This is a genomic window from Mumia flava (assembly GCF_002797495.1).
GTDB classification, from domain to species: domain Bacteria; phylum Actinomycetota; class Actinomycetes; order Propionibacteriales; family Nocardioidaceae; genus Mumia; species Mumia flava.
Genome location: NZ_PGEZ01000001.1, coordinates 2,776,115 through 2,833,199, shown reverse-complemented (window position 1 = coordinate 2,833,199; position 57,085 = coordinate 2,776,115). Strand labels below are relative to the sequence as shown.

The following is a 57,085-nucleotide window of genomic DNA, read 5'->3' as shown; positions in this document are numbered from 1 at the left end:
ACCAGATGCGCGAGACCCGCGCCCACGACACCGAAGGCTCCTCCTCGGTCGCCGGCTGGGCCACCGAACACCTCCGCCTGTCCCCCGCCCGCGCCCGCGCCCGCGCCGCCGCCGGGCGCACCCTGCGCCTGCTCCCCGACGTCGCCACTGCCTCCCGCAACGGCCGGATCCGCATCGAGCACGTCGAGAAGTTCACCACCGGCCTCACCAAGCTCGGCACCGACCTGATGAGCCTGGCCGCCGCCCCGATGGTCGAGCTCGCCAGCACCAACAGCCCCGAGGAGCTCAAGGCCGCGATCACCGAGCTGCACGGCATCACCCACACCGACGAGCTCGACGACGCCTACGCCCGAGGCATGGACCGCCACGACCTCACCCTGTCCCGCACCACCGAGGGGTTCCACCTCACCGGGTTCCTCGACATCGCCGGCGGGATGCGCCTCGCCGAGCTCCTCAAGACCACCGCCGCACCACGCGACGCCGACGACACCCGCACCCCCGCCCAACGCCGCCTCGACACCCTCACCGACCTGATCGACACCGCGCTCACCCACGGCCTGCCCACCGACCACGGCATCCGCCCCCAGCTCCACCTCCACGTCGAAGCCGAATGGCTCGCCGGACAGATCGGCGCCGGCCCGCCCCGCCTCGACGGCTGGGGCACCATCGGCACCGACCTGTACGGCTACCTCAGCTGCGACGCCGACCGCACCGCCCTGCTGCTGAACGGCACCACCACCGGCCCCACCCCGATCGCCGACGTCCTCAACGTCGGACGCACCCAACGCCTCGCCACCAAGAAACAACGCCGCGCCGTCCGCGCCCGCCAACACGGCCGCTGCGCCAACCCGGGCTGCTCGCACACCGTCCTGGAGTTCCACCACGTCGCCTGGTGGACCCGCGACGGCGGCCCCACCGACCTCCACAACATCATCGGCCTCTGCCCCCGCTGCCACGCCCGGGTCCACACCGGCACCCTCACCATCGAACCCGACGGCCACCGCGGGTTCACCTTCACCACCACCAACCGCGCCCGACACAAACGCCGACTCGAAGACCACGCACGCATCCAGCGCGAGAAGATCCGCACCTTCCTCCGCCGCCTCACCCGCGACGCCGGCCTCACCCCCACACCCGCACACACACCGGTCACCCCGCCGCCCGTGCGCACACCGGCCACCGGCACCGCCACCGGCACCGCCACCGGCAACCGAGCGAGAACGACGGCCCGCGCCACCGCGGCCTGCACCAACACATCCAGCACGACCAGCACCGTCACGACACGAGTCACGGCCCGCGTGGCGACAACGCTCGCCCAACCACGATCCGAGGCACCGCCCCCGCAGCTGCGCAGATCCGATCCTCCCGACCGCACCCCCGAGGATCCAGCACCCTGGACGAAGCCCGACAAGCTCCGCCCCCGCATCCACGCCCGCACCTAGACCGATCAGCCAGCGCCCGCGTCGACCCGCCGCCAGCACCACTGAACAGCCCGCCGGAGAACACCGACGGGCCCGTTCGCACGCCCACACAGGCGTCGGCCCGGGGCCCGAGACGCATGCGAGGGCGGGGCCAGGCCCAAGCGCCGGGAGCCGAGGCTCAGACGCGACGGACGTCGTACGCGTGGTGCTCGATGTCGTGCAGGAAGTACGCAGCAAAGGTGGCGACGGAGAACACAGCTCCGTCGTTGCGCCGCCCCGTCCGACCCCACGCATCATCGGGGACAGCGTCGAACGCAGCCGCGGTCAGTCCGGCCTCCCGCACCAGGGCCGTTCCGACCTCGGCCGGATCCTGCGCGCCGTAGTCCTGCTCGACGGCGGTGGCGTCCTGGTCCCAGTTCGCGAACAGCGGATCGTCCTCGCCCAGCATGAGTGCGAGCCGCTCACGGAACAGCGTGAGCACGTCGCGGACGTGACAGGCGTACTCCAGCGGCGACCACGTCGCGTCGTCCGGGCGTACCACCACATCGGGTCGTGCGAGCACCTCGGCCCACCCGGTCGCGTTCGCTCGGACCCGGTCGCCCGTCCGTACGACATCGAGCGCCGTGGGGTCGAACCCGCACTCCTCGCACGGCTGGCGCGTCGCCCAGGTCCAGTCCTTCGTGTCAGGGATGATCGGCACGGTGCTCACTCCCACTCGATGGTGCCCGGAGGCTTGCTGGTCACGTCGAGCACGACACGGTTGACCTCGGGGACCTCATTGGTGATCCGTGTCGAGATCCGCTCGAGCAGCTCGAACGGGAGCCGGCTCCAGTCCGCCGTCATCGCGTCCTCGCTGGAGACCGGACGCAGCACGATCGGGTGACCGTACGTCCGCCCGTCACCCTGGACGCCGACCGACCGGACATCGCCGAGCAGGACGACCGGGAACTGCCAGACGTCACGGTCGAGACCGGCCGCCGTGAGCTCTTCACGCGCGATCGCATCGGCCTCGCGGACGATCCGTAGCCGCTCGGCGTCCACCGCGCCGACGATCCGAATCGCGAGCCCGGGGCCCGGGAACGGATGCCGCCACACCATCGCCGGAGGGAGTCCGAGCTGCTCCCCGACCTGCCGGACCTCGTCCTTGAAGAGCGTCCGCAGCGGCTCGATCAGGCTGAACTGGAGGTCCTCCGGCAGGCCTCCGACGTTGTGGTGGCTCTTGATGTTCGCGGCGCCTTCGCCTCCCCCCGACTCGACCACGTCGGGGTAGAGCGTGCCCTGCACCAGGAACCGCACGGGAGTGCCGGGAGTCTGCAAGATCTCGATCTCGGCCGCCTCGAACGTCCGGATGAACTCGCGCCCGATGATCTTGCGCTTCTCCTCGGGGTCGGTCACCCCGGCGAGATGGCCGAGGAACTGGTCGGCGGCGTCGACGACCTTGAGGTTCACGTCCGTGGCCGCGACGTAGTCCCGCTCGACCTGGGCGGCCTCGTCCTTGCGAAGCAACCCGTGGTCGACGAACACGCAGGTGAGCTGGTCACCGATGGCTCGCTGGACGAGTGCGGCCGCGACCGAGGAGTCCACACCACCGGACAGCGCGCAGATCACCCGCGCGTCACCGACCTGCTCCCGGATCCGCTCGACCTGCTCGTCGACGATGTTGACCATCGTCCAGGTCTGACGGCACCCCGCGATGTCCACGAGGAAGTGCTCGAGGATCCGCTGGCCGTGCTCCGAGTGCATCACCTCGGGGTGCCACTGGACGCCCGCGAGACCGCGCTCGGGCGCTTCGAACGCCGCGACCGTCGCCCGAGGAGAAGACGCGGTGACACGGAAGCCTTCCGGCGCCCGGACCACCTCGTCGCCGTGCGACATCCAGGACCGCAGCGTGGCCGGAAGGCCGGCCAGGAGCACCCCCGGATCGGAGACACCGACGTCCGTCCGGCCGTACTCGCGCTTGCCGGTGTTCGCGACATCTCCGCCGAGCGCGAGAGCCATCGCCTGGAATCCGTAGCAGATCCCGAACACCGGCGTCTCCGCAGCGAAGATCCCTGGATCGAGCGCCGGCGCGCCGGGCTCGTACACCGAGGAGGGACCGCCCGAGAGGATGATCGCCTTCGGGTTCTTGGCGAGCATCTGCTCGACCGGCATCGTGTGCGGGACGATCTCGGAGTAGACCTTCGCCTCCCGGACACGCCGCGCGATCAGCTGGGCGTACTGGGCACCGAAGTCGACGACGAGGACCAGGTCGTGATCGGGAATCTCGGACACCCCGCGATCCTATCGGCCCCGACGGTGCCGCCCGTCCGTCGGTCGAGCCCGTCGAGACACCCGCGAGTCGCCGCTGGTGGGGTCGCGAGTCACGTTTGGCTGGGCCGCGAGTCACCGGCGACGTCCGCGAGGGAATGGGGTCGTGCCTGCGTACGTGCCACCGTGCCGCACGTGCCTGCGCAGCCACCCACACGTGGCGCGCTTCGCAGGCACGTTCTCGCGCTCCGTCTCCCGGGGACGCAGATGCCTGCACGACGACCGGCCCGCGGGGGCGGGGCGTCAGGTGATGTCGACGATGGGGAGACGCAGGGCGCCGGGAGCCTCGTCGGGGACGACCGGCGCTTTCGGAGCGACCGGGTCGACCCGGCGGTATGCGCCGCCGAGTGCGGGGCGCGGATCGGTCTCACCGCGGTTCGGCCACATCGCCATCGCCCGCTCCGCCTGGGCGGTGATCGTGAGCGACGGGTTCACCCCGAGGTTCGCGCTGATCGCGGCACCGTCCACGACGTGCAGCCCTTCGTGCCCGTAGAGCCGGTGATACGGGTCGATCACCCCGGATACCGCCGAGTCGCCGATCGCGCAGCCGCCGATGAAGTGTGCCGTGAGCGGGATGTTGAACGGCTCCCCGATCGTGCCGCCTGGCCAGCCGTCGACCTTCTCAGCAGTCCGCCGCACGGCCTCGTTGGCCTTGGGGATCCACGACGGATTGGGCTCGCCCTCGCCCTGGCGCGACGTCATCCGCAGCCGGCCGGTCAGCCGTGACCGCTTGACGTAGGTGGTGATCGAGTTGTCCACGGTCTGCATCACCAGCATGATGATGACCCGCTCCGACCAGTGCTTCAGGTCGTAGAGCTTGGCGATGTTGCGCTTCTGTCCCCACATCTCCTTCAGCCAGGTCTGCCAGCGAGGCCGTGGGCCGTCTCCGTCGGTCAGCACCGTCTGGAGCAGCGACATGGAGTTCGAGCCCTTGCCGTACCGTACGGGCTCGATGTGGGTGACCTCGTCCGGATGGAACGACGATGTGATCGCGACGCCTTCGGAGTAGTCGACGTCGTTCCCCGAGGCGATCGCGCCGAGCAGCGACTCGGAGTTCGTCCGGGTCAGCACGCCGAGGCGTGAGGAGACCCGGGGCAGCACGCCGTCACTGCGCATCCGGTGCAGCAGCTTCTGCGTCCCGAGCGCCCCGGCGGCGAAGACCACCTGGTCCGCAGTGAAGGTCCGCGCGACCGTCCGACGCCGATCCGTACGGCGCGTCTCCACCGCGTACCCACCTCCGGACCGCGGCCGTACGGCCGTCACCGTGGTGAGGTCGTGCACCTGCGCGCCCGCCTGCTCGGCGAGATAGAGGTAGTTCTTCATCAGCGTGTTCTTCGCGTTGTGGCGGCAGCCGGTCATGCACTCGCCGCAGTTCAGGCAGCCGGCGCGCTCGGGGCCGGCACCGCCGAAGTACGGGTCCGCGACCCGCTCCCCCGGCCCACCGAAGAAGACCCCGACCGGCGTCGGGTGGAACGTCTCGCCGACGCCCATGTCCTCGGCGACCTCACGCATCACCTTGTCCGCCGGCGACACGAACGGGTAGGTCGTCACGCCGAGCATCCGCTTGGCCTGGTCGTAGTACGGCGCGAGCTCCGACTTCCAGTCCGTGATGTGACCCCACGACCGATCGCGGTAGAACGGCTCGAGCGGCTCGTACAGGGTGTTCGCGTAGACCAGCGAACCACCGCCGACCCCGGCTCCGGACAGGATCATCACGTCCTTGAGGACGTTGATCCGCTGGATGCCGTAGCAGCCGACCTGGGGCGCGAACAGGTAGCGCCGCAGGTCCCAGGACGTGTCGGCGAAGTCCTCGTCGCCGAAGCGGGCCCCGGCCTCCAGGACGCCGACCCGGTAGCCCTTCTCCGTCAGCCGCAGCGCCGTGACGCTCCCGCCGAAACCGGACCCGACGACGAGGACGTCGTAGTCCGGTGTCGCACCGGAGCTCACCGGCGGCCCAGCTTCTTCAGCACGCGCAGCGCGGCGATCATCGTCTTCTCGTACGTCGCGTCGCCGACGAACCGCGGCGCGGCCAGCGGGACCAGCGACTGGCTCGCCACCGACTGCGTCTCGGTGTAGCGCAGGATGCCCTCCGCGCCGTGCCGCCTCCCGACCCCGGACTCACGCATGCCGCCCATCGGCGCCTCGACGCTGCCGAACGTGGCGGCGAAGCCCTCGTTCACGTTGACCGTCCCCGCCTTGATCCGGCCGGCGAGGGCACGGCCACGCTTCGCGTCGCGGGTGAAGATCGAGGCGTTCAGGCCGTACTCTCCGTCGTTCGCGCGTTCGATCGCCTCCGCCTCGCCCCCGAAACGGTAGAGCGAGACGACCGGGCCGAAGGTCTCCTCCGCGAAGCACGTCATCGTCGGGTCGACGCCCTCGAGCAGGGTGGGCTCGTAGAAGTACGGGCCGATGTCCGGGCGCGCTCGGCCACCCGTCAGGACGCGGGCCCCCCGGGCCACCGCGTCGTCGACGTGCCGTACGACCGTGTCGAGCTGCGCCTGCGAGACGAGGGAGCCCATGTCGGCGCCGTACCCGATCGTCGGGGCCAGCCGCATCCGCGAGACCCGCTCGACGAGCTTGGCGACGAACCGGTCGTAGACCGCGTCGGCGACGAACAACCGCTCGACCGACACGCACAGCTGGCCCGCCGAGGAGAAGCAGCCGCGGATCGCGCCCTCGACCGCGCGGTCGACGTCGGCGTCCGCGAGGACGAGCATCGGGTTCTTGCCGCCGAGCTCCAGGGATGCCGACACCAGGCGGTCGGCGGCCTGGGCCGCGACCCGCTTGCCGGTCGCGGTCGAGCCGGTGAAGCACACGTAGTCGGCCCGGTCGATGATCGCGGATCCGATCACCGAGCCGGCGCCGTACACGACCTGCCACAGCTGCGACGGGAAGCCCACCTCGTCCAGCAGCTCGACGGCAGCCAGCGCGGACAGCGGCGTCTGGCTGTCCGGCTTGTGCACGACTGCGTTGCCCGCCGCGATGGCCGGGATCCCGTCCGAGACGGCGAGCGTCAGCGGGTAGTTCCACGGAGAGATGATGCCGACGACACCCTTGGGTACGCGGTTGATCCGGGCGTGGGTGAGCATCGGATACACACCGGCGACCCGCTTGCCTCCGAGGTGCTTGCGCAGCGTGCGGCCGTAGTAGCGGGCGGTGAGCGCGACGTGGAGGACCTCGTCGAACGCGTGCGCCCGCGCCTTCCCCGCCTCCCACTGCACGAGATCCATCAGCTCGTCCGCGTGGTCGAGCACCGCGTCGTGCAGGTCGAGCAGGAGCGATGCCCGGTGGTCCAGCTCCGTACGCGCCCAGCTCCGCTGAACCGTGCGGGCCTCCTCGAACCCGGCCTCGACGTCGGCGACGTCCGAGAGCGGGATGCTCGCCACCGGCTGACCCGTGAACGGGGCCTCGGTCGTGACCGACCGGCCCGACGTCGCGCGGAGGCGGGCCGTGAGTGTGCGGACCCGAGCGGGATCGAGGGCGAACGCCGCGGTGGGGTCGTGCTCCGGGTCCGCCGGCAGAGCCGAGACGTCGGAGCGGCGGGGATCGTGGGCAGCCATGCAGATCACTGTAAAACGCCGGAGACCCGGTGGCTACCCTCCGGTAACGAAATGCATCACAATCGATGACACATCGTGACCGTCGCGATCACTCCCGCGACTCGACCGGCGAGGTGGCGAGCAGGTCGCTCCCTACTCGACGACGACCGCGACGCGCTGGAACTCCTTGAGCTCCGTGTACCCCGTCGTCGCCATCGCGCGGCGAAGGGCGCCGATCAGGTTCATCGTGCCGTCCGGGACGGTCGACGGCCCGAAGAGGACCGACTCGAACGACCCGACCCGGCCCAGGTCGATGCGCTGACCACGCGGCAGGTCCGCGTGCCAGGCCTCGGCGCCCCAGTGGAAGCCGCTGCCCGGCGCCTCCTCGGCCCGCGCGAACGGCGAGCCGACCATCACCGCGTCGGCACCGCACGCGATGGCCTTCGTCAGGTCGCCGCTCCGCCCGACCGAACCGTCGGCGATCACGTGGACGTACCGGCCGCCCGACTCGTCGAGGTAGTCCCGACGGGCCGCGGCGACGTCCGCGACGGCACTCGCCATCGGCACCGCCACCCCCAGCACCTGCCGGGTCGTGTGCGCCGCACCGCCACCGAATCCGACGAGCACACCGGCGGCACCCGTGCGCATCAGGTGCAGCGCCGCCTGGTGGGTCGCGCACCCGCCGACGATCACCGGCACGTCGAGCTCGTAGATGAACTCCTTGAGGTTCAGCGGCTCGGTCTGGCCGGACACGTGCTCCGCCGACACCGTGGTCCCGCGGATCACGAACAGGTCGACACCGGAGTCGACGACCGTCTGCGCGAACTGCTTGGTCCGCTGAGGCGACAGTGCGCCCGCGACCGTCACGCCCGACTCACGGATCTGCCGCATGCGCTCGGTGATCAGCTCGGCCTTGATCGGCTCGTCGTACATCCGCTGGAGCTTCAGCGTCGCCTCGGCGGGCTCGAGCCTGGCGACCTCCGCGAGCATCGGCCGGGGATCGTCGTAGCGAGTCCAGAGGCCCTCGAGGTCGAGCACGCCCAGGCCGCCGAGCTTGCCGAGCAGGATCGCCGTCTCGGGCGACATCACCGAGTCCATCGGCGCTGCGACCACCGGGATCTCGAACCGGTAGGCGTCGATCTGCCAGGCCGTCGAGACCTCCTCAGGATCGCGCGTACGCCGGCTCGGGACGATCGCGATGTCGTCGAACGAGTAGGCCCTGCGTCCGCGCTTGGCTGCGCCGATCTCGATGTCCATGCAGGCAGTCTAGTGACGGCGCCCACCCTCAGCCGCAGGCGTACGGGGTGCGCTGCGGGGCGTACGTCGCGGAGCCGGCGCGGGGTGCGCGTCAGCCGCGCGCGTAGTTCGGTGCCTCGACCGTCATCTGGATGTCGTGCGGGTGGCTCTCCTTGAGCCCGGCGGCGGTGATGCGGACGAATCGACCCTTCGTCTGCAGGTCCGGGATCGTGCGGGCTCCGACGTAGAACATCGACTGGTGCAGCCCACCGATGAGCTGGTGCGCGACGGCGCCGACCGGTCCGCGGTAGGCGACCTGGCCCTCGATCCCCTCGGGGACGATCTTGTCGTCGGAGGTGACGTCGGCCTGGAAGTAGCGGTCCTTGGAGTACGACTTCTTGCCGCGCGACGACATCGCAGCGAGCGAGCCCATCCCGCGATAGCTCTTGAACTGCTTGCCGTTGACGAAGATGAGCTCGCCCGGGCTCTCCTCGCAGCCGGCCAGCAGCGAACCGACCATCACGCTGTCCGCGCCGGCGACGAGGGCCTTCGCGATGTCGCCGGAGTACTGCAGGCCGCCGTCGCCGATCAGCGGGACGCCCGCGGGCTTCGTGGCCCGCGCCGCGTCGTGGATCGCCGTCACCTGCGGCACGCCCACCCCGGCGACGACGCGCGTGGTGCAGATCGAGCCGGGCCCGACCCCGACCTTGACCGCGTCGACGCCTGCCTCGACGAGCGCCTTCGCCCCTTCGTACGTCGCGACGTTGCCGCCGATCACCTGGACGTGGCTCATCGCCGGGTCGGCCTTGACCCGGCGCACCATCTCCAGCAGCGCCTTCGCGTGACCGTGCGCGGTGTCGACGACGAGAACGTCGACCCCGGCCTCGACGAGCGCACCCGCCCGCTCCCACGAGTCACCGAAGAACCCGACCGCAGCCCCGACCAGCAGGCGACCGTCGCCGTCGTAGCTGGCGTCGGGGAACTGCTCGGACTTCACGAAGTCCTTGACGGTGATCAGACCCCGCAGGTGCCCGGACTCGTCGACGAGCGGGAGGCGCTCCTTCTTGTGCGCCCGCAGCAGCTCCGCCGCCGCGTCACGGCCGATGCCGACGGGGCCCGTGATCAGCGGCATCGGCGTCATCACCTCGCCGACGGTGCGGGTCGCCCACTCGGCCACCGGGACGAAGCGCAGGTCGCGGTTGGTGACGATCCCGAGCAGGGTCTCGTCACCGTCGACGACCGGGAGTCCCGAGACGCGGTACTCGCCGCACACCTCGTCGAGCTCCTCCAGCGTCGCCTTCGGGCTGATCGTGATCGGGTTGCTGATCACACCGGTCTGCGTCCGCTTGACGAGGTCGACCTGGTAGGCCTGGTCGGCGACCGAGAGGTTGCGGTGCAGGATCCCGATCCCGCCCTGGCGCGCCATCGCGATCGCCATCCGGGCCTCGGTCACCGTGTCCATCGCCGCCGAGATCAGCGGGACGCGCAGCGAGATCTCGCGCGTCAGCCGGGAGGTCGTGTCGACCTCGCTGGGGATCACATCGGTCTCACCCGGAAGGAGCAGGACGTCGTCGTACGTCAGCCCGAGCGGGGCGAACATCTCCGGCACACCCGCAGCGTTGAGATCCATGGCGTCCTTCCTCGTGCTCCCGACTGCTCCCATCGTAGCGACCGGGGAAGCGAGACCGGACTGCCGGAACCGCGGAGGAACTCAGTCGTCGTGACGGTCGCGGCCGCCGCGTCCCCGACCGTCACGATCGCGGTCCGAGTCGTCGCCGCGGATGGACTCGTCGTCGTCACGATCACGGCCGGGCTCGTCCGCCTCCGGGTCGTCGTCCGACCACCACGGGAAGTCCGGCCACTCCCACTCCGGCGGGCCCTCCCGGTCCTCTCCGGGTGTCGGCGAGGTCCCTGGTGGCTGCGTCTCGGGAGGGGAGGTCTCCGGCGATGGCGTGGGTGCGGAGGGGCGGTCCGGTCGCGCGGGCCCGCCGGACCCGGGTCGGTCCTCCCGGCTGCCTTGGCGCGACACCTCCACCGGCTCGTCCACGCTCAGCGCATCGGCCGACCCCCGTCCGGCGAGGTGCTCAGGCGGCGGGCTAGCAGTCGGGGGTGGGGTCGCGGTCGACGGGAGGCGGTCGGCGGCCGTCGGCGACCCGATGTCCTCACCGACGCCGACGGCGTGCTTGACCACGAAGTGCAGGGGGGCCACCGGGTTGCCGGCGACCGCTTGGCTCACGCCCATCGCGAGGACGCAGGCCGCGCCGCCCACGAGGACGGCAGCGCGACGTGTCCGTGCCGGCGCCGGAGAACGCCGGTGCCCCGGCCGCGTCGACCGGATCGGCACCACCACGTCGGTCTCCGGCCCGGCCGCCTCGCCCACGGAGGTCGGCACCGTGTCGATCACCTGCGTGCGCCACGCCGCGAGGCCGTCGAGCAGCGGGTCGTCGCCGACCGGCTCACCGCGCCCGAGCGCATCGAGAAGTCGGTCGGTGTGCTCCAGCGGATCGTGCTCGCTCATGCCGTCACCTCCCCCCGGGTCGCGCGACGGTTGAGGTGGAGCTCGCGGAGCCGCTGGAGGGCCCGGTGCTGAGCGATCCGTACGGCGCCCGCCGACATCCCGAGGGTCAGGCCGACCTGGGTCGCCGGCAGTCCCAGCGCAACCCTCATGACGAGGACCTCACGCAGCCGGGTCGGGAGCGAGTCGAGCAGGCTCATCACGTCCTCGACCTCGAGCCGCTCGAGCACGTCGTGCTCCGGGGAGGGGACGGAGTCGGTCTCCGGAACCTCGTCGAACAGCACGACGGGCATCCGGTGGTGCGTCCGCTGGGCGTCGGCCACCTTGCGACTGCCGATCGCGTACACGAAGGCCTCGAACGGGACGCCCTGGTGGCGGTAGCGCGGCAGGGCCTCGAGCACGGCGATGCAGATCTCCTGGGCGACGTCCTCGGCGAGCTGGCGCGACGCGCCGTACCCGGCCAGCCGTGCCCGGCAGTAGCGCTGCGCGGCAGCCCGGACGGCACGCATCAGCTGGTCCATCACGAGGTCGTCGTCGAGCGCGCGGCGAGCGAGCTCGGTGAGATCCACGTCGGAGTGAGCGTCCATCGCGAGGAAGGCTCCCGGGGGCGAAGCGGTCGGTTGAGGATACGTTCCCACGTCTTCGCTGCGACGCGCCAGCGCTTGGCGAAATCAGGTCGGCCCGCCCCCGGTGACCGGGAGCGGGCCGACATGATGCGGAGCAGGACGCAGGTCAGTGCTGGTGACCCTCGTCCTCGTCCTCGGGCTTCTCGACCACGAGCGTCTCGGTGGTGAGCAGCATCGCGGCGATCGAGCCGGCGTTGGCGAGCGCGGAGCGCGTCACCTTCACCGGGTCGAGCACGCCCTGGCCGACCAGGTCGCCGTACTCGCCGGTCGCGGCGTTGTAGCCGTCACCGGTCTCGCGGACCTTCGCGACCACGACGTAGCCGTTCTCGCCGCCGTTCTCGGCGATCCAGCGCAGCGGCTCGACGGCCGAGCGGCGCACGATCGACACGCCGACCGCCTCGTCGCCGACCAGACCGAGGTCGTCTCCGAGCACCTCGACCGCGGTGACGAGGGCCGAGCCGCCGCCGGCGACGATGCCCTCCTCGATCGCGGCCCGGGTCGCCGAGACGGCGTCCTCGATCCGGTGCTTCTTCTCCTTGAGCTCGACCTCGGTCGCAGCACCGACCTGGATCACGCACACGCCGCCGGCGAGCTTCGCGAGACGCTCCTGGAGCTTCTCACGATCCCAGTCGGAGTCGGTGGACTCGATCTCGGCCTTGATCTGGTTCACGCGGCCCTCGACGTCGGCGTCGTCGCCGCCGCCGTCGATGATCGTCGTGTCGTCCTTGCCGACGACCACGCGACGCGCGCGTCCGAGGTCCTCGAGCCCGATCTGGTCGAGCTTGAGGCCGAGGTCGGGGGTGACGACCTGGGCGCCGGTGAGCACCGCGATGTCCTGCAGCATCGCCTTGCGACGATCGCCGAACGCCGGCGCCTTGACGGCGACCGAGGTGAACGTGCCGCGGATCTTGTTGACGACCAGGGTGGACAGCGCCTCGCCCTCGACGTCCTCGGCGATGATGAGCAGCGCCTTGCCGGCCTGGACGACCTTCTCCAGCAGCGGGAGCAGGTCGTTGACCGACGAGATCTTGCCCTGGTTCACCAGGATGTAGGGCTCGTCGAGCACCGCCTCCATGCGGTCGGTGTCGGTCACCATGTACGGCGACAGGTAGCCCTTGTCGAACTGCATGCCCTCGGTGAAGTCGAGCTCGGTGCCCATGGTGTTGGACTCCTCGACGGTGATGACACCGTCCTTGCCGACCTTGTCGAAGGCGTCCGCGATCAGCGAGCCGATGTGCGGGTCGCGCGCGGAGATCGTGGCGACGTGCGCCATGTCCTGCTTGTCGTCGACGTCGCGCGCGAGCTCGAGCAGACGGTTCGAGACGGCCTCCACGGCCGCGTCGATGCCGCGCTTGAGCGCCATCGGGTTGGTCCCGGCGGCCACGGCACGCAGACCCTCGTGGACCATCGCCTGGGCGAGGACCGTCGCGGTCGTGGTGCCGTCACCGGCGATGTCGTTGGTCTTGGTGGCGACTTCCTTGGCGAGCTGAGCGCCGAGGTTCTCGAACGGGTCGTCGAGCTCGACGTCACGGGCGACGGTGACACCGTCGTTCGTGATCGTCGGCGCGCCCCACTTCGAGTCGAGCACGACGTAGCGACCCTTGGGGCCGAGCGTCACCTTGACGGTGTCGGCCAGGGTGTCGACGCCGCGCTCGAGCGAACGACGAGCGCCCTCGTCGAACTCAAGAATCTTGGGCATGGGTTCCTCTTCGTGTCTCGTCCGGCCCGTCGCACGGGCCGTGGTGGTCGGGCCCCAGCCAGCCGCGTACGGCGGAGGCTGGGGCGCCCGGTCGTCTTACTTCTCGATGACCGCGAGGACGTCGCGCGCGGAGAGGATGAGGAACTCCTCGCCGTCGAACTTGACCTCGGTGCCGCCGTACTTGCTGAAGATGACCTTGTCGCCGACCTTGACGTCGACCGGGATGCGCTCGTCGCCGTCCTCGTTGAAACGGCCCGGGCCGACCGCGAGAACCTCACCCTCGGTGGGCTTCTCCTTGGCGGTGTCCGGGATGACCAGACCGGATGCGGTGGTCTGCTCCGCGTCGAGAATCTTGACGACGATACGGTCCTCGAGCGGCTTGATGGTGACCGACACTTGTCGACCTCCCCTTTCGGTGTGACCCCGGTGGTGAGTCGGGGGGATTCGTCCAATCGAGGTGCTCGTCGCACGCCGTCGCGGGGATCGTGCGGCAGTGCACCATTTAGCACCCACCATACGAGAGTGCTAACGCCTACCGTAGGTCGGGGCTGGCACTCGGTCAACCAGAGTGCCAATCCGTCGCACGTCCGGTCCGGCTGGGAGACTGAGTGCCATGGACGTCGCCACCTTCGAGCGCCTGCAGGGCGACGACGGTCGCAGCCTGATCGAGACGATCAGGACCTCCGCGCACACCGACGACCTCGCTCTCGGCACGGCGCTGCGGCGTGCCGGGCACAGCCCCGAGCTCGTGGCCGCCGCGATGTCGCAGGTCGCCCTGCGGCGCCGCGCCGAACGCAAGCTCGGCCCCGACGCCGCCCGGATGTGGTTCACGCCGGAGGCCCTCGAGCAGGCGACCCGCGCCACGGTGGCACGTCACCGCGCCGAGCGTCTCGTCGGCTGCGCACCCGGGGTCGTGATCGACCTCGGGTGCGGGATCGGGGCCGACCTGGTGGCGTTCGGGCGAGCCGGCGCCGACGTGCGCGGCATCGAGCAGGACCCGCTCCGGGCCGCCATGGCGCGCGCGAACATCGAGGCCCTCGGACTGCGGGCCACGGTCGAGGAGGGCGACGCGACCCGGGTCGTACCCGACCCCGACGACACGACCTACGTCGACCCGGCACGCCGTACCGCCCGGGGCCGAACCTTCGACCCGGGAGACTTCTCCCCGCCGTGGGACTTCGTCACCGGCCTGCTGACGGGGCGCGGCGTCGTCAAGACGATGCCCGGGATCGCTCACGGCGCCGTACCCGACGGCGTCGAGGCCGAGTGGGTCAGCGACGGCGGCGACCTGGTCGAGGCGTGCCTGTGGGGACGACCGTACGCCGGAGCGCGCCGCCGGGCGACGCTTCTCGACGGGGACCGCGTGGCGACGCTGACCGAGGCCGATGCCGTCGAGCCCGTGGTCGGCGAGCCCCAGGACTGGTGGTACGAGCCGGACGATGCCGTGATCCGGGCCGGTCTCGTGACCGCGGTGGCATCGATCGTCGGGGGATGCCTCGTCGACGAGCACATCGCGTACGTGTCGGCCCCGCAGCACGTCGTCACGCCGTACGCGACGGCCTATCGGGTGCTGGACGAGCTGCCGTACCGCGAGAAGGCGCTGCGTGCCGCGCTGCGCGCCCGCGACGTCGGGACACTGACCGTCAAGAAGCGCGGCGTCGGGGTCGACCCGACGGCGCTGGTCAAGCGGCTCGGCCTGCGCGGCACGACCACGGCCACGGTGGTCCTCACCCGGGTCGACGGGCAGGGGCGCGCGTTTCTGGTGGAGCGGACGACCTCGACGTGAGACACCGGTGGCGAGGCCCTCAGGACCTCGCCACCGGCGCTCAGCCGCGCATCATGCGCTCAGGATCGGACTCAGCGGAGCCCGAACTTCGGGCCGTGGCCGAGGCACTCCCACAGCTTGCAGGCGATCCACTTGAGCCACGTCCAGATCGACGCGTGCTTGCCCGGCTTGGGCCCGCACTTGTCGGCCGGCGGCTCGGTGACCTCGTCGACGGTCACCGTCACGGTGCCGGTCGCCTCGGCCTGACCGTCGGACACCGTGTAGGTGAAGGTGTCCTCACCGGTGAAGTCCGCCGCCGGGGTGTAGGTCACGTCCGGACCGTCACCCGAGACCGAGCCGTTGGACGGCTGGCTGTAGGTGTAGGTCAGGTCGTCACCATCGGCGTCCGCCCCGTCGAGCGTCACGTCGACCGCCACGCCCTCGTCGGTGCTGGCGGACACGTCACCGGCCGTCGGCGGCGTGTTCTCCACGACGACCTCGTTCACGGTCACGGTGACCGTGCCCGTCGCCTCGGCCTGACCGTCGGAGACGGTGTAGGTGAAGGTGTCCTCACCGGAGAAGCCGGCCGCCGGCGTGTAGGTCACGTCCGGACCGTCACCCGAGACCGAGCCGTTCGCCGGCTGCTCGTAGCTGTAGGTCAGGTCGTCACCATCGGCATCCGCCCCGTCGAGCGTCACGTCGACCGCCACGCCCTCGTCGGTGCTCGCCGCCACGTCACCGGCCGTCGGCGGCGTGTTCTCCACGACCACCTCGGTCACCGTCACCGTCACGGTCCCGGTCGCCGTACCGCCGTTGCCGTCGTCCACGGTGTACTCGAACGAGTCCTCACCGAAGAACCCGGCCGCCGGCGTGTAGGTCACGTCCGGACCGTCACCGGACACCGAGCCGTTGGACGGCTGGGTGTACGAGTACGTCAGAGCATCACCGTCGGCGTCCGCGCCGTCGAGCGTCACGTCGACCGCCGTGTCCTGCTCCGTCGACGCGGCCACGTCGTTCGCCGTCGGCGGTGTGTTGACCGCGACGTCGCTCACCGTCACGGTGACCGTGCCGGTGGCCGTACCACCGTTGCCGTCGTCGACGGTGTACTCGAAGGAGTCCTCACCGTCGAAGTCCGCCGCCGGGGTGTACGTCACGTCCGGACCGTCACCGGACACCGAGCCGTTGGCCGGCTGGGTGTACGAGTACGTCAGCTCGTCGCCGTCCGCGTCCGCGCCGTCGAGCGTGATGTCGACCGGGGTGTTCTCGTCGGTGGAGACCGAGACGTCGCCCGCGGTCGGCGGGGTGTTCACCGCGACGTCGTTGACCGTGACGGTCACGGTCCCGGTGGCCGTACCACCGTTGCCGTCGTCGACGGTGTACTCGAAGGAGTCCTCACCGTCGAAGTCCGCCGCCGGGGTGTACGTCACGTCCGGACCGTCGCCCGAGACCGAGCCGTTGGCCGGCTGGGTGTACGAGTACGTCAGCTCGTCACCATCGGCATCGGCCCCGTCGAGCGTGATGTCGACCGGGGTGTTCTCGTCGGTCGACGCCGAGACGTCGCCCGCGGTCGGCGGCGTGTTGTCGGCGACGTCGGCGACCGTCACGGTCACCGTCCCGGTGGCCGTACCACCGTTGCCGTCGTCCACGGTGTACTCGAAGGAGTCCTCACCGAAGAAGTCCGGGTCCGGGGTGTACGTCACGTCCGGACCGTCACCGGAGACCGAGCCGTTGGACGGCTGCGTGTACGAGTACGTCAGGTCGTCACCGTCCGCGTCCGCGCCGTCGAGCGTGATGTCGACCGGCGTGTCCTCGTCCGTGCTCGCCGCCACGTCGCCGGCCGTCGGGGCGGTGTTGCCCTCGACGATCGGGATCGCACCGAAGACGTCCGACTCGCTCGTGATGGTGCAGTCCATCGTGACCGCGCCCTCGCCACCGATCAGGCCGCCGCTGGCGTTGAGCAGCGACGCGGTGATGGTGAAGGCCCCCGGCATGTGGATCACCGCGTCCGTCGGGAGGACGATGTCGGGGTACTCGGCCTGGGACGGCACGGTGATCGGGGGCACGTCCCCCTCGGTCGGGATCAGCCACGGATCACCGACGTTCGGCGGGACCGGGCTGAAGGGCGCCGACAGGTTCTCGATCGGGTACACCAACGGGTCCGGCACGCCTTCGGCCGTGATCGAGATGCTCGCATCGTCCGAGTAGCCCCCGGCCTGACGCGCGCTCAGCAGGACGTACGTCGCGTTGCGCAGCGTCTCCGGCAGCGTGAGCGTGATCTGCGTCTTCCGGGTCGGGATGACCTCGCCGGGCTCCACCTCGTCCGGCACCGACACCTGGGCCCGCACCCCGACGTCGTGGATACCGAGCGGCAGCCCGGCAGCGACGGTGTCACAGTCGTAGTTGAAGTTCTCGTCGAAGTCGGCTGCGTGCGCCGTCCCGGCCCCCAGTGCGGTGGCGGTCAACGCCGTCCCCGCGACGAGAGCCCCCGATGCGAGCAGCGACAGCGAACGCCGTCCCTGCCGTCGTCTCGTGGTCTCGAACACTTGTGATCCCCTCCAGATCTCACGCGGCCCCCGTTGAGCCCCGTGCCTGGTGGCCGCCTCGGCAGGCGGCCACCGTGAGCAACGTCGCATACGTAACCGTGAGTTGCAATACCACTCGTGAGATATTGCACCTCGGGTTTTACCTGGTTGACACACCTCCGACACCGTCGATCAGCGTGCAGACCAGCCACCGCAGCCAGGTCCAGACGGACGCGCCCGGGCCGGGGCGCGGACCGCAGCGGTCCTCGGGCGCCTCGACGATCTCGTCGACGGTCACGGTGACCGTACCGACCGCCTCCGCCCGTCCGTCCGAGACCGTGTAAGTGAACGAGTCCTCACCGGTGAAGCCGGCCTCCGGCGTGTACGTCACGGTCGCGCCGTCACCGGACACCGACCCGTGAGCGGGCTGGGTGGACGCGTAGGCGAGGTCGTCGCCGTCGGAGTCCGCACCTGCCAGCGCGATCTCGACCGCGGCACCCTCGTCGGTCGTCACGAACAGGTCCCCGGCTGTGGGCGGGGTGTTCGGACGGAGCAGCTCGATCGTGGCGATCGGGCCGGCCGAGGAGGCAAGCTCGCAGTCGGCACGGATGCTCCCGGTCCCGCCGGAGGACAGCTCCACCAGACCGTCGACGCTCATCGACTCCGGCCCCTCCAGCCACGCCGCGCCGGGCACCACGAGGTCGGGATGCTGATCGGCCGACGGGAGGGTGAACGCTCCGAGCTCGACCGGGACGACGACCCGGAGGTCCGGAGTCGGGAAGCCGATCGAACCCGCGCCCGTCCCCGTCAGCCCGATGCGTACGGGCGTGTCGAGGCCCTCGGCACCCAGGGCGACCTCGGTGTCCTCGATCGAGACGTCGATCGAGGTCGTCGGCCCGAGGCTCGGCACGAGCGCGGAGGGCCATGCGATCACCGCCTCGCCCTCGGCGGGCCCGACCTCCGCGCCGGCGACGGCGGATCCAGGGAGCGCGAGCGCGAGGTCGAGCCCGAACTCGTGGGCTCCCAGACCGAGCCCGGCGGCCACCACGTCGCAGGCGTAGCTCAGCCGGCTCGGGGGCGGCGGGTCGCCGTGGCCCACCGGGATCGTCCCGAGCACGTCCGAGTCGCCGTCGAAGGTGCACGCCATCGCGACCGCACCGTCGCCTCCGACGAGTCCGCCGTTCGCGTCCAGGAGCGATGCGGAGACGCTGAACGCGCTGGGCATGTGAACCCGGGCCTCACCCGGGGCATCCGCCGCCTCCGGCACGGTGATGGCGGGGACGTCGCCCGACGTCGCGATCCGCCACGGCTCGGTGGCGTCGGACGGTACGGGGCTGAACGGCGCGGAGAGACTCTCGATCGGGTAGCTCTGCGCCCCGTCGACGCCGTCGACGGAGACGGTGACCGCTGCGTCGTCCGACGCGCCGCCGGCCTGGCGCGCGTTCAACAGCGAGTAGGTGGCGTGGCGCAGCGTCTCGGGCAGGGTGAGCGTGATCGTGGTCGTCCTCGGCGCGAGGATCTCGCCCGGATCGACGCGGTCGGGCACGTCCACCCGCGCGTTGACCTCGACCGCGTGGTCGCCGAGCGCGAGCCCGGCCGCCGTGACGTTGCACGCGTAGTCGAAGTCCGCGTCGAGAGCGGCGGCGTGCGCCGGCCCCGACGCGAGGATCCCGGTCAGGCCCGAGCCGGCGAGGACTGCTGTCGCGGCGACGACGGCCGATGGACGGCGCCCCCGCCCTGTCGTGTGCATCCGCATGACGATCTCCTTCGGACCGGCGAACGGCCCTTCGGTGCGAGCTCCGAGCGCCCGAGATCGGTACGGAGAGTGTGGAACGAACCGGTGGGCGGGATCCCGGAGGATCCCGCCCACCGGCGGTGCATCAGCTCACGTGGAGCTCATGCTTGTCAGCGCCCGATCGGGTGGCCCAGCAGCTTGCAGGCAAGCCACTTGATGAGCTCCCACAGGGTGGCCCCGTGGCCCGGACGCGGCCCGCACTTGTCGGGCTTGGTGTCGTTGACGGTGACCGTCACCGTGGCCGTCGCCTCGTCCTCGCCGTCGGAGACGGTGTAGGTGAAGGTCGTCGTCCCGGTGAACCCGGACGCCGGCGTGAAGGTCACGTTCGGGCCCTCACCGGACACCGCACCGTTGGCCGGCTGGGTGTAGGTGTAGGTCAGATCGTCACCATCGGCGTCCGCCCCGTTCAGGGTGATGCCGACCGCGGTGTCCTTCGTGGTCGTCGCCGAGACGGCACCAGCCGTCGGCGGGGTGTTCTCGACGATCGTGTCGTTCACGGTCACCGTGACGGTGGCGCTGGCGGTGCCGCCGTTGCCGTCGTCGACGGTGTAGGTGAACGAGTCGGTCCCGTCGAACCCGTCAGCCGGCGTGTAGGTGACGTCCGCGCCCTCGCCCGACACCGTGCCGTTGGACGGCTGGGTGTAGGTGTAGGTCAGGTCGTCACCATCGGCATCGGCCCCGTCGAGGGTGATGTCGACCGGCGTGTTCTCGTCGGTCTCCGCCGCCACGTCGCCCGCGGTGGGCGCCGTGTTGTCGTCGACCGGCGCGACCGTCACCGTGACCGTCGCCGTGGCCTGCTCGAGGCCGTCGGAGACGGTGTAGGTGAACGTGTCCTCACCGTTGAAGTCGGCCGCCGGGGTGTAGGTCACGTTCGGGCCCTCACCGGACACCGTGCCGTTGGACGGCTGGGTGTAGGTGTAGGTCAGATCGTCACCATCGGCGTCCGCGCCGTCGAGCGTGATGTCGACGGCGACGTCCTCGTCGGTGCTCGCCGCCACGTCACCGGCCGTCGGAGCCGTGTTGTCGGCCACGTCGGTCACGGTGATGCTGACCGTCGCGGTCGCCTCGGCCTGGCCGTCGGACACGGTGTACTCGAAGGAGTCCTCACCGTTGAAGTCCGCCGCCGGGGTGTAGGTCACGTTCGGACCGTCACCGGTCACCTCGCCGTTGGACGGCTGGGTGTAGGTGTAGGTCAGATCGTCACCATCGGCGTCCGCGCCCGCGAGCACGATGTCGACCGAGCTGTCCTCGGCGACCGTCACGCTCACGTCGTCGGCGGTCGGCGCGGCGTTGACGCCGTTCACGGTCACCGTGACGGTGGCGCTGGCGGTGCCGCCGTTGCCGTCGTCGACGGTGTAGGTGAACGTGTCCTCACCGGTGAAGCCGGCTGCCGGCGTGTAGGTCACGGTCGCACCCTCACCGGACACCGAGCCGTTGGACGGCTGGCTGTAGGTGTAGGTCAGATCGTCACCATCGGCATCCGCCCCGTCGAGGGCGATGTCGACCGCGGTGTCCTCGTCGGTCTCCGCCGCCACGTCGCCCGCGGTGGGCGCCGTGTTGTCGTCGACCGGCGCGACCGTGATCGTCACCGTCGCCGAGGCCTCCTCCTGACCGTCGGAGACGGTGTAGCTGAAGGAGTCCTCACCGTTGAAGTCGGCTGCCGGGGTGTAGGTCACGTCCGGGCCCTCACCCGTCACCGAGCCGTTGGACGGCTGGCTGTAGGTGTAGGTCAGGTCGTCACCATCGGCATCCGCCCCGTCGAGGGTGATGTCGACCGCGGTGTCCTCGTCGGTGCTCGCCGCCACGTCACCCGCGGTGGGCGCCGTGTTGTCCGAGACCGGCGTGACGGTGATGCTCACCGTCGCGGTCGCCTCGGCCTGGCCGTCGGACACGGTGTACTCGAAGGAGTCCTCACCGTTGAAGTCCGCCGCCGGGGTGTAGGTCACGGTCGCACCGTCACCGGTCACCTCGCCGTTGGCCGGCTGCGTGTAGCTGTACGTCAGCGCGTCACCGTCCGCGTCCGCGCCTGCAAGGGCGATCTCGACCGAGGTGTCCTCGGCGAGGGTCACCGACAGGTCGTCGGCGGTCGGCGCCTTGTTGACGTTGCTCACCGTCACCGTGACCGAGCCCGTGTCCTGGGCCAGGCCGTCGGACACCGTGTAGCTGAAGGTGTCCTCGCCGTCGAATCCGGCATCCGGCGTGTAGGTCACGTTCGGACCCGTCCCCGACACCGTGCCGTTGGCGGGCTGGGTGTAGGTGTAGGTCAGGTCGTCACCATCGGCATCGGCCCCGTCGAGGGTGATGTCGACCGCGGTGTCCTCGTCGGTGCTCGCCGTCACGTCACCCGCGGTGGGCGCCGTGTTGTCCGAGACCGGCGTGACGGTGATGCTCACCGTCGCGGTCGCCTCGGCCTCACCGTCGGAGACGGTGTACTCGAACGAGTCCGGACCGTTGTAGTCCGGGTCCGGCGTGTACGTGAGCGCAGGAGCGTCGCCCGACAGGGTGCCGTTCGACGGATCCGTGTAGGTGTACGTCAGGTCGTCACCGTCGGCGTCGTCGCCGGCGAGCGTGATCTCGACCGAGGTGTCCTCGGCGAGCGTCACGCTCACGTCGTCGGCCGTCGGCGCCACGTTGACGTTGTTCACCGTCACGGTGACCGTCGCGGTCGCCTGCGCGAGCCCGTCGGAGACCGTGTAGCTGAACGTGTCCTCACCGTCGAACCCGGCGTCCGGCGTGTAGGTGACGTTCGCACCCGATCCGGTCACCTCGCCGTTGGTCGGCTGGGTGTAGGTGTAGGTCAGGTCGTCACCGTCGGCGTCCGCACCGTCGAGCGCGATGTCCACCGCGGTGTTCTCGTCGGTCTCGGCCGCCACGTCACCCGCGGTCGGGGCCACGTTGACGTTGCTCACGGTGATCTCGACGGTGCCGGTGGCGGTGCCGCCGTTGCCGTCGTCGACCGTGTAGGTGAAGCCGTCCTGGCCGTCGAAGCCCGCAGCCGGGGTGTAGGTCACGTTCGGACCGTCGCCGGTCACCTCGCCGTTCAACGGCTGGGTGTAGGAGTAGGTCAGATCGTCACCGTCGGCATCCGAGCCCGCCAGGGTGATGTCCACCGCGGTGTTCTCGGCCGTCGTGACCGACAGGTCGTCGGCCGTCGGGGCCACGTTGACGTTGTTCACCGTCACCGTGACCGTCGCGGTCGCCTCGGCCTCACCGTCGGAGACGGTGTAGCTGAACGTGTCGGTCCCGTCGAAGCCCGCCGCCGGCGTGTAGGTCACGTCCTGGCCGTCACCGGTCACCTCGCCGTTGGCCGGCTGGGTGTAGGAGTAGGTCAGGTCGTCACCGTCGGCATCCGCGCCGTCCAGGGTGATGTCCACCGCGGTGTTCTCGTCGGTCTCGGCCGCGACGTCACCGGCCGTGGGGGCCACGTTGACGTTCGAGACGCTCACCGACACCGTGCCGGTCGCGGTCCCGCCGTTCCCGTCGTCGACGGTGTACTCGAAGGAGTCGTCGCCGTCGAAGCCGTTCGCCGGCGTGTACGTGACGTTCGGGCCGTCGCCGCTCACCTCGCCGTTGGCCGGCTGGGTGTAGCTGTACGTCAGTGCGTCGCCGTCGGCGTCCGCACCGTCGAGCGTGATGTCGACGGGGGTGTTCTCGTCGGTGCTCGCCGAGACGTCACCCGCCGTCGGCGGCACGTTGACGTTCGAGACGGTCACCGTCACGGTCGCGGTGGCCGTGCCGCCGTTGCCGTCGTCCGCGGTGTACTCGAAGGAGTCCTCACCGTCGAACCCGGCCGCCGGCGTGTACGTGACGTTCGCGCCGTTCCCGGTCACCTCGCCGTTGGCCGGCTGGGTGTACGAGTACGACAGGTCGTCGCCGTCGGGGTCCGAGGCGTCGAACGCGACGTCGACCGCGGTGTTCTCGTCCGTGGAGACCGCGACGTCGTTGGCGACCGGCACCTTGTTGACGTTGCTCACGGTCACGGTCACCGTGTTGGTGGCCGTGCCGCCGTTGCCGTCGTCCACGGTGTACTCGAAGGAGTCCTCACCGTCGAACCCGGCGGCCGGCGTGTACGTCACGTCCGGACCCGTCCCGGTCACCTCGCCGTTGGCCGGCTGGGTGTAGCTGTACGTCAGCGGGTCGCCGTCGGCGTCCGCCCCGTCCAGCGTGATGTCGACCGGCGTGTCCTCGTCGGTCGACGCGGTGACCGCGCCGGCCGTCGGGTCGCTGTTGCCCGGCACCACGGGGATCGTGCCGAAGACGTCGGACTCGCTGGTGATCGTGCAGGCCATCGTGACCGCACCCTCGCCGCCGATCAGGTCGCCGTTCGCGTTCAGGAGCGACGCGGTGACGTTGAACGCGGCGGGCATGTGGATCGTGGTCGAGCCCGGGACGGTGACGTCGGTGGGCACGTCGATCTGCGGCACGTCTCCCACCGTGGGGATCTGCCACAGGTCGCCGACGTTCGGCGGGACCGGGCTGAACGGCGCCGAGAGGTTCTCGATCGGGTACGTGAGGGTGTCGGGGTAACCCTCAGCGGTGATCGAGATGCTCGCGTCGTCGGAGTAGCCGCCCGCCTGACGCGCGCTCAGCAGCACGTACGTGGCGTTGCGCAGCGTCTCCGGCATGGTCAGCGTGATCTGCGTCTCGCGGGGCGGGATCGCCTCGCCCGGCGAGACCTCGTCGGGCACGGTCACCTGCGCACGCACACCGACGTCGTGGATCCCGAGCGGCAGGCCGGCTGCGACCACGTTGCAGTCGTAGTTGAAGTTCTCATCGAGATCGGCTGCGTACGCCGTCCCCGCTCCCAACGCGGTGGCGGTCAACGCCGTCCCCGCGACGAGAGCGCCGGACGCGAAGGCCGCCAACGGCCTGCGCAACCTCGCTCGCACCAATGGTTCGGACACTCAGATCCCCTCCAGATCTAGTGGCGGCCCCGGCTGGGCCACCGAGTCCACGCCGGTGAGACCGACGTTTACGGAGCAGTAACGTACTTTGGTGTAACCACGGGTTGCAACCGGTTCGCGCAGATTGCTGTGATCCAGAGCACGTCCTGTCCGTATGCCGGACGAGCGCTCAGGCGACGACCTGGGTGACCGGCATGGAGGAGTCCGCCGGCAGATCGAGCGCGCTCGGCGCGACGCCGCGGGCCACGAGCGCCGCTCCCAGCGAGGCGACCATCGCGCCGTTGTCGGTGCACAGCACCGGCGCGGGGATCCGGACCTCGATGCCGGCCTCGCCGGCCCGGTCCAGCACGTACTCGCGGAGACGGCCGTTCGCCGCGACCCCTCCGCCGAGGACGAGGTGCTCGGCACCGTGGTCGAGGCAGGCCCTGACGGCCTTCGCCGACAGGACGTCGCAGACCGCGTCCTGGAACGACGCCGCGACGTCGGCCACCGCGACCGGGCGGCCCATCCGCTCCTCGTGCTCGACGTGGCGTGCCACCGCACTCTTCAGGCCCGAGAACGAGAAGTCGTAGCGGTGCCGCTCCAGGTCACGCGGACCGGTGAGGCCCCGAGGGAAGGCGATCGCCGTGCCGTCGCCCTCGCGGGCGGCGCGGTCGATCTGCGGCCCCCCGGGGTACGGCAGCCCGAGCAGCCGCGCGACCTTGTCGAACGCCTCGCCCGCGGCGTCGTCGATGGTCTCGCCGATCATGACGACGTCGGTCGCGACGTCCTCGACGAGCAGCAGGTGGGTGTGTCCGCCGGAGACCAGCAGCGCCGCCGTGGGGCTCGGCAGCTCGCCGTGCTCCAGCCGGTCGACGGCGACGTGCGCGACCAGGTGGTTGATGCCGTACAGCGGCTTGTCGTAGGCGATCGCGAGCGCCTTGGCGGCGGCGATCCCGACCAGCAGCGCGCCGGTCAGCCCGGGGCCCGAGGTCACCGCGATCGCGTCGACGTCCTCGACCGCGACGCCCGCGTCGGCCTGGGCCTTCTCGAGCATCGGGACGAACGCCTCGAGGTGCGCCCGGCTCGCCACCTCGGGGACGACGCCGCCGAAGCGGACGTGCTCCTCGACGCTCGACGCGACGGCGTTCGCCAGCAGTCGCCGGCCTCGGACGATCCCGACGCCGGTCTCGTCGCACGACGACTCGATCCCCAGGACCAACGGCTCACCTGCACTCACTCCCCCATCGTGCCAGGCGCCGGCCGCGTCCGGTACACGGAACCCGACCGCCGCTCCGGGTGCGGCTCGGTACGGTCGGGAGCATGACTCAGATGCACGTCCGCCCGCTCGGCGACAGCGGCCTGTCGGTCTCCGTCCTCGGGCTCGGGTGCAACGCGTTCGGCTCCCGGATCGACGAGACGCAGGCCCGCTCCGTGGTCGAGGCCGCGCTCGAGGCCGGGATCACCTTCTTCGACACCGCCGACACCTACGGGCTCGGCGCCAGCGAAGTCATCCTGGGACGTGCGCTCGGGTCGCGTCGCGACGACGTGGTGGTCGCCACGAAGGGCGGCATGGACATGCAGGGCCGCAACGGCCCGGACTGGGGCGCACGCGCCTCGCGTCGCTACCTGACCAGGGCGCTGGACGCGAGCCTCGAGCGGCTGGGGACCGACCACGTCGACCTGTACCAGCTGCACACGCCGGACCGGGTCACGCCGATCGACGAGACGCTCGCGTTCCTCGACAACGCCGTGCGCGCCGGCAAGATCCGCTACGCAGGCTGCTCCAACCTGCGTTCCTGGGAGCTGGTCGACGCGGTGTGGACGGCCCGCAGCGCCGGGACCACGTCGTTCGTCTCGGCCCAGAACGAGTACTCGCTCTACAACCGCACCGCCGAGGACGACCTGGTACCGGCCTGCGAGCACCTGGGCGTCGGACTGATCCCCTACTTCCCGCTCGCGTACGGCCTGCTGACGGGCAAGTACCGCCGGGGCGAGGCGGCACCCGAGGGGAGCCGGCTCGCTGACGGCGCCCAGGCGGCGCGGCTCGCCGCGGCCGACTGGGACCGGATCGAGGCGCTCGGGACGTTCGCCGACGAGCGGGGACTCACGATGCTGGACGTCGCGATCGGAGGGCTCGTCGCGAAGCCGGCCGTCTCCAGCGTGATCGCCGGCGCGACCCGACCCGAGCAGATCGCCGCGAACGCCGCGGCGGCGCAGTGGATCCCGTCCGAGGAGGACCGCGTCGCGCTCGACGCGCTCGCGGACCCGGCCGGGCACTCGTACTCGACGTTCGCCCCCCGCCGTTGAGCCGTCGGCGTCGCGCCGTGTGACGTCAGCACGAGTCTCCGCGCTCAGATTCCGGGCTGGTGGCACACAGCGCGAAGGGGATCAGCCGTCGCGCTCGGCCTTCCGGGCGGCGCGGGCCGCGCGCTCCTCGGTGTCCAGGCGCTGCGCCTCCTGCGGCGTCGGCGCCGTGCCACCGATCCGTGCCGGCGCCCACCACTGGCCGGCCGGGTCGTCGGGGTAGCGCTGGAGCGTCTCGTCCAGCAGACGCACCATCGCGTCGCGCATCTGCGCGGTCTGTGCGTCGGGGTCCGAGCCGTCGGGGTGCATCGGCGGGCCGACGGAGATCGCGATCGGCAGCCGCCACGGGAGCGCGAGGCCGTGCCCCTTCGTGGTCACGCGCTGCGTCCCGAACACCACGACCGGGATCAGCGGCACCCCCGCCTGCGCCGCGATCCGCACGGCCCCGCTCTTGACGTCCTTGATCTCGTACGAGCGGCTGATCGTCGCCTCCGGGAAGATCCCCACGATCTCGCCGCGCCGGCAGTAGTCGACCGCCGCGTCCAGCGAGTCGGCGCCGGCGCTGCGGTCCACCGGGATGTGGTGCATCGAGCGCAGGATCGGTCCGCCGACGGGATGGTCGAACGCCTCCTTCTTCGCCATGAACCGCACGAGGCGCTTGGCCGGCTGCGCGGCCAGGCCGTCGAAGACGAAGTCGGCGTACCCGATGTGGTTGCAGGCGAGCACGGCACCACCGGCCCGCGGGACGTGCTCGGTCCCCGTGATCGAGAACCTCCACCCGCGCAGCCGGAACAGGGTCTTGGCGGTCAGCACCACCGGCGGGTACGTGAGGTCTCGCATCCGCCCAGCCTAGCCAGGCCTTCGGGGCCGCCGTCCGGTCAGGGCCGCCGGTGCGTCAGCGCTCGGCGTAGGCCTCGAGCTCGACCTCCACCAGATGGTCGGGATGGGCCAGGGCCGAGACCTCCACCATCGTCGCCACAGGAGGCGTACCACCGAACAGCTCCTGGTGGGCGCGACCGACGTCGTCGGCGTACTTCATGTCGGTGATGTACATCCGGCTGCGCACCACGTGGACCGAGTCGAGGCCGCACTGCCGGACCGCGTCCAGCGCGATCCCGAAGGCCACCATCGTCTGGACGTACGGGTCGCCGACCCCGATCACCTTGCCGTTGACCGTCGCCGTCGTGCCCGCCACCGAGACGTTCGGGCCGTACGCGATGGCGCGCGCGTAGCCGTACTGCTGCTCCCAGGGGGCCCCGCTGTGCACGCGGAACATCAGACCGTCCTCTCCGGCACCGTCCGGTGCCGCATCATCACCGCGTCCTTGCCCCCGTGGTAGTACCCCCGCCGCACCGTGGTGCGGGTGAATCCGTGTCGACCGTACAACGCGAGCGCCGCGTCGTTGTCCGCTGCTGCCTCCAGCAGCACCTCGTCCGCGCCCGCGTCGTGGGCGACCTGCAGCACCGCGTCCATCAGCCGCGTCGCGACCCCGCGCCGACGCCGCGCCGGGACCACCGCGATCCGGACGAGCTCGGCCGTGCCGGCGACCACCAGCACGCTCGCGTACCCGACGACGTCGCCGTCGACGGTGGCCACCAGCACGGTCCGCGTCGGCCGGCCGATCTCGTCGGTGACCTGGGGTGCGCTCCACGCGTCCGCGCCGAAGCATGCCTGCTCGATCTCGGTGATCGTCTCGGCGTGCTCCGCGGACGCGCGCGCGATCACGAGGCGCGCTTCCGCTCACCCGGTGGGGTGGCGTCCGGTCGACGCAGGTACAGCGGCTCGAGCCCCACCTCGACCGCCGCGCCGGACGCGACGAGCGCGGCCAACGCAGCGGCGTCGGGATCCTCCGGGCCGTCGATCGGATCGAGCACGTCGGCGTAGAGCTGCGCGCCCCGCCCGACGAAGCGCGTGGCGGCTGAGAAGCGCCCCGCCAGGTCGGCGGGACGAGCCACGTCCGGCCCCGCGATCCGCGCACCGTCCGGGGCGTACTCGGCCCAGTAGACCTCGCGCCGGCGGGCGTCGGTCGCCACGACGAACGGGCCGTCGACGGGCACGGCCGCAGCCACCTGGGAGGCGAGGACGTCGAGGGTGCAGACGCCGTGCACCCGCGCCCCCCACGAGACGCCGAGCGTCCGCGCGGTCACGACGCCGACCCGCAGGCCGGTGAACGGTCCGGGCCCGACCCCCACCGCGACGTCGGTGACGTCACGGCCGTCGACGTCGGCCTCCTGCAGCGCCTGCTCGATCGCCGGCGCGAGCAGCTCGCCGTGACTCGTCGCGCCGGGCCGGGCGACCGACGCCAGCACGCACGCGCCGTCGTGCACCGCCACCGTGGTGACGGGGGTCGCGGTGTCGAGCGCCAGGATCAGCATCGGAGCCACCCTACGCCGTCAACCTGCGCCGACATCACCCAGACCGCGGGCCACGACCGACGAGACGACGGCTTCCGGCTCCAGCAGCCGTGACCGCAACGGAACCCGCGCCCAGCGCGGGCCGTGCGGCTTCACGGTGACCAGCCGGACGTCGTGGTCGTCGACGTCGTCACGGTCGAGCGCCTCGGCCCCCAGAGGGTCGAGCACGGTCGCGGCGCGACGCTCGAGCCGGACCTCCAGCCACGAGTCGCTGAGCTGCTCCGCGACGCCGCTGCCCCACTCGACGACCGTCACGGCGTCGTCGACCGACGCATCGAGGTCGAGGTCGTCCAGCTCGATCGCGCCGTTCAGGCGGTACGCGTCGACGTGCACGAGCGGCGGGCCGTCCGTGAGACTCGGGTGGACCCGCGCCAGCACGAAGGTCGGCGAGGTGATCGGCCCGCGGACGCCGAGACCGTCGCCGATCCCCTGCGTCAGCGTCGTCTTGCCCGCGCCGAGCGGCCCCGACATCACCACGAGGTCGCCGGCTCTCAGCAGGGCGGCGAGAGACCGGCCGAACTCCTGCGCGTGCTCGGCGGTCAGCAGCTCGCGGGCCAGCCACAGCGACTTGCCGAACTCGATCGTGTTGCCGTCCCGGGTCACCGGGTGGTAGCGGCGACGGGTCCAGAACGTGACGTTCTCGGGGAGCTCCGCGCGCACGTCGAGCCACACGCCGTCGAGACCGCGCTCCTCGGCGGTGTCCTCGGCGACGCCGACCATCGCCGACGCGACGCCGCGGTCCTGGTGGTCGGGGTCGACCGCGACCCGGCGGAAGCCGAGCAGGCCCGGGCGGGACTCGTCGTACAGCATGGCGCCGATCGGCTTGCCGCGCCGCTCCACGATCAGGCCGCCGCCGGTCTCCAGGGCCGTGCGCACGGTCGCCTCGGTCTCGTCCATCGCGGTCGACGGCGGGTCGAGCTGCGGCCGCGCGCCGAACGACCGGCGGATCACGGCGAGCACGTCGGCAGCTCGGTCGGGCGTCGCGTCGAAGACGTTCAACGCATGGAAGTTGGGCATCGCGGTCGTGGTCACGCCTGCGCGTCCTCCCACAGCTCGGTGAGCCGCTCCGTCACGTCGGCGTGCCGTTCCAGCATCATCATGTGTCCGGATCCTTCGAGCACCACGAGGTCGGCGTCGTCGATCTGCTCGGCGAGCCGCTCGGAGTGCCTCATCGGGGTCAGCTTGTCGGCCGTCCCCCCGATCACGACCGTACGCTTGTGCGGCATCGCTGCCAACGACGCGTACAGGTCGAGGTCGAGGAAGCTGCTCGCGAAGTCGATGTACGCACGCGGCCGCGCCGCCGCGAGCATCTCGTCGGTCATGTCGGCGTAGACCGCCTCCGCGTCGGGGCCGACCGCCCACCTGCGGGTCAGCGCGAACGTGTCGAAGCGCCGACGCCGACCGAGGACGGGCAGCAGCGCGGGCAGCAGCGGCGAGATCCGGCCGAGCGGCGTGGCCCGGCCCACCAGGTTGCCGGCGCTCGTCCCCATCAGGACCACCCCGACGACCCGCTCGGCCATCACGTCACCGAACTGCGCGGCGAACGACATCACGCTCATCCCGCCCATCGAGTGGCCGACCAGGATCAGCGGACCCTCGGGGGCGGCCGCCTCGATCACCGCACGCAGGTCGCGCCCGAGCTGCTCGAGGGTGCAGTCGTCGGCCGGGCTGTCGTCGGACAGGCCGTGGACCCGCTGGTCGTAGAAGACCATCCGGGCCTCGCCGCGCAGCGCCGCGCGCTGGTAGTGCCAGCAGTTCAGGTCGAGGACCCAGCCGTGCACGAAGACGATCGTCGGGGCGTCGGTCGGGCCGTCGTCGACCTCGACGTGCAACCCGACGCCGTCGTCGCTGACGACCCGGCGACCCGAGGCGTGCAGGCTGCCGAACGCCACGTCCTCGCCGCGGCGCGCGCGGCGGCGAGCCCGTCGCCGATCGGTGGCCACCCCGACCGCGCCGACGGCCGTGCCGGCCGCGATCGCGGTGCCGGCGGCCACGGCGCCCAGCTTGGCGACGGTGCGCCAATCCATCCTGCCTCCTCAGGGTGCACCGAGGTAACGGTGCACGATCCGTCCCCCCAGCCTAGTGACGACCTCGTAGCCGATCGTCCCCGCCGCCCGGGCCCAGTCCTCCGCGGTCGGCTCGCCCCGCCCCGCAGAGCCGAACAGGACGACCTCCTCGCCCCGTCGCACGTCCAGGTCCCCGAGGTCCAGCACGAGCTGGTCCATGCACACCCGGCCGGCGACGCGCACCCGGGTGCCGGCCACCAGCGCCTCGGCGGTGTTCGAGGCGGCCCGGAGCACGCCGTCGCCGTAGCCGATCGGCACCAGGCCCAGCGTCGTCGGCCGCTGCGTGACGAAGGTGTGACCGTACGAGACGCCCGTCCCCGCGGGGACGCGACGGACCAGCGCGAGCGCGCTGCGCAGCGTCATCACCGCCTGCAGGCCCAGGTCCTCCGGCGCGCCGAGAGCCTCGCCCGGGCTGATCCCGTAGGTGGCGATCCCGACCCGCACGAGGTCGTGGTGCGCGGCGGGGTCGACGAGCGTCGCCGCGGAGTTCGCGAGGTGTCGGAGCACGTCGGTGATCCCGGCGGCGGCGAGCTCGGCCACCGCCGCGTCGAACGCCGTGCGCTGCTCGGCGTTGACCGGCGAGCCCGGCTCGTCGGCGCACGCGAGGTGCGAGAAGATCCCGACGACCTCGATCCGCGCGCCGTGGTGCGCGCGGGCGGCCGCGGCGATCAGCGCGCTCAGGTCGGCACCCCGGACCCCGCCTCGCGCCATCCCGGTGTCGACCTTCAGGTGGACGCGAGGCCGCCGTCTCGCGGGCGCGGCCAGCACCGCGTCGAGCTGCTCGACCGACCCCGCTGCGACGTCCACCCCGGCGTCGATCGCGGGGCCGAGGTCCGCGCCCGCCGGGCACAGCCACGCCAGCACCGGACCGTCGACACCGGCCGATCTCAGGCGCACCGCCTCCTCCACCGTGGCGACACCGAGCCACTCAGAACCCGCCTCGAGGGCGGCACGCGCCATCGTCACCGCCCCGTGGCCGTAGCCGTCGGCCTTCACGACCGCCATCTGCGCCGCGGTCGGTGCAGCGCCTCGCAGCCGTGCGAGGTTCGCGCGGTACGCGTCGAGATCGACGACCGCCTCGGCCGGAGCGCTCACGCGGTCCTCCAGTCGCGGACCGCCGAGGCCGCCAGCGTGCCGTTGCGCCACGCGGTGACGACCGGTCCGATCGCCTCGGCGACCGCTCCCGCCGTCACCGGCCCACCGCCCGAGGCCGCGGTGGCCGCCGCCCCGTGCACGAAGGCGGCCAGCGACCCCGCGTCGAGGGGGTGGGCTCCGGCCGCGAGGAACGATCCGGCGAGGCCGGCGAGCACGTCACCGGCACCGGCGGTCGCGAGCCACGGGGTCCCGGTCAGGTTGACCCGTACGGGGGCGTCCGGGTGCGCGACCAGGGTGCGCGCGCCCTTGAGCAGCACGGTCGTGCGCCAGCGCTGCGCGGCCGTCCGGACGTGCCCGAGCGGATCGGCCTCCACGGCGTCGCGGTCGACTCCCAGCATCGTGGCCAGCTCACCCGCGTGCGGGGTCAGGAGTGCCGGGACCTCCACGGTCTCCGGGAGGTGGGCCAGCGCATCGGCGTCGACGACGACCGGGACCCGGTCGCCCAGGGCCCGCTCGAGCCGCGCTCCGGCCGCCTCGCCGCCGCCCGACCCGACCACCCAGGCCTGCACGCGTCCGGCCTCGGCGGGATCGGTGTGGGCGACGACCTCGGGGTACCGGTCGACCACCCGCCGGGCCAGGTCGTCCTCGCCGAGGAACCGGACCATGCCCGCAGCCCCGGCGCGCGCTCCCGCCACGCACAGCATCGCCGCCCCGGCGTAGCGGCTCGATCCGGCTGCCACGCCGACGACGCCGCGGGTGTACTTGTGCACGGGTCCACCCGAACGCCCCGCCAGCGTCGGTCGCAGAACCCGCATCAGCATCTCGGTGTCGGTGACCTCGAGGGCCTCGAGCGACGGCCGAGGGAGGTACGGGCCGAGTCCGATGTCGACCAGCCGTGCGAGCCCGTCGCGAGACGCCCACTGCGCGGCGGGGTCGACCAGCAGCGCGTTCTTGAAGGTCCCGAAGGTCACGGTCGCGTCCGCCGGCAGGAACGCCTCGGGCACCCGTGCGCCGTCGACGTCGACCCCGCTCGGGACGTCGACGGCGACGACGTACGGCCGGTCGGCCTCGATCTCGGCACGCCACCCCTCGGCCGGCCCGCGCAACCCGGGTCGGCCGCCGATGCCGACCACCCCGTCGACCACGACCGGATAGCCGTGGGTCGAGCCCACGAACCGGCAGCCCGCGGCGTACGCCGCCTCCATCCCGCCGCGGTGGGCCTGGGACTGGTCGACGACGGCGCACGCGACCACCCGCTCGCGCGCCAGCTCGGCTGCGGCGTACAGCGCGTCACCACCGTTGTCGCCCGTGCCGACCAGGAAGACCACGGGGACCTGCGGGGGCGCTGTCTCGCGCACGAATCCCGCGAGGCCGGCGGCGGCCCGGTGCATCAGCGCACCCGGCTCCGTCCGCGCCATCAGGGCGGCCTCGGCCGCCCGGACGTCGGAGACGGTGTGCGCTCTCAGCATCGGTGCGCCCTCAGCATCGCGGCGACCTCACTCGACGGTGACGGACTTGGCCAGGTTGCGCGGCTGGTCGACGTCGTGGCCGAGCGCCGTCGCGAGCTCGGCGGCGAAGATCTGCAGCGGGACCGCCGCGAGCACCGGCTGCAGCAGGGTCATCGCCTTCGGGAGCCGGATCACCTCGTCGGCGTACGGCAGCACCGAGTCGTCGCCGTGCTCGACCAGGACGATCGTGCGCGCCCCGCGCGCCCGGATCTCCTGGATGTTGCTGACGACCTTCTCGTGCAGCTGGTCGCGCCCGCGCGGCGGGACGATCACGAAGACCGGCAGCCCCGGCTCGATCACGGCGATCGGGCCGTGCTTGAGCTCGCCGGCGGCGAACCCCTCGGCGTGCAGGTAGGCCAGCTCCTTCAGCTTGAGCGCGCCCTCGAGCGCGACCGGGTAGCCGACGTGCCGCCCGAGGAAGAGGAACGTGCGGTGGTCGGCGAGGTCGCGCGCGAGCGTCCGGACCTGGCCGGCGGCCCCGATCACCTCCTGGACCCCCTCCGGCAGCCGCTGGAGCTCGGAGACCGTCGAGGCGATCTCGTCGCCGAACTTCGTGCCGCGGACCTGCGCGAGGTAGAGGCCCAGCAGGTAGCAGGCGACGATCTGGGTCAGGAACCCCTTCGTCGACGCGACCGCGATCTCCGGACCGGCGTGGGTGTAGATCACCGCGTCGGACTCCCGCGGGATCGTCGAGCCGTTGGTGTTGCAGATCGCCAGCACCTTCGCGCCCTGGTGGCGCGCGTGCCGGATCGCCTGGAGCGTGTCCGCGGTCTCGCCCGACTGGCTGATCGCCACGACCAGCGTCGAGCGGCTCACGATGGGGTCGCGGTAGCGGAACTCCGAGGCCAGCTCCACCTCGCACGGGATCCGCGTCCAGTGCTCGATCGCGTACTTCGCGACCAGCCCGGCGTACGACGCGGTGCCGCAGCCGATCACGACGATCTTGTCGATGTCGCGCAGCTCGCCGTCGCTCAGCCGCATCTCGTCCAGCACGAGTCGACCGCGCGCGTCGTGCCGGCCGAGCAGCGTGTCGGCGACCGCCCGGGGCTGCTCGTCGATCTCCTTGAGCATGAACCAGTCGTAGCCGCCCTTCTCGGCGGCGGCGGCGTCCCAGTCCACGTGGTAGTCGGTCGTCGGAGCCGGTGCGCCGTCGAAGTCGGTGACGTCGATGGCGTCCCGCGTGATCGTGACGACCTGGTCCTGGCCCAGCTCGACCGCCTCGCGAGTGTGCTCGATGAACGCCGCGACGTCGGAGGCGAGGAAGCTCTCGCCGTCCCCGCGGCCCACGACGAGCGGCGAGTTGCGCCGGGCCCCGACGACCCGCTCGGGGTCGGCGCCGTCCGCGATCACGAGCGTGAACGCCCCCTCGAGGCGGCGGCAGGCCCGGCGTACGGCCTCGGGCAGGTCCGCTCCCGCCGCGAGCTCGCGCGCGACCAGGTGGGTGACGACCTCCGTGTCGGTCTCCGAGGCGAACTCGTAGCCGTCGGTCAGCAGCTCGGCGCGCAGCTCGGCGAAGTTCTCGATGATGCCGTTGTGGACGACGGCGACCCGGTGGTCGGCGGACACGTGGGGGTGGGCGTTCTCGTCGCTCGGCGGCCCGTGGGTCGCCCACCGGGTGTGGCCGATCCCCGTCGAGGACGCGGGGAGGGGATGGTTGGACAGCTCCTTGTCGAGGTTCGCGAGCTTGCCCTGCTTCTTCGCGACCGCCATCGCGCCGTCCACGACGAGCGCGACGCCGGTCGAGTCGTACCCGCGGTACTCCAGGCGCCGCAGGCCCGAGACGATCACGTCGAGCGCCGGGCGAGGACCTACGTATCCCACGATTCCGCACATGGAGTCCAGGGTACCGAGGTCGGGTACGGGACCCGACCGCAACAATGGGTCCATGTCGGTCACGCAGCCGGGCTCCGGCGACACCTCCCCCTACGTCGAGCTGGACCGCAGCGCGTGGGCGGACCTGGCGGGCGACGCGCCCCAGCCCCTCACCCAGGACGAGATCGACAAGGTCCGCGGCCTCGGCGACGAGCTGGACCTCGAGGAGGTCCGCCAGGTCTACCTCCCCCTGACCCAGCTGATCTCGATGCGGGTCCGCTTCGCCGGCGCCCTGTACCGCAGCACCGAGACCTTCCTCGGCCGGCCCCAGCCCCAGCGCACCCCGTACGTGATCGGGATCGCGGGCTCGGTCGCCGTCGGCAAGTCGACCACGGCGCGGCTGCTGCGGGAGCTGCTCGCCAAGCACGACCAGCACAGCAACGTCCAGCTGGTCACCACCGACGGCTTCCTGCTGCCCAACGCGGAGCTGGAGCGCCGCGGGCTGCTGGAGCGCAAGGGCTTCCCCGAGTCGTACGACCGCAAGGCGCTCCTGCGCTTCGTGATGGCGGTGAAGTCGGGTCGCGAGGAGGTCGAGGCCCCGGTCTACTCCCACCTCACCTACGACCGCACCGACGAGACGGTGCAGCTGAATCGGCCTGACATCGTCCTGGTGGAGGGGCTCAACGTCCTCCAGCCCGCCCGGACCCGCGGCGACGGCCGACCCGGCCTCGCGATCAGCGACTTCTTCGACTTCTCGGTGTACGTCGACGCGACCCGCCGCGACATCCGGCGGTGGTACGTCGAGCGCTTCCTGCGGCTGCGGGAGACCGCGTTCCGGGACCCGGAGTCGTACTTCACCCGGTACTCCGGGCTGGAGGAGGAGCAGGCGGTCGCCCAGGCGGGTCTGCTGTGGGACTCGATCAACGGCCCCAACCTCAAGGAGAACATCGAGCCGACCCGCGGTCGCGCCACGCTCGTGCTCCGCAAGGACGCCGACCACTCCGTCCGGTGGGTCCGGCTGCGCAAGCTCTGAGGCCGCACCCGGGTGCACACCACTTCCGCTGTGGCCCGGGTCACCTCTAGTGTTCAGCGATGGACTCAGCGCTCACCACGGTCGGCCTGCCGGTCGCGCTCGGCATCATCATGTTCGGGCTCGGTCTGTCGCTGACGCTCGACGACTTCCGCCGGGTCGGCCGTCATCCCCGCGCCGTGGTCGTGGCACTCGCCTGCCAGCTCCTGCTGCTCCCGGCCGTGTGCTTCGCCCTCGTGGTCGTCGCCGACCTCCCGGCGGCGCTCGGGATCGGGATGATGCTGCTGGCGGCGTCGCCCGGCGGCACCAGCGCGAACCTCTTCAGCCACCTGTTCCGGGGCGACGTCGCGCTGAACGTCTCCTTGACCGCCATCAACTCGATCGTCGCGATCGTGACCCTGCCCGTGGTGACCAACCTCGCGATCGCCTGGTACGACGCGTCCGACGAGGTCTCGCTGCAGTTCCGGAAGGTGCTGGAGGTGTTCGCGGTGGTCCTCGTCCCGGTCGCCCTCGGCATGCTCGTGCGTCGGGCGCGTCCTGCGTTCGCGGCTGCGGCCGACCGGCCGGTCCGCACCGCCTCCGCCGTGATCCTCGCCGTGCTGGTGCTCGGGATCCTCGTCGACCAGCGCGGCAACGTCGTCGACTACGCGACCCGGATCGGCGTCGTCGCGATCGTGTTCTGCGTGATCAGCCTGGTGGTCGGCTTCGTCGTCCCGCGGGCTGCCGGGGTCAGCGACCGCCAGGCGATCGCGTCGTCGTTCGAGATCGGCGTCCACAACGCGACGCTGGCGATCTACGTCGCCGTCGAGGTCCTCGACGACACCGAGATCTCGGTCCCGGCCGCCGTCTACGGCCTGGTGATGTTCTTCCTCGCGGCGGGCTGGGGCGTCCTGCTGACTCGGCGCATCGTGACGCCGTCGTCCGAGCCGGACGAGCGCGCCACGGGCCGCTCGGCTCCCTGACGCGCCACCCGGGGTCGCTCCGGCGCTCACAGGCGTAGCCGGAACAGCGCCTCCCGCTCGACCAGGCGGAACCCCATCGCCTCGTTCACCGCGATCATCGGCGCGTTGTCCTCTGCGTTCCAGGTGTGCAGGACCCGGCGCGGCTCCAGCGCCGCCGCCGCCTCGGCGAGGTTGCGGGCCTTCAGCGCGAGTCCCAGGCGGTGCCCGCGGTGCGCCGGCAGCACGATCGTGTCCCACTGGTAGGCGTTGACGGGGTCCGTCCCGGGCACGATCAGCTGGCTGTGGGCGATCGCCGTCCCGTCGCGCACGGCCACCGTCACGAACGACTGCCGCTGCTGCGCGACGAGCTCGGCCTCCTCGTGCCGGATCCGCTCGGGCGTGAAGTCCTCCGCCTCGTACTCGTGGTCGCCGCTCGGCGCCTCCAGCACGAGCACCGCCCGCAACCCCGCCCACGCCTCGACCAGGTCGGGCGGACAGGCCCCGGACCAGGACCGCAGCTCGTACGCCGTCCGCCAGGGTGCGGTCTCGTCCTCGATCCGCGCCAGGGCAGCGCGGTCGGGCGGCAGGTCGAGCACCCGGTGGGCGTTCACGAGCCCCACCTCGAGCCCGCGACCGGAGAGGAGGCCCCACAGCTGCCCGTCCCCATCCGCGAGCGCCTGGACCTCCACGAGCGTCCGCCCCGCATCCGCCGCGATCGCGAAGGCGTGGTCGCACAGTCGCTCCAGCATGCGGCGGGTCCCGGGAACCGCCGCCAGCGAGACCCAGACGGTGTCGGTGTTGTCGCGCAGCGGCAGCTCGAGGTGGGCGGACGCCACCGGCGCGCCACCGTCGGTGGCGAGCAGCCACCGGTGCTCGACCCACGGGTCGTGTCTGCGCGCGGTCACGCGCAGCTCTTCGAACGTCCACGCCGCGCCGTACGGCCGCGCCTGCGCGTCCGCCGCGTCGATCGCGACGTAGGACCGCAGCGCGGCGTCGTCGGACGGATCGATCTCGCGGACGCTCACGACCTGAGGCTAGGTCGCCGAGGAGCGCCGGTGCCACCGGGTTTCTGCGGAGCGGTCAGAGCGCGAGCTCGGCCTCGACCACCGCGGCGAGCCGGTGCGCCACGGCCCGGGCCTGCTCGTCGGACTCGGCCTCGACCATCACCCGCACGAGCGGTTCGGTCCCTGACGGCCGCAGCAGGACCCGCCCGGTGCCGCCGAGCAGCTCGGTCGCGTCCGCGACCGCCTCGACCACCGCGGGATGCGTCCCGGCGCGGGCCTTGTCGACGCCCGGCACGTTGACGAGGACCTGCGGCAGGTGCCGCATCACCCCGGCGAGGTCGGCGAGGCTCCGTCCCGTCGAGACCATCCGTGCCGCGACCGTGAGGGCCGTCAGCACCCCGTCGCCCGTCGTCGCGTGGTCGCTCAGGATCACGTGACCCGACTGCTCGCCACCGAGGTTGAAGCCGTGGTCACGCATCGCCTCCAGCACGTAGCGGTCGCCGACCGCCGTCTGCACCACGGTGATCCCGGAGCGCTCCATCGCCTGGACGAAGCCGAGGTTGGACATCACGGTCGCCACCACGGTCCCGTCGGCGAGTCGCCCCTGCTCGGCCATCGCGGTCGCGAGCAGCGCGAGGATCTGGTCGCCGTCGACCAGCACGCCGGAGGCGTCCACGGCGAGGCAGCGATCCGCGTCGCCGTCGAAGGCGAACCCGGCGTCCGCCCCGTGGGCGAGCACGGCGGCCCGCAGGTCCTCGGGGTGGGTCGAGCCGCAGGCGTCGTTGATGTTGAGCCCGTCCGGCTCGGCGTGGATCGCGACGACCTCGGCGCCGAGCTCACGGAAGACCCGCGGACCGACCACCGACGCCGCACCGTTCGCGCAGTCGAGGACGACCGTCAGACCGTCGAGCCGCTCCCCCGCCGCTCCGACGAGATGGCGGGCGTACGTCGAGAGCGCCGTCGAGCTGTCCCCGATCCGCCCGACGGCGGCCCCGGTCGGGCGACGCCAGGGCTGCTCGAGCCGGCGCTCGATCTCGTCCTCGATCGCGTCGTCGAGCTTGAGCCCGCCGCGGGCGAGGAACTTGATGCCGTTGTCCGGCATCGGGTTGTGGCTCGCCGAGATCATCACGCCCATGTCGGCGGCGAGCGCCGCCGTCAGATAGGCGGCACCCGGGGTCGGGACGACCCCGAGCAGATGGACGTCGACCCCCGCAGACGCGAGACCCGCGACCACCGCGGCCTCGAGGAACTCCCCCGAGGCGCGCGGGTCGCGGGCCACGACTGCGGTCGGCCGCTGGTCGGCGAAGGCACCGGTCTCGCCCAGGACGTGGGCGGCTGCTGCCGCCAGGTCCAGAGCCAGCTCCGCGGTGAGGTCGGTGTTCGCGACCCCCCGGACACCGTCGGTTCCGAAGATCCGGCCCACGGCGCGGCCGCCGATCAGCGCTTGCTGTACTGCGGGGCCTTGCGGGCCTTCTTGAGGCCGGCCTTCTTGCGCTCCTTGGCGCGGGCGTCGCGCGTGAGCAGCCCGGCCTTCTTGAGCGTCGGACGGTTGGTCTCCTCGTCGACCGCGTTCAGGGCGCGGGCGACGCCGAGGCGCAGCGCGCCGGCCTGGCCGGTCATGCCGCCGCCGGTGACGCGGGCGATCACGTCGAAGGCCTCGCCGAGACCGGTGGTCGCGACGGCCTCCTTGGCGATCTGCTGGTGCAGCTTGTTCGGGAGGTACTCCTCCAGCGGCTTGCCGTTGACCGTCCAGACGCCCGTGCCGGGGACGATCCGCACGCGGGCGACGGCCTCCTTGCGGCGACCGGTGGCGGCTGCCGGCGCGATGATCGACGAGCGCGCCGCAGACTCGGCGCTCGGCGCGCTCTCGGAGGTGTAGGCGACACCCTCGGCGTTCGCGGCGAACTCGCCGTCGGTCACGGTGTCGGTGCTGGACTCGGCCACGTTGATCCTCACTACTTCCTGGGGCCTACTGCGAGATCTGCTTGATCTCGAACGACTGCGGCTGCTGCGCGGCGTGCGGGTGCTCCGGGCCGGCGTACACCTTGAGCTTCTTCATCAGCGAGCGGCCCAGCCGGTTCTTGGGGAGCATGCCCCAGACCGCCTTCTCGATCGCCTTGCGCGGGTCCTTGTCGAGCAGGTCACCGTAGGCGACCTGCTTGAGCCCGCCCGGGTAGCCGCTGTGGCGGTAGGCGAGCTTGTCCTCACGCTTGTTGCCGGTCAGGGCGACCTTCTCGGCGTTGACGATGACGACGAAGTCGCCGTTGTCGACGTGCGGGGCGAACGTCGGCTTGTGCTTGCCGCGAAGCAGGGTCGCGGTCTGGACGGCCAGTCGTCCGAGCACCACGTCTTCTGCGTCGATGACGTGCCACCGGCGGTCGACGTCACCGGGCTTCGGGCTGTACGTGCGCACGCTAGTTCTACCTTCACGATGGATGGGGTCTGATGGTGCACCTCGTCGGCATCCGGGCTGCGTGCCCTCGCCGGAGGCGGGGTCCGCAGCGCTCGGGCAGGCCGAGGCACAACGACGTACAAGAATAACGGGCGGTCGGGCGCCCGGTCAAAACGGGCCCCGTCATCCTTCGCCGCTGCGCGGCGTGGTGCACGTACGTCCGCGCACCGCCGTCCAGTGTACGGGAGCGCGGCAAGAGATCCCCGGACGACCGATTCCTGGGACCCGACTTCACCGCGATCACGGTGACCGCTTAGGTTGGAAGGTGGTCCATCACCCTCGGGCCAACGATTCGAGCAATCGCATCGACGCGATGCGCACGCACGGCGCAAGGAGATCTCCCCGTGACAGATGCCACGCCCGCCGTCCCCGACGAGTCCCTCTCGATCCGCGACAACCGGACCGGCGAGGAGTACACCGTTCCGATCGTCGACGGGGCGATCCGAGCGGCCGACCTCGGCAAGATCGGCAAGACCGAAGACGAGCCCGGCCTCGTCTCGTACGACCCCGGCTTCACCAACACCGCATCGACGCGGAGCTCGGTGACGTTCATCGACGGCGAGAAGGGGATCCTCGAGTACCGCGGCTACCCGATCGAGCAGCTCGCCGAGCACTCCAACTACCTCGAGGTCGCCTACCTGCTCATCAACGGCGAGCTGCCCACCAAGGAGCAGTACGACGCGTGGGAGCACGAGATCACGTTCCACACGTTCGTCCACGAGAACATCAAGTCCCTCATGCAGGGCTTCCGCTACGACGCGCACCCGATGGGCATGCTGCTGTCCGGAGTCGGCGGCCTCTCGACGTTCTACCCCGAGGCCCGCAACATCAGCGACCCGGAGGTCCGGCACCTCCAGATCGTGCGGATGATCGCCAAGATGCCGACGCTCGGCGCCTGGGCCTTCCGGCACGCGCAGGGCAAGCCGTACGTCTACCCGGACAACGACCTGTCGTACGCCGAGAACTTCCTCGCGATGCTCTTCAAGATGAGCGAGCCGAAGTTCGAGGCCGACCCGCGGCTGGCCAAGGCGCTCGAGATCCTCTTCATCCTGCACGCGGACCACGAGCAGAACGCCTCCGCCAACGCCGTGCGCTCCGTCGGGTCCACGCAGGTCGACCCGTACTCCTCGCTGTCGGCCGGCATCGCCGCGCTGTACGGCCCGCTGCACGGCGGCGCGAACGAGGCGGTCCTGCGGATGCTGCGCCGGATCGGCGACGTGAGCAACGTCCCCGCGTTCATCGAGGGCGTCAAGGCCGGCGACGAGCGGCTGATGGGCTTCGGCCACCGGGTCTACAAGAACTACGACCCGCGCGCCACGATCATCAAGAAGGCCTGCGACGACGTCTTCGAGGTCACCGGGGTCAACCCGCTGCTCAAGATCGCCGTGGAGCTCGAGAAGATCGCGCTCGAGGACGAGTACTTCGTCAAGCGCAAGCTCTACCCGAACGTCGACTTCTACTCCGGCCTGATCTACGAGGCGCTCCAGTTCCCGCCGGAGATGTTCACCGTCCTGTTCGCGATCCCGCGGACCGCCGGCTGGCTGGCCCAGTGGGTCGAGCTCGTCGACGACAAGGAGCAGAAGATCGCCCGCCCGAAGCAGATCTACACCGGGGGCCGCCAGCTCACCTTCACCCCGCGCGAGCAGCGCTGGGCCTGACCGGCACCGCCGGCACCCTCCGTACGACGCCGTCCCGCCGCACGCGGCGGGACGGCGTCGTCGCGTCGGGCGCCCCGCCGGGTACGGTGTGCGGGTGCGCGTGAGACTCGACCTGGCCTACGACGGCTCTGCGTACCGCGGCTGGGCCCGACAGCCCGACCACCCCTCGGTCCAGCAGACGGTCGAGGACGCGTTGACGCTGGTGCTGCGGCTCGACGAGCCCGCCCGGCTGACGGTCGCCGGACGCACCGACACCGGCGTCCACGCCCGCGGGCAGGTGGCGCACGTCGACCTGCCCGACGACCTCGAGCTCGATCCGGAGCCGCTGGTCCGCCGGCTCGACCGGGCCCTGCCCGACGACGTGGTCGTGCGGGCGCTCGCCGCGGCACCCGAGGGCTTCGACGCGAGATTCTCCGCGATGCGACGCCGCTACGTGTACCGGCTGTGGGACCTGCCGAGCGGGCCCGACCCGCTGCACCGCAACCACATCGTCCACCACCCGCGGCCGCTCGACGTCTCCGCGATGAACGACGCAGCGGTGGGCGTGCTCGGAGAGAACGACTTCGCGGCCTTCTGCCGTCGCCGTGAGGGCGCCACCACGATCCGCACGCTCCAGCAGCTCACCACGCGCCGGACCGACTCCCGGATCGTCGAGACGACCGTCGTCGCCGACGCCTTCTGCCACTCGATGGTGCGCTCGCTGATGGGCGCCCTCACCGCGGTCGGCGAGGGACGCCACGAGCCGGCCTGGATGGCCCGGGTGCTCGGCGCACGCACCCGCGACCCGCGCGTCAAGGTGATGCCGGCTCACGGCCTCACCCTGGAGGAGGTCGAGTATCCCGCCGACGCACGGCTCGCGGCCCGCGCCGAGGAGGCCCGCAGCTTCCGCGGCCCGCTCGAGGCCGACTCCGCTCTCGACTCCGAGGACTGAGCGGTCGCGATGACCGAGCACTACTTCGGACAGACCCCCAGCGGGCCGCAGAACCGGCGCGAGGTGACGGCGGAGGTCTGGGGCCGCTCCTACACCTTCACGACCGCCGGGGGCGTCTTCGCGCGCGACGGCCTCGACAAGGCCACCGCGATCCTGCTGCGCACCTGCGCGCCACCGTCGCAGGCACGGTCCGTGCTCGACCTGGGGTGCGGGTGGGGCGCGATCGCCGTCCCGGTCGCCCGGGAGGTTCCCCAGGCGACGGTGCACGCGATCGACCCGAACGAGCGTGCCCGGGAGCTGGCCCGGCTCAACGCGGAGCGTGCCGGGGTCGCCGACCGGGTCGCCGTGATGGCACCGGACGACGTCCCGTCCGAGGCGACCTACGACGAGATCTGGTCGAACCCGCCCATCCGGATCGGCAAGGCGGCGCTGCACGAGCTCCTGCTGCGCTGGCTCGACCGACTGGCACCCGACGGGGTGGCGCGGATGGTCGTCGGCCGCAACCTCGGCTCCGACTCCCTCCAGCGATGGCTGACCGAGCAGGGCTGGCCGACCGAGCGGGTCACGAGCGCGAAGGGCTTCCGCGTGCTCGCGACGCGGCGCGGCTGAGCCACGCGGCCGCGCTCACCGGGCCCGCTCGACCCGGCTCTCGTCCCAGACCGGCTCGTCGGACTCGACGACCGTCCCGTCGGCACGGAAGACCACGAACCGGTCGAGCGTCCGCGCGAACCAGCGGTCGTGGGTCACCGCGAGCACCGTCCCCTCGAACGCGTCCAGTCCCTGCTCCAGCGCCTCCGCCGACTCCACGTCGAGGTTGTCGGTCGGTTCGTCGAGCAGCAGCAGCGTGGCACCGGAGAGCTCGAGCAGCAGGATCTGGAACCGCGCCTGCTGCCCCCCGGACAACGCCTCGAACCGCTGCTCGGCCGCGCGAGCCAGCTCGTAGCGGTCCAGCGCCCGCGCTGCCTGCTCGTGTCCCATGCCGGCACGACCGTGGCCGCTCGGTCCGACCTCCCCGCGATGCAGGACCTCGAGCAGGGTCCGGCCGACCAGACCGGGCCGCACGTGCGTCTGGACGAACCAGCCCGGGCGGACCCGCGCCCCCAGCCGCGCGACGCCGGTGTGCGCGACCGGGTCGACCGGCTCGTCGCCGACCGGCAGGTGCTCGGTCTCGGGGCGCGTGCCACCGCCCGCCAGCAGCCGCAGCAGGTGCGACTTGCCGGAGCCGTTCGAGCCGAGCACGCCGACCCGCTCACCGAAGAACACCTCGAGGTCGAACGGCTTCATCAGCCCGGTCAGCTCGAGCTGCTCGCAGACCAGGACCCGCTTGCCCGTACGGCCGCCGGACAGCCGCATCGAGACCTGCTGCTCGATCGGGACGGCCTGCGGCGGGCCCGCCTCCTCGAACCGGCGGAGCCGTGTCTGCGCCGCGCGGTAGCGGGCCGCCATGTCCGAGTTGTACGCCGCCTTGTTCTTGTAGAGCAGCACCAGCTCGCGGAGCTTCAGGCGCTCCTCGTCCCATCGTCGACGCTGCTCCTCGAGACGCGCGAAGCGTGCGGTCCGCGCCTCGTGGTACGTCGCGAAGCCGCCGGGATGGGTCCACGCCACCGCCCCGGCGGCGCCGAGCTCCAGCGTGACGACCCGCGTGGCCGCAGACGCGAGCAGCGCCCGGTCGTGGCTCACCAGCAGCACCGTCTTCGCGGTCGCACGCAGCTGGTCCTCGAGCCAGCGCTTGCCCGGGACGTCGAGGTAGTTGTCCGGCTCGTCCAGCAGCAGGACGTCGTCGGAGCCACGCAGGAGCGCCTCCAGCACCAGACGCTTCTGCTCACCGCCCGACAGCGTCGTCAGCTCGCGCCAGCGCACCCGGTCGTACCCGGTCCCGAGCGCGGCCGTGCAGCACGCGTCCCAGACCACCTCGGCGTCGTACCCGCCCGCGTCGGCGTACTCGGCGAGCGCCGCCGCGTAGCGCAGCTGGGTCGGCTCGTCGTCGCGCTCCATCAGCTCGAGCTCGATCGCGTCGACCGCGCGCGCGGCCGCCCGGACCCGCGGCGGCGCGACCGACAGCAGCAGGTCCCGCACCGTCTCGACGGCGAGACCGTCGATCGACCGCGTGACCATCTGGCGCATGACGCCGAGTCCCCCCGAGCGGCTCACCGCACCCCCGTGCGCGTCGATCTCGCCGGAGACGATCCGCAGGAGCGTCGACTTGCCCGCGCCGTTCGCCCCGACGAGCGCGACCACGGCCCCGTCCCCGACCCGGAACGAGACGTCGTCGAGCAGCACCCGGCCGTCCGGCAGGTGGTAGCGGATGCTGCTCAGGTCGACGTGGCCCATGGGCTCAGTCTCATACCTGCGTCAACGCGATTACGTCGGGGGGCGCGCATCCGTGTCGTCACGCTCCGAGGGCGTCCGCCAAGGCGTCGAGACCGCCGACCTCGAGGTCGAACCCGTCGTCGGTCCTCGGGGGGTCGCCCACCGGTCGCTCGACGTAGGCGGTCCGCATCCCGACGGCCCGGGCGCCCCGGAGGTCCCACGCGTGCGCCGCGACCATCAGGACGCGCTCCGCCGGGACCGCCGCGGCGCTGAGGGCCAGCCCGTAGACCTCCGGGGCCGGCTTGTAGGCGCCGGCGTCCTCGCTGGACAGCGCCAGGTGCCAGCGCAGCCCGGCCGCCGCGTCCAGCCGCAGCAGGGACGCCCGGCTGGCGTTCGAGAGCCCGACCAGCGGATACCGACGCGCCAGCCGCTCCAACCCTCCGTCGGCGTCGGGCCACGCCGGCAGCCGGCGTCCGGCGGCTGCCAGCCGTGCGACCACCTCCACGTCACCCAGACCGGCCCGCGCCGCGACCGCCTCCGCCGCCTCCGCGTCGACGACGTCGCTGGGGGCGTACGCACGGTCGCCCGCAGCGATCCGCAGCTGCTGGTCCTCGACGACCGTCTGCCAGAGCCCGACGAGCTCCCCCAGGGCCGCGTCGTCCGCGGCCGGGACCGCCTCCGCGATCGCGGCACGCAGGCCACTGGGCTCGTCGACCAGGGTGCCGAGGACGTCGAACACGACGACGTCGACGACGTCACGCAGTGCGACCACCGTCTCAGCCGTCGAGCGCTTCGGCGAGCAGCGCCAGGGTGCGCTCCCGTGCGTCCGACCGTCGCGGGTCCTCTCCCTGCCGGGCCGAGGCGACGGGGTGCACCATCACCTCGTCGACGTCGAACTGCGCGGCGAGCCGGCGGACCTCCTGCGCGGCCTGCGCCGGGTCGCCGACGATGTTGCGGGCCAGCCCCTCCTCCACCATGGCCAGCTGCTGCCCCGTCAGCTCGGCCTTCTCCGCGTCCTCCACCAGGTCGAGCGCGGCGAGCGACGCCCCGGTCCGCAGTCTCGCCATGGACTGGAGGTTCGGGATCGCCAGCGCGACGGCTTCGTCCCGCGTCTGCGCGACGACGGCGTTGACCGTCAGGAACGTCCGCGGCGCCGGCGTGGTCTCGCTCGGCTGGAACTCACGGCGGTAGATGGCGAGTGCCTCGGCCGTGCCGTGGCCGGAGAAGTGGTGTGCGAAGACGTACGGGAGGCCCTTCGCCGCGGCGAGGTGCGCGGAGTAGGTCGACGAGCCGAGCAGCCACTGGCGCGGGGTCGACGTCGCGGCCGGCGTGGCCCGCAGGCGGTAGTCCTGACCGCGGATCGGCACCCGCACGCCGACGGAGGAGTCCATCAGCGCCATCACGTCGTCGAGGTACTGCGGGAACTGCTGGACGTCGGTGTCGTCACGGCCGGCGGCGCCGCGCAGCGCCCACGACGTGACCGGGTCCGAACCCGGGGCGCGACCGAGGCCCAGGTCGATCCGGTCGGGATAGGCCGCCTCGAGCAGAGCGAACTGCTCGGCCACCGCCAACGGGGCGTGGTTGGGCAGCATGACCCCACCGGAGCCGACCCGGATCCGGTCCGTACGGCCGGCGAGGAGGCCGATCAGCACCGGCGGCGACGTCGCTGCCACGGCGGGCATGTTGTGGTGCTCGGCCACCCAGTAGCGGGTGAACCCGAGCCGGTCGGCGGTCTGGGCGAGCGCGACCGTCGCAGCGAGGGCGTCAGCCGTCGTCTGGTCGGTACGGACGGGGACGAGGTCGAGGACCGAGAGCTTCACCGATGCCATACCAGGTGACAACGTCCCGAGGCCGGTCGCCCATTCCTGCAGGAGCTGTCCTGGGCGGTCGTCCTGGCGCGACGGGTACGCGGGCTGCTCAGCCCAGGCCGGCGGTGCTGCGCTCGCGCCACCAGGTCCAGACGGCCGTCACGATGACCGCGCCGGCGATGGAGCCGATGATGCCGCTGGGCCGGATGTCCAGACCGTCGCCGGAGATCAGGCTGATCAGCAGCCCGCCGATGAACGAGCCGGCGATGCCGGCGACGAAGGCCATGGTCCAGTCGACACCGGACGAGGCCCGGCCGACGATGAACTGGGCGGCGGCGCCGGCGAGCATGCCGAAGAGGATGATTGCGATGATGAGCACGGGAGCATCCTAGAGCGTCGGGGTGGGGCGAGGACAAACGCCCGAGGCCGGCACCCCTCGCAGGGGCGCCGGCCTCGGGTGTCGTACGCCCGCCGTCGAGCGACAGCGGGCGTACGGCGGGTCGAGCGGCGTCAGGCCTTGTCGGCCTCGGCGTCGTCGGTCTTCTCGGCAGCAGCCTCGTCCGCGGGCGCCTCGGCGGCCTCGGTCTCCTCGGCGGCCGGAGCCTCGTCGGTCGTCGCCTCAGCAGCGGCGGCCTCGGCGGCCTCCTCGGTCTCGGCCTCGGTCGCGGCGATCGCGTCCTTGACCTCGTCCGCCTCGGCCGGGGCCGCAGTCTCGGCCTTGGCCGGCTTCGTCGTCACGGAGAAGTCCTTCTCCTCGACGAGCTCGATCACGGCCATGGGGGCGTTGTCGCCCTTGCGGGGGCCGATCTTGGTGATCCGCGTGTAGCCACCGGGACGGGTCGCGTACTTCGGCGCGATCTCGGTGAACAGCTCGTGCAGGATCGACTTGTCACGGATGACCTTGACGACCTGACGGCGGTTGGCGACGGTGTCGACCTTCGCCTTGGTGATCAGCGACTCGGCGTACGGCCGCAGGCGCTTGGCCTTGGCCTCGGTCGTGGTGATGCGACCGTGCTCGAAGAGGCTGGTCGCGAGGTTGGCGAGGATGAGGCGCTGGTGCGCCGGGCTCCCGCCGAGCCGCGGACCCTTGGTAGGCGTGGGCATTGCAGTTTCTCCTGGGTGTCGTGCGGAGAACAGTGCGGAGCCGGTGGCTCAGTACTGCTCGTCCTCCGCGAAGCTCTCGTCGTCGTCGTAGGAGTCGACCACCGCGGTCGGGTCGAAGCCCGCCGGGCTGTCCTTGAGGCCGAGGCCCATCTCGTGGAGCTTCGCCTTGACCTCGTCGATCGACTTCGAACCGAAGTTGCGGATGTCCAGCAGGTCCTGCTCGGAGCGCGAGATCAGCTCACCCACGGTGTGGATGCCCTCGCGCTTGAGGCAGTTGTACGAACGGACCGTCAGGTGGAGGTCCTCCACCGGCAGGGCCAGGTCGGCCGCGAGCGCCTCGTCGACCGGCGACGGGCCGATGTCGATGCCCTCCGCCTCGACGTTGAGCTCACGGGCCAGCCCGAACAGCTCGACGAGCGTCTTGCCGGCCGACGCCACCGCGTCGCGCGGCGTGATCGAGCGCTTCGTCTCGACGTCGATGATGAGCTTGTCGAAGTCGGTGCGCTGCTCGACTCGGGTGGCCTCGACCTTGTACGTGACCTTGAGGACCGGGCTGTAGATCGAGTCGACCGGCATGCGGCCGATCTCCTCGTCGCCGGACTTGTTCTGGACGGCGGACACGTAGCCGCGTCCGCGCTCGACCACCAGCTCCAGCTCCAGCTTGCCCTTGTCGTTGAGCGTCGCGATCTTGAGATCGGGGTTGTGCACCTCGACACCGGCCGGCGGCGCGATGTCCGCGGCGGTGACGTCTCCGGGGCCCTGCTTGCGCAGGTACATCACGACGGGCTCGTCGTGCTCGGAGCTGACCACGAGGTTCTTCAGGTTGAGGATGATCTCGGTGACGTCCTCGGTGGCACCGGGGACGGTCGAGAACTCGTGGAGCACGCCGTCGATCTTGATCGACGTGACGGAGGCACCCGGGATCGACGACAGGAGCGTGCGACGCAGCGAGTTGCCGAGCGTGTAGCCGAAGCCGGGCTCGAGCGGCTCGATGACGAAGCGCGAACGGTAGTCGTCGACGACGTCCTCGGACAGGGTGGGGCGCTGTGCGATCAGCATGTTCTGGTTTCCTTTCCGCGTCGCCCGCTATTTGACGGACACGGTGAGTGGAGCGGTGGTGCCGGCCCGGTGGGAACCGGGCCGGCGCGAGCGATCAGATCTTGGAGTAGTACTCCACGATCAGCTGCTCGGTGATCGGGACGACGATCTGGTCGCGGACCGGAAGCTGGTGGATCAGGATCCGCCCCTTCTCCGGCACGCTGGTGATCCAGCCGGGCACGGAGTCGGAGTCGAACGTCTCGCGGGCCACGATGAACGGCGTCATCTCGAGCGACTTCGGCCGCACGTCGACGATGTCGTACTGGCTGACCTGGAACGACGGGACGTTGACCTTCTGGCCGTTGACCACGAAGTGGCCGTGCACGACGAGCTGGCGTGCGTGACGGCGGGTCCGCGCGAAGCCCGCGCGGTACACGACGTTGTCCAGGCGGCTCTCGAGGATCTGGAGGAGGTTGTCGCCGGTCTTGCCGGGGCGACGGTTCGCCTCCTCGTAGTACTTGCGGAACTGCTTCTCGAGAACGCCGTAGGTGTAGCGCGCCTTCTGCTTCTCCTGAAGCTGGGTGCGGTACTCGCTCTCCTTGATCCGCGCGCGGCCGTGCTGGCCGGGCGGGTAGGGGCGACGCTCGAATGCGGCGTCGCCACCGACGAGGTCGACACCGAGGCGGCGCGACTTCTTCGTCAGGGGGCCGGTGTAACGGGCCATGTCAAGAACTCCTCTGCGTGGCCGGCGGTCAGACGCGACGCCGCTTGGGCGGGCGGACGCCGTTGTGCGGGCTGGGGGTGACGTCCTGGATGGTGCCGACCTCGAGGCCGACCGCACCCAGCGACCGGATCGCCGTCTCGCGGCCCGAGCCCGGGCCCTTCACGAAGACGTCGATCTTCTTCATCCCGTGCTCCATGGCCCGGCGACCGGCCGCCTCGGCGGCCATCTGCGCGGCGTACGGAGTGGACTTGCGCGAACCCTTGAAGCCGACGGTGCCGGCCGAGGCCCACGAGATCACCGCACCCGACGGATCGGTGATCGTGACGATCGTGTTGTTGAACGTGCTCTTGATGTGGGCCTGACCGGCCGAGACGTTCTTCTTCTCCTTGCGGCGCACCTTCTTCGCGCCCGGACGGTTCGCGGCCATCACTTGCCCTTCTTCTTGCTGCCGGCGACGGTGCGCTTCGGACCCTTGCGGGAACGGGCGTTCGTCTTCGTGCGCTGACCGCGGACCGGGAGACCGGCGCGGTGGCGGCGGCCCTGGTAGCTCCCGATCTCGATCTTGCGGCGGATGTCCGCGGCGACCTCGCGCCGCAGGTCACCCTCGACCTGGTAGTTGGCCTCGATGTTGTCGCGCAGCGCGACGAGCTGGTCCTCGGACAGCTCGTGGACCCGCAGGTCCTCGCTGATGTCGAGCTCGGCAAGGATCTTCTCGGACCTGGTACGGCCGATGCCGTAGATGTAGGTGAGACCGATCACCACGCGCTTGTCGCGCGGGAGGTCCACCCCGATGAGGCGTGCCATTGGCTTCCTTTCACTGCGGAGGTCTGTGCGTGACGCATCCCGACTGCCTCAGTCGGGCCCCGGCCTCCGTTCCGGGGGAGGCGTCCTGCCGTCGGCGGGACGAGCGGTCACGTTGGGTGGGTCGGGCTTCAGCCCTGCCGCTGCTTGTGGCGCGGGTTGTCGCAGATCACCATGACGCGGCCGTGGCGACGGATCACCTTGCACTTGTCACAGATCGGCTTGACGCTCGGTTGAACCTTCATCGAGCTCTCTTCTCGTACGGACGGGTGGCAGACCACACGCACGACGGTCGCCGCCAGGCGGCCGCCGCACGACGGCGGGTCACTTGTACCGGTAGACGATCCGACCTCGGGTGAGGTCGTACGGGGACAGCTCCACCACTACGCGGTCCTCGGGAAGGATCCGGATGTAGTGCTGACGCATCTTGCCGCTGATGTGCGCAAGAACCTTGTGGCCGTTGGTCAGCTCAACCCGGAACATGGCGTTCGGGAGAGCCTCGATGACCGAGCCCTCGAGTTCGATGACGCCTTCTTTCTTCGGCATGTCCTCCGCAATCTGTCGTACGTCCCTGGCACGTCGGAACACGCACGTGCGCACACCCGAGCGCCCGCCTCGAGCAGACTCGAGAGGCACCAGCCGCAGGGCAGCGCGACACGCGGTCGTGGACCGACTCTCAAGAGTACCCAGGCCGAGCCTGCCGGGACAAATCCGGTGCCGGTCGTGCGACCGGGCTCACGCCGCGTCGGGACCGCCGTAGGCGACGCCGAGCGCCTCGAGGCGCGCGCGTCCGCCGTCGTGAGCGCTCAGCACCCACGCACCGGTGCGCGTGAGCGTGAACGAGTGCTCGAAGTGGGCCGCCCAGCCGCCGTCGTCGGTCACGACGGTCCAGTCGTCGTCGAGCACCGTCGTCTCGATGGTCGCCTCAGTGATCATCGGCTCCACCGCGAGGACCAGACCCTCGACCAGCTTCGGACCGCGGCCGCCGGCGGCGACGTTGGGGACGTTCGGGGCCATGTGCATCGCGGTCCCGATCCCGTGACCGACGTAGTCCTCGACGATGCCGTACGACTCGCCGCCCGGCTGCGAGCGGACGTACTGCTCGATGGCCGACCCGATGTCACCCACGCGTCCGCCGAGCCGAGCCGCGGCGATGCCTCGCCACAGCGACTCCTCGCAGACCCGCAGCAGCTCGCGCCTCGACTCGGAGACGTCCCCGACCGCGACCGTGATCGCCGAGTCGGAGTGCCAGCCCTCGAGCACGCAGCCGCAGTCGATCGAGACCAGGTCGCCGTCGGCGATCACCCGGTCCCCCGGGATGCCGTGCACCACCTCGTCGTTGACCGACGTGCAGATCGTGCCGGGGAAACCGTGGTAGCCCTTGAAGTTCGGCGCGGCGCCGCGGCTGCGGATCAGGTCCTCGGCCAGGGCGTCGAGCTCGCCGGTCGTGACCCCCGGCCGCAGCGCGTCGCGCACGGCGGCGAGCGCATCGGCGACGATCAGCCCGGCGCGACGCATCACCGCGACCTGGTCGGGCGACTTCAGCTCCAGCCCGCTGCCGAACAGCCCCATCAGCGAGGTCAGGCGCCCTGCGGGAGCGCCGAGAGGATCCGCGCCTGGACGTCGTCGACGTCACCGACGCCGTCGACCTGCACCAGCAGCCCGCGGTCGCGGTAGACCGACAACAGCGGGGTCGTCTGCTCGTAGACCTCCTGCCGGTGCCGGATGACCTCTTCGGTGTCGTCCGTACGGCCGGAGGTCTCCGCGCGCTTGAGCAGCCGTGCGATCAGCTCCTCGCGGTCCACGACGAGCTCGACGACCGCCTCGAGCGACTCACCGAGGTCGGCGAGGATCGCGTCGAGGGTGTCGACCTGGTCGACCGTGCGCGGGTAGCCGTCCAGCAGGAAGCCGACCCGGGCGTCGTCGGCCGCCAGGCGGTCGCGCACCATCGCGTTGGTGACCTCGTCGGGGACGTACTCGCCCTTGTCCATGTAGCTCTGCGCCTTGCGCCCGAGCTCGGTCCCCTCCGACACGTTCGCCCGGAAGATGTCGCCGGTCGAGATGTGCGGGATGCCGAGCTTCTCGGCGAGCAGCGTCGCCTGGGTGCCCTTGCCCGCTCCCGGAGGACCCATGAACAGAAGACGCATCACTTCAGGAACCCTTCGTAGTTGCGCTGCTGGAGCTGGCTCTCGATCTGCTTCACGGTGTCCAGCCCGACGCCCACCATGATGAGGATCGTCGTGCCGCCGAACGGGAAGTTCTGGTTGGCGTCGACGAGGATGAACGCGAACAGCGGCAGCATGGCGACGATGCCGAGGTACATCGCTCCGGGGAACGTGATCCGCGACAGCACGTAGCCGAGGTACTGCTCGGTCGCACGGCCGGCCCGGATGCCCGGGATGAACCCGCCGTACTTCTTCATGTTGTCCGCGACCTCCTTCGGGTTGAAGGTGATCGAGACGTAGAAGTAGGTGAAGAAGACGATCATCAGGAAGAACGTCAGCATGTACAGCGGGTGGTCGCCGGTCACGAAGTTCTCGTTCACCCAGCCCGCCCACGCGCTGTCGCTGTTGAAGTTCGCGGCGAGACCCGGCAGGTAGAGCAGGCTGCTCGCGAAGATCACGGGGATGACGCCGGCCTGGTTCACCTTGAGCGGGATGTAGGTCGACGAGCCGCCGAACATCTTGCGGCCGACCATGCGGCGGGCGTACTGGACCGGGATCCGGCGCTGGGCCTGCTCGACGAAGACGACCGCAGCCATCACCGCGAGACCGACGATCAGCACCACGGCGAAGACCGCCCAGCCCTGCTGCTGCTTGAGCAGCCACATGGTGCCGGGGAAGGTGGCGACGATCTGGGTGAAGATCAGCAGCGACATGCCGTTGCCGACGCCGTGCTCGGTGATCAGCTCGCCGAACCACATGATCATGCTGGTGCCGGCGACCATCGTGAGGACGATCAGCAGGAACAGCGCGACCGAGTCGTTGTCCTGGAGGAGGTCGCGGTTGCACACGCCGCCGAACAGCTGCCCGGAGCGGGCCATCGCGACGATGCCGGAGGCCTGGAGCACGGCCAGGCCGAGCGTCAGGTAGCGGGTGTACTGGGTGATCTTGGCCTGGCCGGACTGGCCCTCCTTCTTGAGGGCCTCCAGCCGTGGGATCACGACCGTGAGCAGCTGCAGGATGATGCTCGCGGTGATGTACGGCATGATGCCGAGCGCGAACACCGTCAACTGGAGGAGCGCACCGCCGGAGAAGACGTTCAGCAGGTTGAACAGGCTGTTCGCGTCCTCACCGGACGTCGCCTGGTTGAGGCAGAACTGGACGTTCTCGACGTCGATGCCCGGCGCCGGCAGCATCGACCCGAACCGGAACAGCACGAGGATGAACAGGACGAACAGGAGCTTCTTGCGAAGATCCGGCGTCCTGAACGCGTTCACGAAGGCGCTGAGCACCTGGTCCTCCTCTGGACAGCGCCGGCGATGTCCGTTGCTGCTTCGTCTGATGGTCGGATGCGAAACATGGCGACTCTAACAGCACCCCTGTGAGGTACTGCCAGAGACCGCCATGTCGCCTACGGACCCGAGGAATTCCTCAGATCTCGGTGGCCGTGCCGCCTGCCGCCTCGATCTTGCTCTTGGCGGAAGCGGAGAACTTCTCGGCCTTGACCTGCACGGCCACGGTGATCTCACCGTTGCCGAGGACCTTGACCGGGCGGCCCTTGCGGACCGCGCCCTTGGCCACGAGCGCAGCCGCGTCGACCTCGCCGCCGTCAGGGAACAGCTCGCCGAGGCGCGTCAGGTTCACGACCTGGTACTCGACCTTGAACGGGCTGCGGAACCCGCCGAGCTTCGGCAGGCGCATGTGGATCGGCACCTGGCCGCCCTCGAAGCCGACCGGAACCTGGTAGCGGGCGCCGGTGCCCTTGGTGCCGCGACCGGCGGTCTTGCCCTTGCTGGCCTCGCCTCGACCGACCCGGGTCTTCGCGGTCTTCGCGCCGGGCGCCGGGCGGAGGTGGTGGAGCTTGAGCGTCATCTTGGTACCTCCCCTCAATCCTGAACGGTCTTGACGTCGACCAGGTGGCTGACCGTGTCGATCATGCCGCGCACCTCGACGCGGTCCTCGCGGACCACGACGTCACCGATGCGCTTGAGACCGAGCGTGCGCAGGGTCTCGCGCTGGTTCTGCTTGCGCCCGATCCCCGAGCGCACCTGGGTGATCTCGAGCGACGCCATCACGCACCCGCCTTCACGGTGCTCGACGGGCTCGGCTCGGCCTGTGCCTTGAGGATCGCGGCCGGCGTGACGTGCTCGACCGGCAGGCCGCGGCGGTTCGCCACGTCGGCCGGCGCCTCGAGCATCTTCAGCGCCTCGATCGTCGCGTGCACGATGTTGATCGGGTTCGACGAGCCGAGCGACTTGCTCAGCACGTCGTGGATCCCCGCGGCCTCGAGCACGGCGCGCACCGGACCCCCGGCGATGACGCCGGTACCGGGAGCGGCCGGGCGCAGCATGACCACGCCGGCGGCCTTCTCACCCTGGATCGGGTGCGGGATCGTGCCCTGGATACGCGGCACGCGGAAGAAGGCCTTCTTCGCCTCCTCGACACCCTTCTGGATGGCGGTCGGCACCTCCTTGGCCTTGCCGTATCCGACACCGACCATGCCGTCGCCGTCGCCGACGACGACCAGAGCGGTGAAGCTGAAGCGACGACCACCCTTGACGACCTTCGCCACGCGGTTGATGCCGACGACCTTCTCGATGTATGCGGTCTTGTCCGCCGAGTCGCGTCCGCGACCCCGACGGTCCCCTCCGCCACTGCGGCGCTGGGCTCCGCTCATTCGACTGTCCTTCTCTCTCGTCTGGCTCAGACTGTGTCTGTTCTAGAAGGCGAGGCCGCCCTCGCGGGCGCCCTCCGCCAAGGCGGCGACGCGCCCCTGGTACTTGTTCCCTGCACGGTCGAACACGACGTTCTCGACCCCGGCCGCCTTCGCGCGGTCGGCGATCAGCTCGCCGACCCGACGCGCCTTGGCGGTCTTGTCACCGTCGAGCGAACGCAGGTCCGCCTCCATGGAGGACGCGGACGCGAGCGTACGGCCCTCGAGGTCGTTGACGACCTGCGCCACGATGTGCCGACTCGACCGGGTGATGACCAGGCGCGGACGGTCCTGCGTGCCGGAGACACGCTTGCGACCGCGCATCTGACGACGCCGACGGCCCGCGACCCGCGCCGCCTCGTGCTTGCGGTGCTTGAGAGCGATAGCCATTACTTACCAGCCTTCCCGGCCTTGCGGCGCACGTGCTCACCGGCGTACCGGACGCCCTTGCCCTTGTAGGGCTCGGGCTTGCGCAGCTTGCGGATGTTCGCTGCGACCTCGCCGACCTGCTGCTTGTCGATGCCCGTGACCGTGAGCTTCGTCGGGGACTCCACCGTGAAGGTGACGCCCTCCGGCGCGTTGAACGGCACCGGGTGGCTGAACCCGAGGCTCAGCTCGATCGCGGCCGGGCCCTTGGCCAGGACGCGGTAGCCGACGCCGACGAGCTCGAGCTTCTTCTCGTAGCCCTCGGTGACGCCGAGCACCATGTTGTTGATCAGCGTGCGGGTCAGACCGTGCAGCGAGCGGTTCTTGCGCTCGTCGTCCGGACGCTCGACCGCGACGCGGCCCTCGTCGTCCTTGCTGACCGCGATCGGCTCGGCGACGGTGTGCGACAGGGTGCCCTTCGGCCCCTTCACGGTCACCGTCTGCCCGTCGATGGCGACGTCGACGCCCGAGGG

Annotated in this window: 54 protein-coding genes (2 of these 54 cut by a window edge); 8 read left to right on the top strand and 46 right to left on the bottom strand. The window is 71.2% G+C overall.

What is annotated here, in order from left to right:
- A protein-coding gene (locus tag CLV56_RS21375; protein WP_100414938.1) for an HNH endonuclease crosses the window boundary here: on the top strand, positions 1 to 1,442 show its 3' portion. Its footprint begins 157 nt before the window's first position; only the last 1,442 of its 1,599 coding nucleotides appear in the window; the start codon falls outside the window, past its left edge; it ends in the stop codon at positions 1,440 to 1,442.
- Positions 1,443 to 1,599: 157 nt separating this feature from the next.
- Here CLV56_RS21375 and CLV56_RS13195 read toward each other — a convergent pair whose 3' ends face one another.
- From CLV56_RS13195 to groES, 10 genes are all read right to left on the bottom strand, one after another.
- Positions 1,600 to 2,130: a DinB family protein gene (locus CLV56_RS13195; RefSeq protein WP_245857812.1), complete on the bottom strand. Its 531-nt coding sequence runs from the start codon at positions 2,128 to 2,130 to the stop codon at positions 1,600 to 1,602.
- Complete coding sequence (gene guaA, locus CLV56_RS13190) at positions 2,127 to 3,683, bottom strand: glutamine-hydrolyzing GMP synthase (protein WP_039342080.1); 1,557 nt, start codon at positions 3,681 to 3,683, stop codon at positions 2,127 to 2,129. The genes CLV56_RS13195 and guaA overlap by 4 nt, the downstream gene beginning before the upstream one ends.
- Positions 3,684 to 3,971: 288 nt before the next feature.
- On the bottom strand, positions 3,972 to 5,675 hold the full coding sequence (locus CLV56_RS13185; protein WP_039341978.1) for a GMC family oxidoreductase N-terminal domain-containing protein: 1,704 nt from the start codon (positions 5,673 to 5,675) through the stop codon (positions 3,972 to 3,974).
- Positions 5,672 to 7,288, bottom strand: a complete 1,617-nt coding sequence (locus CLV56_RS13180; RefSeq protein ID WP_039342077.1) for a succinic semialdehyde dehydrogenase — start codon at positions 7,286 to 7,288, stop codon at positions 5,672 to 5,674. Before CLV56_RS13180 ends, CLV56_RS13185 begins: the two co-directional genes overlap by 4 nt.
- A 132-nt stretch (positions 7,289 to 7,420) precedes the next feature.
- Entirely contained in the window at positions 7,421 to 8,524 is a 1,104-nt protein-coding gene (locus tag CLV56_RS13175; RefSeq protein ID WP_039341975.1) for a GuaB3 family IMP dehydrogenase-related protein, read from the bottom strand.
- Between the two features lie 91 nt (positions 8,525 to 8,615).
- Positions 8,616 to 10,133, bottom strand: a complete 1,518-nt coding sequence (guaB, locus tag CLV56_RS13170; protein WP_039341972.1) for an IMP dehydrogenase — start codon at positions 10,131 to 10,133, stop codon at positions 8,616 to 8,618.
- 81 nt (positions 10,134 to 10,214) lie between these two features.
- Positions 10,215 to 11,021, bottom strand: a complete 807-nt coding sequence (locus CLV56_RS13165; protein ID WP_039341971.1) for a hypothetical protein — start codon at positions 11,019 to 11,021, stop codon at positions 10,215 to 10,217.
- Entirely contained in the window at positions 11,018 to 11,605 is a 588-nt protein-coding gene (locus tag CLV56_RS13160; RefSeq protein WP_039341969.1) for a sigma-70 family RNA polymerase sigma factor, read from the bottom strand. The genes CLV56_RS13165 and CLV56_RS13160 overlap by 4 nt, the downstream gene beginning before the upstream one ends.
- Positions 11,606 to 11,750: 145 nt before the next feature.
- Entirely contained in the window at positions 11,751 to 13,343 is a 1,593-nt protein-coding gene (gene groL, locus CLV56_RS13155) for a chaperonin GroEL (RefSeq protein WP_039341967.1), read from the bottom strand.
- A 96-nt stretch (positions 13,344 to 13,439) separates the two neighbouring features.
- Complete coding sequence (gene groES / locus CLV56_RS13150) at positions 13,440 to 13,739, bottom strand: co-chaperone GroES (protein WP_039341966.1); 300 nt, start codon at positions 13,737 to 13,739, stop codon at positions 13,440 to 13,442.
- Between the two features lie 217 nt (positions 13,740 to 13,956).
- Here groES and CLV56_RS13145 point away from each other — a divergent pair, with 217 nt between their 5' ends.
- Complete coding sequence (locus tag CLV56_RS13145) at positions 13,957 to 15,129, top strand: class I SAM-dependent methyltransferase (RefSeq protein ID WP_039341964.1); 1,173 nt, start codon at positions 13,957 to 13,959, stop codon at positions 15,127 to 15,129.
- Between the two features lie 71 nt (positions 15,130 to 15,200).
- On the opposite strand, the gene CLV56_RS13140 is transcribed toward CLV56_RS13145, so the two are convergent.
- The 4 genes from CLV56_RS13140 to tsaD form a co-directional block, all read right to left on the bottom strand.
- Entirely contained in the window at positions 15,201 to 17,651 is a 2,451-nt protein-coding gene (locus CLV56_RS13140; RefSeq protein WP_170224792.1) for an Ig-like domain-containing protein, read from the bottom strand.
- A 139-nt stretch (positions 17,652 to 17,790) separates the two neighbouring features.
- Positions 17,791 to 19,386 (bottom strand): Ig-like domain-containing protein, encoded by a 1,596-nt coding sequence (locus CLV56_RS13135; RefSeq protein ID WP_039341962.1) that lies wholly within the window; start codon positions 19,384 to 19,386, stop codon positions 17,791 to 17,793.
- A 149-nt stretch (positions 19,387 to 19,535) separates the two neighbouring features.
- Entirely contained in the window at positions 19,536 to 24,329 is a 4,794-nt protein-coding gene (locus CLV56_RS13130; protein ID WP_157805159.1) for an Ig-like domain-containing protein, read from the bottom strand.
- 169 nt (positions 24,330 to 24,498) lie between these two features.
- Positions 24,499 to 25,548: a tRNA (adenosine(37)-N6)-threonylcarbamoyltransferase complex transferase subunit TsaD gene (gene tsaD / locus CLV56_RS13125; RefSeq protein ID WP_039341960.1), complete on the bottom strand. Its 1,050-nt coding sequence runs from the start codon at positions 25,546 to 25,548 to the stop codon at positions 24,499 to 24,501.
- 83 nt (positions 25,549 to 25,631) lie between these two features.
- On the opposite strand from tsaD, the gene CLV56_RS13120 reads away from it, so the two are divergent.
- The gene (locus CLV56_RS13120) at positions 25,632 to 26,618 is read left to right on the top strand and encodes an aldo/keto reductase (protein ID WP_211288063.1); all 987 of its coding nucleotides are present in this window, start codon (positions 25,632 to 25,634) and stop codon (positions 26,616 to 26,618) included.
- Positions 26,619 to 26,699: 81 nt separating this feature from the next.
- On the opposite strand, the gene CLV56_RS13115 is transcribed toward CLV56_RS13120, so the two are convergent.
- From CLV56_RS13115 to glmS, 9 genes are read right to left on the bottom strand one after another with little or no spacing between them, the layout of a single operon-like run.
- Positions 26,700 to 27,455 (bottom strand): lysophospholipid acyltransferase family protein, encoded by a 756-nt coding sequence (locus tag CLV56_RS13115; RefSeq protein ID WP_039341957.1) that lies wholly within the window; start codon positions 27,453 to 27,455, stop codon positions 26,700 to 26,702.
- Positions 27,456 to 27,510: 55 nt separating this feature from the next.
- The gene (locus CLV56_RS13110; protein ID WP_039341956.1) at positions 27,511 to 27,891 is read right to left on the bottom strand and encodes a Rid family hydrolase; all 381 of its coding nucleotides are present in this window, start codon (positions 27,889 to 27,891) and stop codon (positions 27,511 to 27,513) included.
- A complete protein-coding gene (gene rimI, locus CLV56_RS13105) occupies positions 27,891 to 28,340 on the bottom strand; it encodes a ribosomal protein S18-alanine N-acetyltransferase (RefSeq protein ID WP_039341953.1) in 450 nt (149 codons plus the stop codon). Before rimI ends, CLV56_RS13110 begins: the two co-directional genes overlap by 1 nt.
- Positions 28,337 to 28,990, bottom strand: coding sequence for a tRNA (adenosine(37)-N6)-threonylcarbamoyltransferase complex dimerization subunit type 1 TsaB (gene tsaB / locus CLV56_RS13100; protein ID WP_039341950.1), 654 nt, complete (start codon positions 28,988 to 28,990; stop codon positions 28,337 to 28,339). The genes rimI and tsaB overlap by 4 nt, the downstream gene beginning before the upstream one ends.
- A gap of 18 nt (positions 28,991 to 29,008) precedes the next feature.
- Positions 29,009 to 30,061 (bottom strand): tRNA (adenosine(37)-N6)-threonylcarbamoyltransferase complex ATPase subunit type 1 TsaE, encoded by a 1,053-nt coding sequence (gene tsaE, locus CLV56_RS13095; protein WP_245857810.1) that lies wholly within the window; start codon positions 30,059 to 30,061, stop codon positions 29,009 to 29,011.
- Positions 30,058 to 31,056: an alpha/beta fold hydrolase gene (locus tag CLV56_RS13090; protein WP_039341947.1), complete on the bottom strand. Its 999-nt coding sequence runs from the start codon at positions 31,054 to 31,056 to the stop codon at positions 30,058 to 30,060. The genes tsaE and CLV56_RS13090 overlap by 4 nt, the downstream gene beginning before the upstream one ends.
- Positions 31,057 to 31,065: 9 nt before the next feature.
- Entirely contained in the window at positions 31,066 to 32,190 is a 1,125-nt protein-coding gene (gene alr / locus CLV56_RS13085) for an alanine racemase (RefSeq protein ID WP_039342063.1), read from the bottom strand.
- Positions 32,187 to 33,659, bottom strand: a complete 1,473-nt coding sequence (locus CLV56_RS13080; protein WP_100414934.1) for an NAD(P)H-hydrate dehydratase — start codon at positions 33,657 to 33,659, stop codon at positions 32,187 to 32,189. The genes alr and CLV56_RS13080 overlap by 4 nt, the downstream gene beginning before the upstream one ends.
- Before the next feature lie 27 nt (positions 33,660 to 33,686).
- Positions 33,687 to 35,531, bottom strand: coding sequence for a glutamine--fructose-6-phosphate transaminase (isomerizing) (gene glmS, locus CLV56_RS13075; RefSeq protein WP_039341944.1), 1,845 nt, complete (start codon positions 35,529 to 35,531; stop codon positions 33,687 to 33,689).
- A gap of 52 nt (positions 35,532 to 35,583) precedes the next feature.
- Here glmS and coaA point away from each other — a divergent pair, with 52 nt between their 5' ends.
- Positions 35,584 to 36,543 carry a type I pantothenate kinase gene (coaA, locus tag CLV56_RS13070; protein WP_039341942.1) on the top strand — a complete coding sequence of 320 codons (960 nt, stop codon included), beginning with the start codon at positions 35,584 to 35,586 and terminating at the stop codon, positions 36,541 to 36,543.
- Between the two features lie 59 nt (positions 36,544 to 36,602).
- A complete protein-coding gene (locus tag CLV56_RS13065; protein WP_039341939.1) occupies positions 36,603 to 37,502 on the top strand; it encodes a bile acid:sodium symporter family protein in 900 nt (299 codons plus the stop codon).
- 26 nt (positions 37,503 to 37,528) lie between these two features.
- On the opposite strand, the gene CLV56_RS13060 is transcribed toward CLV56_RS13065, so the two are convergent.
- From CLV56_RS13060 to rplM, 4 genes are read right to left on the bottom strand one after another with little or no spacing between them, the layout of a single operon-like run.
- On the bottom strand, positions 37,529 to 38,506 hold the full coding sequence (locus CLV56_RS13060; RefSeq protein ID WP_100414933.1) for a GNAT family N-acetyltransferase: 978 nt from the start codon (positions 38,504 to 38,506) through the stop codon (positions 37,529 to 37,531).
- Between the two features lie 55 nt (positions 38,507 to 38,561).
- Positions 38,562 to 39,908 (bottom strand): phosphoglucosamine mutase, encoded by a 1,347-nt coding sequence (gene glmM, locus CLV56_RS13055; RefSeq protein WP_039341936.1) that lies wholly within the window; start codon positions 39,906 to 39,908, stop codon positions 38,562 to 38,564.
- Positions 39,909 to 39,922: 14 nt separating this feature from the next.
- Entirely contained in the window at positions 39,923 to 40,429 is a 507-nt protein-coding gene (gene rpsI, locus CLV56_RS13050) for a 30S ribosomal protein S9 (protein WP_039342056.1), read from the bottom strand.
- A 25-nt stretch (positions 40,430 to 40,454) separates the two neighbouring features.
- Positions 40,455 to 40,898, bottom strand: a complete 444-nt coding sequence (rplM, locus tag CLV56_RS13045; protein WP_039341933.1) for a 50S ribosomal protein L13 — start codon at positions 40,896 to 40,898, stop codon at positions 40,455 to 40,457.
- A gap of 383 nt (positions 40,899 to 41,281) precedes the next feature.
- Here rplM and CLV56_RS13040 point away from each other — a divergent pair, with 383 nt between their 5' ends.
- The 3 genes from CLV56_RS13040 (at position 41,282) to CLV56_RS13030 (ending at position 44,135) form a co-directional block, all read left to right on the top strand.
- A complete protein-coding gene (locus tag CLV56_RS13040) occupies positions 41,282 to 42,595 on the top strand; it encodes a citrate synthase (protein ID WP_245857807.1) in 1,314 nt (437 codons plus the stop codon).
- Positions 42,596 to 42,689: 94 nt separating this feature from the next.
- Entirely contained in the window at positions 42,690 to 43,526 is an 837-nt protein-coding gene (truA, locus tag CLV56_RS13035) for a tRNA pseudouridine(38-40) synthase TruA (protein ID WP_100415158.1), read from the top strand.
- Between the two features lie 9 nt (positions 43,527 to 43,535).
- On the top strand, positions 43,536 to 44,135 hold the full coding sequence (locus tag CLV56_RS13030) for a class I SAM-dependent methyltransferase (protein WP_039345498.1): 600 nt from the start codon (positions 43,536 to 43,538) through the stop codon (positions 44,133 to 44,135).
- A 15-nt stretch (positions 44,136 to 44,150) separates the two neighbouring features.
- On the opposite strand, the gene CLV56_RS13025 is transcribed toward CLV56_RS13030, so the two are convergent.
- The 19 genes from CLV56_RS13025 to rplF all read right to left on the bottom strand — a co-directional run.
- On the bottom strand, positions 44,151 to 45,857 hold the full coding sequence (locus CLV56_RS13025) for an ABC-F family ATP-binding cassette domain-containing protein (protein WP_039345496.1): 1,707 nt from the start codon (positions 45,855 to 45,857) through the stop codon (positions 44,151 to 44,153).
- Between the two features lie 58 nt (positions 45,858 to 45,915).
- Entirely contained in the window at positions 45,916 to 46,608 is a 693-nt protein-coding gene (locus CLV56_RS13020; protein ID WP_039345492.1) for a haloacid dehalogenase type II, read from the bottom strand.
- A 4-nt stretch (positions 46,609 to 46,612) separates the two neighbouring features.
- The gene (locus tag CLV56_RS13015; protein ID WP_039345514.1) at positions 46,613 to 47,656 is read right to left on the bottom strand and encodes an LLM class flavin-dependent oxidoreductase; all 1,044 of its coding nucleotides are present in this window, start codon (positions 47,654 to 47,656) and stop codon (positions 46,613 to 46,615) included.
- A 97-nt stretch (positions 47,657 to 47,753) separates the two neighbouring features.
- Positions 47,754 to 48,023: a GlsB/YeaQ/YmgE family stress response membrane protein gene (locus CLV56_RS13010; protein WP_039345490.1), complete on the bottom strand. Its 270-nt coding sequence runs from the start codon at positions 48,021 to 48,023 to the stop codon at positions 47,754 to 47,756.
- Positions 48,024 to 48,154: 131 nt separating this feature from the next.
- Positions 48,155 to 48,748 carry a 50S ribosomal protein L17 gene (gene rplQ, locus CLV56_RS13005; protein ID WP_039345486.1) on the bottom strand — a complete coding sequence of 198 codons (594 nt, stop codon included), beginning with the start codon at positions 48,746 to 48,748 and terminating at the stop codon, positions 48,155 to 48,157.
- Between the two features lie 48 nt (positions 48,749 to 48,796).
- On the bottom strand, positions 48,797 to 49,807 hold the full coding sequence (locus CLV56_RS13000) for a DNA-directed RNA polymerase subunit alpha (protein ID WP_039345483.1): 1,011 nt from the start codon (positions 49,805 to 49,807) through the stop codon (positions 48,797 to 48,799).
- A 94-nt stretch (positions 49,808 to 49,901) separates the two neighbouring features.
- Positions 49,902 to 50,510 (bottom strand): 30S ribosomal protein S4, encoded by a 609-nt coding sequence (gene rpsD / locus CLV56_RS12995; RefSeq protein WP_039345480.1) that lies wholly within the window; start codon positions 50,508 to 50,510, stop codon positions 49,902 to 49,904.
- A 28-nt stretch (positions 50,511 to 50,538) separates the two neighbouring features.
- Positions 50,539 to 50,937 (bottom strand): 30S ribosomal protein S11, encoded by a 399-nt coding sequence (gene rpsK, locus CLV56_RS12990; RefSeq protein ID WP_039345476.1) that lies wholly within the window; start codon positions 50,935 to 50,937, stop codon positions 50,539 to 50,541.
- Positions 50,937 to 51,314 (bottom strand): 30S ribosomal protein S13, encoded by a 378-nt coding sequence (gene rpsM / locus CLV56_RS12985; RefSeq protein ID WP_039345473.1) that lies wholly within the window; start codon positions 51,312 to 51,314, stop codon positions 50,937 to 50,939. The genes rpsK and rpsM overlap by 1 nt, the downstream gene beginning before the upstream one ends.
- Before the next feature lie 128 nt (positions 51,315 to 51,442).
- Positions 51,443 to 51,556: a 50S ribosomal protein L36 gene (gene rpmJ, locus CLV56_RS12980; protein WP_039345470.1), complete on the bottom strand. Its 114-nt coding sequence runs from the start codon at positions 51,554 to 51,556 to the stop codon at positions 51,443 to 51,445.
- A gap of 79 nt (positions 51,557 to 51,635) precedes the next feature.
- A complete protein-coding gene (infA, locus tag CLV56_RS12975; RefSeq protein ID WP_039345467.1) occupies positions 51,636 to 51,857 on the bottom strand; it encodes a translation initiation factor IF-1 in 222 nt (73 codons plus the stop codon).
- Between the two features lie 189 nt (positions 51,858 to 52,046).
- Positions 52,047 to 52,883 (bottom strand): type I methionyl aminopeptidase, encoded by an 837-nt coding sequence (gene map / locus CLV56_RS12970; RefSeq protein WP_039345465.1) that lies wholly within the window; start codon positions 52,881 to 52,883, stop codon positions 52,047 to 52,049.
- 8 nt (positions 52,884 to 52,891) lie between these two features.
- Positions 52,892 to 53,458, bottom strand: a complete 567-nt coding sequence (locus CLV56_RS12965) for an adenylate kinase (RefSeq protein ID WP_039345462.1) — start codon at positions 53,456 to 53,458, stop codon at positions 52,892 to 52,894.
- On the bottom strand, positions 53,458 to 54,765 hold the full coding sequence (secY, locus tag CLV56_RS12960) for a preprotein translocase subunit SecY (protein WP_039345459.1): 1,308 nt from the start codon (positions 54,763 to 54,765) through the stop codon (positions 53,458 to 53,460). The genes CLV56_RS12965 and secY overlap by 1 nt, the downstream gene beginning before the upstream one ends.
- Positions 54,766 to 54,904: 139 nt before the next feature.
- A complete protein-coding gene (gene rplO, locus CLV56_RS12955; protein ID WP_039345455.1) occupies positions 54,905 to 55,345 on the bottom strand; it encodes a 50S ribosomal protein L15 in 441 nt (146 codons plus the stop codon).
- Positions 55,346 to 55,359: 14 nt separating this feature from the next.
- Positions 55,360 to 55,545 carry a 50S ribosomal protein L30 gene (gene rpmD / locus CLV56_RS12950; RefSeq protein ID WP_039345452.1) on the bottom strand — a complete coding sequence of 62 codons (186 nt, stop codon included), beginning with the start codon at positions 55,543 to 55,545 and terminating at the stop codon, positions 55,360 to 55,362.
- Positions 55,545 to 56,150, bottom strand: coding sequence for a 30S ribosomal protein S5 (gene rpsE, locus CLV56_RS12945; protein ID WP_039345449.1), 606 nt, complete (start codon positions 56,148 to 56,150; stop codon positions 55,545 to 55,547). Before rpsE ends, rpmD begins: the two co-directional genes overlap by 1 nt.
- A gap of 42 nt (positions 56,151 to 56,192) precedes the next feature.
- Positions 56,193 to 56,576 carry a 50S ribosomal protein L18 gene (rplR, locus tag CLV56_RS12940; protein WP_039345446.1) on the bottom strand — a complete coding sequence of 128 codons (384 nt, stop codon included), beginning with the start codon at positions 56,574 to 56,576 and terminating at the stop codon, positions 56,193 to 56,195.
- Positions 56,576 to 57,085: the 3' portion of a 50S ribosomal protein L6 gene (rplF, locus tag CLV56_RS12935; RefSeq protein WP_039345443.1), read on the bottom strand. Its footprint extends 33 nt past the window's final position; 510 of the gene's 543 nt are visible here — the last part of the coding sequence; its start codon lies off the right edge, out of view — the gene reads right to left on this strand; it ends in the stop codon at positions 56,576 to 56,578. Before rplF ends, rplR begins: the two co-directional genes overlap by 1 nt.

Excerpts from the sequence above, each read along its gene's own strand:
- CLV56_RS13115 (WP_039341957.1), bottom strand. The coding sequence starts at position 27,455 with ATGCGAGACCTCACGTACCCGCCGGTGGTGCTGACCGCCAAGACCCTG.
- rplQ (WP_039345486.1), bottom strand. The coding sequence starts at position 48,748 with ATGCCCACGCCTACCAAGGGTCCGCGGCTCGGCGGGAGCCCGGCGCAC.
- CLV56_RS13080 (WP_100414934.1), bottom strand. The coding sequence starts at position 33,659 with ATGCTGAGAGCGCACACCGTCTCCGACGTCCGGGCGGCCGAGGCCGCC.
- CLV56_RS13165 (WP_039341971.1), bottom strand. The coding sequence starts at position 11,021 with ATGAGCGAGCACGATCCGCTGGAGCACACCGACCGACTTCTCGATGCG.
- CLV56_RS12965 (WP_039345462.1), bottom strand. The coding sequence starts at position 53,458 with ATGCGTCTTCTGTTCATGGGTCCTCCGGGAGCGGGCAAGGGCACCCAG.
- rplR (WP_039345446.1), bottom strand. The coding sequence starts at position 56,576 with ATGGCTATCGCTCTCAAGCACCGCAAGCACGAGGCGGCGCGGGTCGCG.
- coaA (WP_039341942.1), top strand. The coding sequence starts at position 35,584 with ATGTCGGTCACGCAGCCGGGCTCCGGCGACACCTCCCCCTACGTCGAG.
- rpsD (WP_039345480.1), bottom strand. The coding sequence starts at position 50,510 with ATGGCCCGTTACACCGGCCCCCTGACGAAGAAGTCGCGCCGCCTCGGT.
- map (WP_039345465.1), bottom strand. The coding sequence starts at position 52,883 with ATGGGGCTGTTCGGCAGCGGGCTGGAGCTGAAGTCGCCCGACCAGGTC.
- tsaB (WP_039341950.1), bottom strand. The coding sequence starts at position 28,990 with ATGCTGATCCTGGCGCTCGACACCGCGACCCCCGTCACCACGGTGGCG.
- CLV56_RS13180 (WP_039342077.1), bottom strand. The coding sequence starts at position 7,288 with ATGGCTGCCCACGATCCCCGCCGCTCCGACGTCTCGGCTCTGCCGGCG.
- CLV56_RS13030 (WP_039345498.1), top strand. The coding sequence starts at position 43,536 with ATGACCGAGCACTACTTCGGACAGACCCCCAGCGGGCCGCAGAACCGG.
- rpmD (WP_039345452.1), bottom strand. The coding sequence starts at position 55,545 with ATGGCGTCGCTCGAGATCACCCAGGTGCGCTCGGGGATCGGGCGCAAG.
- CLV56_RS13000 (WP_039345483.1), bottom strand. The coding sequence starts at position 49,807 with ATGCTGATCGCACAGCGCCCCACCCTGTCCGAGGACGTCGTCGACGAC.
- rpmJ (WP_039345470.1), bottom strand. The coding sequence starts at position 51,556 with ATGAAGGTTCAACCGAGCGTCAAGCCGATCTGTGACAAGTGCAAGGTG.
- CLV56_RS13145 (WP_039341964.1), top strand. The coding sequence starts at position 13,957 with ATGGACGTCGCCACCTTCGAGCGCCTGCAGGGCGACGACGGTCGCAGC.
- rpsM (WP_039345473.1), bottom strand. The coding sequence starts at position 51,314 with ATGGCACGCCTCATCGGGGTGGACCTCCCGCGCGACAAGCGCGTGGTG.
- rplO (WP_039345455.1), bottom strand. The coding sequence starts at position 55,345 with ATGACGCTCAAGCTCCACCACCTCCGCCCGGCGCCCGGCGCGAAGACC.
- CLV56_RS13025 (WP_039345496.1), bottom strand. The coding sequence starts at position 45,857 with ATGGGCCACGTCGACCTGAGCAGCATCCGCTACCACCTGCCGGACGGC.
- CLV56_RS13175 (WP_039341975.1), bottom strand. The coding sequence starts at position 8,524 with ATGGACATCGAGATCGGCGCAGCCAAGCGCGGACGCAGGGCCTACTCG.
- CLV56_RS13160 (WP_039341969.1), bottom strand. The coding sequence starts at position 11,605 with ATGGACGCTCACTCCGACGTGGATCTCACCGAGCTCGCTCGCCGCGCG.
- CLV56_RS13120 (WP_211288063.1), top strand. The coding sequence starts at position 25,632 with ATGACTCAGATGCACGTCCGCCCGCTCGGCGACAGCGGCCTGTCGGTC.
- groL (WP_039341967.1), bottom strand. The coding sequence starts at position 13,343 with ATGCCCAAGATTCTTGAGTTCGACGAGGGCGCTCGTCGTTCGCTCGAG.
- rpsE (WP_039345449.1), bottom strand. The coding sequence starts at position 56,150 with ATGAGCGGAGCCCAGCGCCGCAGTGGCGGAGGGGACCGTCGGGGTCGC.
- CLV56_RS13090 (WP_039341947.1), bottom strand. The coding sequence starts at position 31,056 with ATGGATTGGCGCACCGTCGCCAAGCTGGGCGCCGTGGCCGCCGGCACC.
- CLV56_RS13135 (WP_039341962.1), bottom strand. The coding sequence starts at position 19,386 with ATGCGGATGCACACGACAGGGCGGGGGCGCCGTCCATCGGCCGTCGTC.
- CLV56_RS13065 (WP_039341939.1), top strand. The coding sequence starts at position 36,603 with ATGGACTCAGCGCTCACCACGGTCGGCCTGCCGGTCGCGCTCGGCATC.
- guaB (WP_039341972.1), bottom strand. The coding sequence starts at position 10,133 with ATGGATCTCAACGCTGCGGGTGTGCCGGAGATGTTCGCCCCGCTCGGG.
- CLV56_RS13110 (WP_039341956.1), bottom strand. The coding sequence starts at position 27,891 with ATGTTCCGCGTGCACAGCGGGGCCCCCTGGGAGCAGCAGTACGGCTAC.
- rpsK (WP_039345476.1), bottom strand. The coding sequence starts at position 50,937 with ATGGCCGCGAACCGTCCGGGCGCGAAGAAGGTGCGCCGCAAGGAGAAG.
- glmS (WP_039341944.1), bottom strand. The coding sequence starts at position 35,531 with ATGTGCGGAATCGTGGGATACGTAGGTCCTCGCCCGGCGCTCGACGTG.
- infA (WP_039345467.1), bottom strand. The coding sequence starts at position 51,857 with ATGCCGAAGAAAGAAGGCGTCATCGAACTCGAGGGCTCGGTCATCGAG.